The sequence below is a fragment of the Kitasatospora sp. NPDC057940 genome, from assembly GCF_042887425.1.
In the GTDB taxonomy this organism is placed as follows: domain Bacteria; phylum Actinomycetota; class Actinomycetes; order Streptomycetales; family Streptomycetaceae; genus Kitasatospora.
The window spans coordinates 467,171-523,367 of record NZ_JBHVPH010000003.1; the positions used below are offsets into that span (position 1 = coordinate 467,171).

The window sequence follows — 56,197 nt, forward strand, 5'->3', positions numbered from 1 at the left end:
TACTTCGCCTCCGACTCCGCCGTCCTCGTCCCCGGCGACACCAACGGCGTCGCGGACGTCTTCCGCCGCGACCTGTGGACCGGCCGGATCGAACGCGTCAGCACGGCGGCCGACGGCAGTCAACGGCCCGGCGCCTCCACCGCCCCCAGCGTGGACGCCCTCGGCACGACGGTCCTGTTCAGCACCCTGAACGGCACCGGCGCGGAGCTCCTGGCCCGCCGCCTGCCGCCGCTCTGACTTCGGCCGAACTCCCCTCTCCGGCAGTCCCGGTGACGGCGGCGGTGCAACGCGCCGGAGAGGGTCTAATTCGGTTGAGCGGCCGACACGGCCCTGGTAACAATGTGACATGATACAAGGACTCAAGATCGCCCTCCGCGCACGCCACGAGAGTGACGTAGCCGTTCTGCAGACCGAGCTGTACGACGACGTCGCCACCCGCTCCCGGGCCGACACCCGCCCCTGGCGGCCCATCTCCCCGGGCGCGGCAGAATCCCCCTACGCGCCGACCCCGCCCTCGGACGAAGCGGCCTGCTTCTCCGTACTGGAGCTGGCCACAGGGGAGTTGGCCGGGGAGGCCGTGCTCTGGGGCATCGATACCCACAACCGCACCGCCCACCTCGGGATCGCCCTGCGCCCCGGCGTGCGCGGCCGGGGCCTGGGCACGGACGTGGTCAGGGTGCTCTGCCAGTACGGCTTCGCGGTACGCGGCCTGCACCGGCTGCAACTGGAGACCCTCGCCGACAACACCCCGATGATCGCGGCCGCCCGCCGGGCCGGCTTCACCCTGGAGGGCACACTCCGCCGCTCCGCCTGGGTGTGCGGCGAGTTCGCGGACGAGGCCGTCCTCGGGCTCCTCGCGGAAGACTGGAGGCCGTGAGGCTCGCCGGCGCGATCGCGTCGGCCTGAGCCGCAGCGCTCCAGGCTCGGGAGCCGGCCCGGGCCCGGAGCGGCCGGGCAGCGCCCTACCAGTCGCGGACGGATTCGCAGCCCTCGATCAACCCCTCGCCGGCCCAGGCCAGATCGGCTCCCGACCCTGCCTCGGCCCCAGCCTCGGTGATGATGGCGTCGAGCGCGTCGTAGAGCTCCTCGCGCTCAATGGTCTCGATGAATCCGGCACGCGCGTCGAGTTCGTTGAAGGCTTCGCCGAACTGCTCCCCGAGCTCGACGAGCCTGGGCGTCAGGACGTCCGCCGACTCCCCCGAGGCCAGCACGGCCAGCACCGCGCGTCGCGTCGCCCGGTACTGCGCCAGCGCCTTCTTGTAGACCGCGGCGCTGATCTGCTCGCGGCCGTCCCAGTTCCGGAGCGGATTGTCGAGGTTCTCGGCGAGCCACTGGGGCTTCCGGGGCTTGGCGACCCTGACGTAGACGCCCTGGGGCTCCTCGGGCCGCCAGAGCCTCCTCATCGCCGTCGCGTACTCCGCGGGGACACTGACCAGTTCCAACGACTCCAGTGCCGGAACCCGCCCCGGCAGGAGGCAGTCCGCCTCGACCATCCCGAAGACGTCGGAGAGCCTGAGCCACTTCAGCGAAGTCAACTCGTTGAGGCTCGATGCCGATGACAAGGTCACCGGCCCGCTGAGCGTCAGGCCGGTCAGCGCCGGATACCGCTCGACGAGCCGCGCACAGTCCAGCGATCCCGCAGCCAGAACCGTCAGCCGACGCGTCTCCTCGTCAGGATCTGCCGTCCCGGGGAGAGGGTCGTTCACTTCGGTCCCGGTGATGTGCTTCGCCCACGGGTCGGACCACTGCGACTCGTCGCCCTGCTGCCGGCGCCGCGCCAGGGCCAGATCGAGCCCCATGCCCCACCCGAACGCGTAGCTGTTCGGCGTCCGGTCGTGCAGCAGCGGCAGCCTCCCGATGACCTTGTAGCTCCGAGGGAGCACCCACTCGTAGTGGCAATGCGACAGACCGAGAGGACCCCAGAGCGGCACGACGTCGCCGAGCTCCGCCACGGACACCGGCTCCGGACCGGACCAGTCGAGGTGCAGGACGCCCGCGAGCTGGTGGTCCGGGTCCAGACTGGTGATCTGTGCCGCTGTCCACTCGCCGAGGTACTCGGAGAACGCCGCGACGACATCGCCCGGGACGATGGGTCTGGGAGGTGCTGATTCCTTGACAGTAGCCATGCCCCGCACACTATTCGGCACCACCCACAACGACGTCCGCATCGTTTCGCGGGGGCCTTGCCAGACACTACGGTCACCGTACTATGGTGGGGAGCGTGAAGAACAAACGCTCCATGCAGGAGCCGACCTTCCTGATCCTCACCGCGCTCGCCGACCGGCCCCGGCACGGCTACGCGCTCGGGGACGAAGTCGCCGCGATCTCCGAAGGCCGGGTACGGCTCGGCGCCGGCAGCCTCTACGGCACCCTCGACCGGCTCCTGGCCGAGGGGCTGATCCGCGTCGAACGCGAGGAGACGGTGGACGGGCGCCCCCGGCGCGTGTTCTCCCTCACCCCGGACGGTGAACAGTCGCTCAGGGACGAGGCCGAACGCCTCCGCTCCGCACTGCGCGAGGCCGACCGGCGCCTGACACAGATCTGGACCCGTCCCGCAGGAGGCACGGCATGACCTCGAAGCACCCCTTGACCACGCGCCTGCTCCAACAGGCCCTCCGGCTGTACCCGGCCTCCTACGGCGCCGACGCACTCGCGGAGGTCGCCGACCTCGCCCGACACCGGATCTCCCGCTCCGGCTCCGCGGCGGGGCTGCGCGAGGTGGCCGACGTCGCCGGGCACGGGGCCCGGCTCCGGCTGGGCATGGTCTCCCACCGGCCGCCGGGCCGGGCGTTCGCCACCGCGGCGCCGCTCGCCGCGATGCTGGCCGGAACGTACGCGGCGACCCACCTGTGGCGGAACCTGCAGCTCGCCATCAGCCCCGAGTCCTCCGACTTCCCCGCCGGAGTCCCGGCGGGAGGCGCGCTCCTGGCGGCGATGTCGCTGCTCGTCCCCGCCGTGCTGACGGCCTGCGCGGTCGCGGCCGGCCGCTGGTCGGCCGCACGGGCCCTGGCCCTGGTGTCGCTGGTGCTGGCACCGCTGTTCTACGCCATGTGCCGCCTCGGGCTGCTCGACCTGGACTTCCGCACCGCGGCCGAACTCGGCCTCGGCCCCCGGGGGTTCGGGCTGATCGTGCTCAACACCCTCGTCCTGCTGGTCGCCCCGCAGGACCGGACCCGCAGGACCGGAAGCGGGCTCTGGCTGGTCGTCGCCGCGGTCACGGCCCTGGGCGTCGGCGCCACGATCACCGGCGAGTCCGCCGCGCGGATCCTCACCTCCGGCTTCGGCATCTGGGCCCCGCTCGCCACCGGTGCCGCCCTGGCCTTCACCACCCGGACGGCCGGGAACGCGGCCCTGGCCGCGACCGTCCTGGCGGCACCGCCCGTACTCACCCCCGTACTCCTCGGCGGCCACGCGTCGGTCGCGGCGATGCTGCTTCAGCTCCTCATCCCGTCCGCTTTCGGCTACCTGACGGCCCGAAGCGCGGCTCTCCTCATCGCCCGCCTCCCCCGACGGAACCGTCTCTCCCGCCCCTGACCGTCCTCCACACCACACTCACGTCGCCCTCCTCGACGGAGGCAGCGTCCCAGGGGGTTTGCGGGCGGGCCCGGTCACTGGACGCTGGGGCCTCCCGGCGTCGGCTGCACCCCGCATCGCCACAAGCTTCGGTCCCGGCTCCCGCTCGCGGGGCGCCGGGACCGAAGCTTGTGGCGGGGTGCGCCACCGACCCGTACCCGCTGGGCCGTCCCGACCTGCGCGACACCGACGCGTCTGCTGCTGACCGTCGACAGCACGGAGCGGGACGGCGGCGTCAGGGGTGGTAGTCGGTGAGGGTGTGGGTGGGGGTCCAGCCCTGGGTGCGGGCGCGGGTGAGGTCGAGGACGACGCTGCGGGTGAGGAGGTCGACGGTGTAGGGGGTGAGTCCTGGGATGCGGGTGGTGCGGGCGGCGAGGCGGGCGAGGGGTGCGGGGAGGTGGGCGATGCGGGCGGGGAGGCGGTGGGCGGTGAGGACGTGGCGCAGCGCTTCGTCGCGGCGGTAGGGGGTGGCGTCGGCGATGTTGTAGGCGCCGGGCGGCCAGGGCGGGGTACCGGTGAGGCCGAGGGCGGACAGGCAGGCGTCGGTGAGGTTGGCAACGGCGGTGAGGCTGAGCGGGATGTCGCGGCCGGGCAGCGGGAGCAGGCCGTGCCGGGCGCGGGCGAGCAGTTGGGGGACGAGGTGGGGGTCGCCGGGGCCGTAGACGGCGCGGGGGCGCAGGACGACGGCGCCGGCCGTGAGGGCGAGGCGTTCGGCGGCGGCCTTGGTGCGGCCGTAGGCGTTGAGGTGGCCGGCGGCGGTGGGGTGGTCCTCGGTGACGGCGGTGGCAGCGGGGGCGGTGCGGGCGGCGGTACGCGGGTCGTAGACGCTGGCGCTGCTCACGTGGACGAGGGGACGCCCGGCGGCCGCGCGCAGGACGCGTTCGGTGCCGGTGACGTTGACGGCGTGCTGGTGGGCTTCGGCGGAATCGCCCGGGGGCAGGTCGGCGACGGTGGCGGCGCAGTGGACGACGAGGTCGGCGCCGGTGAAGTCGGGCTCGCCCTCGATGGCGTCCCAGGGGTGGTGGCGGCCGACCGGGCCGGGGCGGCGGCCGTGGCAGGAGACTTCGAGGCCCAGGGCGGCGGCGGTGCGGGCGAGGTGGGCGCCGCAGAAGCCGGTGGTGCCGGTGATGGCGAGGTGCATCAGGATCTTCCCCGTCGGACGGTGAGTTCGGCGTAGCCGGGCAGGGCGCTGCGGCGGTCGACCCGGGCGCGGGTGACGACCGGGTGGTGGGGGGCGAGCGCCAGGAGGAGGTCGGCGAGCAGGGTGCGGGCCAGGCCGGCCCCGGGGCAGGCGTGCGGGCCGGCGCCGAAGACGGCCTGGGTGGCGGCGGGATCGTCGGCGTGGCTGCGGCGGTGGGCCCGGGCGGCGTGCCGGGCGACCAGGACCAGCCGGTCGCCGGCCCGTACGGGGTGCCCGGCGAGGGTGGTGTCGGCGGCGGCGACCCGGGGCAGCAGCGGGGACGGGGCGGTCAGGCGCAGGAGTTCGGCGGCGAGGCGGGGTGCGGTCGTCTCGCTCACGGTCGGCCAGAGCCCGGCGTCGGCGCACCAGGCGACGGCCCGGGGCAGTGCGGCGACGGTGGTGTTCACGGCGGCGACGGCCACCATGGCGTCACGCGCGTCGGGCGCGTCGGGCAGCAGGGCGGCGAGCCGGGCCGCGGCGGCGACCGTGGCGGCGGCCGCGTCCGGTCCGCGGCGGCGGGGGCCGGGGAGGTGGTCGCGGGCGGCGTGGGCGGCGACTTCGGCCGCGGCGTGGGCGAGGCGGTGCGGGCAGGACTGCGCGCCGGTCAGGGCTGCGGCCGTGACGCCGGCCAACTCGCTTGCCAGTGACACGAGTTCGAGCTCGCCTGCGACCAAGTCCGGGACCCGCGTCGCGAGCACGGCCTGCCAGTGCGGGCGGATCCGTTGCTGTGCGGCGGTGTCGAGGCCGTCGGCCAGGGCGCGGCGGGCGGTGCGGTGTTCGGCGCCGTCCTGGTCGAACAGCAGTCCGCCGACGGCGAGTTCGGCCGCTGCGCCGCCGGTGGTGCCGGGTGCGGTGCGGTCCAGCGGGACCTTGGTGAGCGCTTCGCGGTAGGCCTCGGTGTCGTGCACCAGCACGGTGCGGCCGAGCCGGACCACCGGGCGGCGGCGGGTGGCGGCGAGCAGGGCGAAGAGCAGGGGGTGGCTGCGCAGGTAGACCCGGCGGTCCCGGCGACGGGCCCGGCGGGCGGCGGCGGGTGCGGTCATCGGTGCGGGCGTCGGTGCGTTCACGGGGTCGGCCACGGGGTCGGTCACCGGGCCAGCTCCCGTGCGCAGTGCGCGGCGGCCGCCGCCCGGTCCGGCTTGCGGGAGCGGCCCGCGAGCGGGACCTCGCCGAACAGGACGGCGTCCGGCCGGGCCGCCGCCATCCGGTCGAGAGGTCGGCGCAGGGCCTCGCGCAGGCGCCGCGGGTCGGTGCCCGGCGCCGGCTGGACGAGGGCGACCAGCCGCTCGTCGCCGTCCCCGGCCGGAACGCCGACCAGGACGGCCAGTTCGACGCCCGGCAGGTGCAGCGCCGGTTCGTACAGGCCGGGGTAGATGTTCTCGGCGCGGCGCAGCACCATGTCCTTGAGGCGGCCGGCGAGGACGATCCGTCCGTCGGGGGTGAGGGCGGCGCGGTCGCCGGTGCGCACCCAGGGGTCGGGGTCCTCGCCGAGGTAGCGGTGGCGGGCGCCCGGGCCGGTGAGCAGCAGTTCACCGCCGGTGGCGATCCGGGCGCGGACGTCGGGCAGGGGGGCTCCGACCAGGTCGCCGTCCCCGTCGTGGGCGCTCTTGTCCGCCTCCTCGACGGCGGCGGCCGGGAACAGTTCGGTGAGCGCGTACACGCTCCAGGCCTGGTGGGCGCCGGACTGCTTGACCCGGCGCAACAGGGCGGCGTCGGCGGGGGCGGAGCCCGTCCAGACCCGGCCGGTGAAGCGGGCCCCGGCGGCGAGGGCGGCGCGCAGTTGCGGTGGGGTGAGGTAGGTGTGGGCGGGGTCGAGGCGGGCGAGCTGGCGGCCGAGCGCGGCGGGGCGGCGGGCGGGCAGCACGACGGCGGCGCCGGCGGCGAGGGCCGGGACGAGGACGAAGAACGTCCCGCCGAGGACGACCGTCCCCGGGCGCGGGTCGACCAGGTCGGCGACGGCGCGCAGCCCGGCGGCCAGCCCGTCGCGGGTGTGGACGACGGCGCGCGGGCGCGCGGTGGTGCCGGAGGTGAAGACGATCACCGCGTCCGTTTCCGGGCCGCTGTCAGGCCGGGCGGGCGGCGGGGTCGCGCCGGCAGGGCGCAGGTGCGGCGCGCAGCCGGGCAGCCGGCGGCCCAGGGTGGCGACCGGCCCGAGTACGGTGAGGCGGGGCAGGGCGAGGTCCGCGCGGCGGGCGAGCGGCCCGGCCCAGCCGGCCACCGCCTGGGCGGCGGCGTCGGCGAGGACGAGATCGGGGCGGGCCAGGGTGAGCCGGGCGGCGAGCACGTCGGGCCCGGCGGTCGGGTCGAGGACGGCGATGCGCAGGCCCAGCCGGTGCGCGGCGAGCATGACGGCCAGTGCGCGCGGCCCGGGCCGGACGGCGACGCCGACGGTGTCGCCGGGGCCGAGGCCGTGGGCGTGCAGCGCGGCGGCGTAGCCGTCGGCCAGGTCGGCGAGTTCGCCGCGGCGGATCACCGGGCGGACGGTGCCCAGGCGGGTGTGGCGCAGGACGGCGGGCCGGTCGGGGTGGTCGGTGCGCAGGGCATGGGTGAGCCGGTCGAGCATGGCGGGTCCTTCGGCGGGCTGCGGAGCGGAACGGAGCGGGTCCGGTCGAGGAAGGGTCGGTGAGGAGCGGGGCGCGCGCGGGCTGTCAGCGCACGTCGACGGCGCGCGGCCCCGCGCCGCGCTCCAGGTACCAGCGCGCGGTACCCAGCACGCCGTACGCGCGGATGCGCCGGGTGGAGTTCTGCACCACCATGTCGCGGCGGCGCACCACCGCCGTGGTGTGCCGGCGGACCCTGTTGAGGAACGCCCGGTCGGTGGGCGAGGGCCGCCGGGGCATGCCGCCGACGGCGAGGTAGAGCTCGGCGGTGATCGCCATGTTGTTGCCCGCGTGCATCCGGTACGGGGTCAGGTAGCCGTGCCGGCGGCGGTGCGCGGGCCGGATCCGGCCGAAGAAGGCGCCGAGCGCGACCAGTGCCAGGAACACCGCGCGCCCGGCCGGGCCGTGCTCGTCGTGGCGGGCGGTGACCCGGCCGCAGACCAGCCCGCCGGAGGCGACCAGCCCTGCGCGGGCCGCGGCCGTCCAGCCCGGTTCGGGCAGGCAGTCGGCGTCGGTGCGGGCGAGCAGGGTGGCGCCGTGGGCGATGGCGTACCGGAAGGCGGTGTTCACCGCGGAGCCGACACCCTTCTCCGGCTCGACCACCACCTCGACCGGGAACGGCGCGCGGGCCGCGAAGGCACGGGCCAGGGCGACGGTGCCGTCGGTGGAGCCGTTATCGGCGACGAGCAGGGTGAAGTCACGGTCGCGCTGGGCGGCGAGGGCGCGCAGCACGCCCTCGATCCGGGCCTCCTCTTGGTAGGCGGGGACCACCACCCACAGGTCGGTGCTCACGAAGCCTCCCAGACCATGGTCATCAGGCTGACGCCGCCGCCGAGCCCGATCAGCAGCACCTTCTCGCCGGGCGCCAACGTGCCGCGTATTCGGTCGAGTTGCACGCCCAGCGTGGCACTGGCGACGTTGCCGAGTTCCGGCACGGTCAGGACCAGCTTCCCGGCCGGCACCCCGGTCAGCTCGACGAAGCGCTCCAGGTAGGGGATCGTCACCTGGTGCACCAGCACCCGGGCGTAGTCGTCCCAGCCGAGGCCGGTGCGGGCGGCGAGCCGGGCCAGGGCGGCGGGGCCGATCTCCTCGAAGATGCCGCGCAGTTCCTTGCCGCCGCCCCGGAAGTAGCTGTACTCGTCGCCGCGCGGGTGGCGGGAGCCGCCGCCGGGGATGCCGCCGGCCGGCCAGTGCTCGGAGGCCGTCTCCGTCCCGACGTCGAGGATCCCGCCCCGCTCCACGGCCTCGACGACGACGGCCGCCCCGGCGTCGCCGAAGGTGTAGCCGGCGAAGCCGTCCCGGAACTCCGCCGGGGAGGACGGCGTGCGGAGCATGGCCCGGCTGGGCGTCTCGCCGGTGACGACCAGGGCACGCCGGGCCCGGCCGGCCAGGATCATCGCGCGGGCCAGGTCGATCCCGTTGAGGAAGCTGTTGCAGGCGTTGCTGACGTCCAACGCGTGTGCCCGGGTGCCGAGTTCGGCCTGCACGATGTGGGCGGTGGCGGGCTCGCACACGTCCCGGGTGGCGGAGGCGAACAGCAGCAGGTCCACGTCCTGCGGGCGCAGCGCGCGGGCGGCGAGGGCCCGTCGGGCGGCGCCGACCGCGAGGGTGGAGGCGTACTCGCCGTCGGCGGCGAAGTGGCGGGTGCGGATGCCGGTCGCCTTCTCGAACATCCGCTCCGGAAGGGCGAGTCGGCCGCCGGCGGTGACCTCGTCCTGGAGCTGCTGGGAGGTGAGCCGGCGGGCCGGCAGGTGGGATCCGACGGCGGTGATGCCGATCCTCGGTGTTGCTGCTGGGTGCATGCCCCCATGCTCCGGCGGCACGGCCGGGCCGGCCTGAGTACGGGTACTCAGGCCGGCCCGCCGGGCTACCCGATCACGTCTGCGCAGCTGGACGGTGGACGACTGCCGGGCTGCCGGGTTGCCGGGCTGGCTAGTTGCCTAGTTGCCGCGACTCCGGCGCGGGCGGCACCTGTGGTGCCGTCACCGGTCCGGGTGGCTACTCACCGCAGCGGCCGACCAACTTCGCGTTACGGCCCCGCCGAGACCCCGAGCCCTGTCATGATCGGCGTGTTGCGTCTCGTAGATCCTCGATCTTCGGAAAACAGGAGTGGCTGTGGCAGAGCGGCAGAACGGCACGGTGAAGTGGTTCAACGACGAGAAGGGCTACGGCTTCATCACCCCGGAGTCCGGAGCGGACCTGTTCGTTCACTTCCGGGCGATCCAGGGAGAAGGCTTCAAGTCCCTGGTTGAGGGCCAGAAGGTGACCTTCGTGGCGGTCCAGGGCCAGAAGGGGCTCCAGGCCGACGAGGTCCAGGTCGTGGGGTAGTAGCAGCTCCTCTCCTTCCTTCCCTCTCCTCCCCCCCGGCCCCGGGTGCCGGTCCGGGCAGGAGACGCGGGAGATGCGGGAGATCACGTCCTGGGCGGCCTCCGTTCGATCGGGGCCGCCCAGGCCGTTCTCAGCCGCGCCGGGTGCTGCTCGGCCGGTTGCGGTGGCGGCCGACGGTGCCGACGCGTTTGAGGGTCCGGACGATCGGGGCGGTCTCGACCGTGTCGATGCCCGGGAGGGCGCCGAGACGGGCGGTCAGGTAGTCGTACAGGTACTCGTCGTCGGGGCAGAGGACGGCGGCGAGGAGGTTGGTCCGCCCCGTGGTGGCGGCGGCGTAGGCGACTTCGGGGTGTTCGGCCAGGGCTGCGCCGACGGCGGCGAGGTGCGAGGGCCGCACCGACATCCAGATCGCGGTGGTGGTCGGGCTGCCCAGTAGCCGCTCGTCGACGTCCACGACGAAGAAGAGCGCCCCGGCCGCGCGCAGGTGGGCGATCCGGCGACGCACCGTCGACTCGTGGCAGCGGGCCTCGACGGCCAGCGCCGCGTACGTCGTGCGGCCGTCGCGGGCCAGCGCGGCGAGCAGCGTGTGGTCGAGGTCGGTGAGCTCGGTGAGCCCGGCGGGCTCAGTGGGCTCCAGCGACGGCGCCGAGGACGACGACGGCCGGGCGTCGGCAGGCGGGAGCCTCGGGGGTGGGAAGGCAGGCGGCGGGAACGCGGGGGCGAGCGCGTCCCGCTGGTCCTGGTCCAGCGCGCAGGTCAGGGCGCCCCAGGTGGTCGGGCCGCCCTTGAACAGCCGCAGCACGCGCTGCGCGGTGATCGAGGTGACCCCCGGGAGCCGGTCGAGCAGTTGCACCGGCGCGTCCTGGGCACGGTCCCGGTGCGCCACGAGGTGGCAGATGATCTCGGTGGCGCCCGAGGCGAGCTGGACCCACCGCGTGTCCTCCCGCGCGGCCAGGGCCCGGGCCAGGCCGAGCGAGGCGCCGGGGGCGGACTGCAGCCGCAGCGTCCACACGGTCTGCCCGACGGGCCGGGGGTTGAGCCGGCCGATGACGCGCAGCCCGGCGCTCTCGCACAGCGCGGCGTAGCGGCGGGCGACGACCTGCTCGGAGACGCCCAGCACCGAGGCGATCCGGCGCAGGGGGGCGCGCCCGTCGATCTGCAGGGCGTGGATCAGTCGGAGATTGAGGGATTCCACGGATCCAGACCCTACCGGGGGCGGTATCCGGCACCTGCGTCCGGACTCGTTGCGCCCGCTCGCGGCCGATCCGGATCATCGGTGCGCAGGCCGACGCGGCACCTGTCCGCGCGGAACTGCGACCCCCGTGGCGGCCGCGCCGAGGCTCGGCCGCCACCCGCGAGGAAGAGGAGGAGGGGAGATCCGGGCACACCACCCGGCTCCCCGACGGCAGATGAGCGCATTTCGTGATCTTCGGCATTACATCGACCACCTGACCGAGGCCCTCGGGCAGGACGAAGTCCTCCAGATCGACGGCGCCGACCGGGACCTGGACATCGGAGGCATCACCGAACTGCTGGCGGAGCGGGAAGGCCCCGCCCTGATGTTCGACAACATTCCGGGATTCCCCACGGGGTACCGGGTGTTCACCAACTTCATGGGGACGCCCGCCCGCACCGCGGTGGCGCTCGGGCTGCCGCACGACACCCCCAAGCTCGACATCGTGCGGGCCTGGAAGGACCTCAGCAAGCGGATCGAGCCCGTTCCCCCCGTGGAGGTCGCCACCGGCCCGGTCCTGGAGAACGTCCTGGTCGGCGAGGACGTGGACCTCGGGATCTTCCCCACCCCGCGCTGGCACGACGGGGACGGCGGCCGCTACATCGGCACCGCCTGCATGGTGATCACCCGTGACCCCGACAGCGGCTGGGTCAACGTCGGCACCTACCGGGCCTGCGTCCAGGGCCGCGACCGGTTGTCGCTGTGGATGCTCGGCAACCGGCACGCCAAGGCGATCGCCGAGAAGTACTGGGCACGCGGCCGGACCTGCCCGATCGCCGTGGTGGTCGGGCAGGACCCGATCCTGTCGACCGCCGCCGCGATCGCCGCACCGTCCGGGATGTCGGAGTACGACCTCGCGGGCGGGCTGCGCGGGGAGGGCGTCGAGGTCCTGTACGCGCCGGGCAGCGAGCTCCCGATCCCGGCGCACGCCGAGATCGTGATCGAGGGCGAACTGCCGCCGGTCGAGGAGGAGTCCGTCCTGGAGGGCCCCTTCGGGGAGTGGACCGGGTACTACACGCACTCGGGCCAGGAGACCGTCGTCCGGGTCACCCGGATCCTGCACCGCGACGACCCGATCATCCTGGGCGCCCCGCCGATGCTGCCGACCATCCCGGCTGGCGACCAGGCCGTTCCGCTCTACTCGGCGTCGCTGACCTGGGACCACCTGGAAGCGTCCGGCGTGCAGAACGTCAAGGGCGTGTGGGCCTACGCCCGGCAGCTCCTGATGGTCGTCTCCATCGAGCAGACCGGCGCGGGGGACGCCATGCACGCACTGCTGGCGGCGGCCGGGCGCAAGCGCACCGGCGGCATGGAACGGTACTTCGTCGTGGTCGACGAGGACATCGATATCACCGACATCAACCACGTCCTGTGGGCGATGTTCACCCGCGTCCACCCGACCGAGTCCATCCAGGTCCTGCGCGCGCCCACCACCGCCATCGACCCCCGGCTCGCGCCCGACAAGCTCGCCGCCGGCGACCTGTCGATGGGGATCGTGCTCATCGACGCGTGCAAGCCGTTCGCGTGGAAGGACCGGTACCCGCCGGCCAACCGCGTCGACCAGGCCACCCGCGAGCAACTGCGCGAACGGTGGGCGGGCGTCCTGGCGCTGTAACCCGCCGGGGCGGCGGGCAAGTCCCCCACCCCCTCGGGCCCTTCCCCCTTCGGCCCTTCCCCCTTCGGCCCTTCCCCCTTCGGCTTACGCCAGGAGCACATCGTGTCCGCCACCCCCTCCGCCGCACCCCCCACCACCCGCCTCGTCATCGGAGTCACCGGCGCCACCGGAGCCCCGATCGCCGTCCGCCTGCTACAGGTCCTGCGCGAGGTACCGCAGGTGGAGACCCACCTCGTCCTGAGCACCTGGGCCCGCTCCACCATCGAGGTGGAGACGCCCTACAACGCCCGCAGCTTCGCCGAACTAGCCGACGTGACACACAAGTTCGGCGACCTCGGCGCCACCATCTCCTCCGGCTCCTACCCGGTCGCGGGCATGGCCATCGTCCCGTGCAGCATGAAGACGCTCGCGGCCGTCCGGCACGGCATGGCCGACAACCTCATCACCCGCGCCGCCGACGTCACCCTCAAGGAACGGCGCCCACTGGTCCTCGTGCCCCGGGAGACACCCCTCAACGAGATCCACCTGGAGAACATGCTCGCGCTCTCCCGGATGGGCGTACGCATCGTCCCGCCGATGCCGGCCTTCTACGACACCCCGAACGGCATCAGCGACCTCGTCGACCACATCGTCATGCGCATCCTCGACCAGTTCGACCTGCCCGCAGGCACCGCCGACATCGCGGAACGCTGGCAGGGCCTGGCCGACACCCGCCACCACCGCCCCGCCTCCTGACACCACGCGGCACACCCACCGCCACGAAAGCCACAGCGCTGGTCGCCGCCACCCACGTGTGGCCGCGACCAGCGCTTTCCGGAATCAGTCGAGGACCGCGTCGATCTCCACTTCCACGAGCCATTCGGGATCGATGAAACGTGAGACCTCAACGACAGTGCAGGCCGGACGCACCGACGCGAACCGCTCCCCGTGCGCTCGCGCGGCCTCCTTCCAGCGCGTCACATCAGTGAGCATGAGACGGGTCCGCACAACATCCCCCAACGACGCCCCCGCCTCCTTCAGCGCGGCCTCCGCAATGTCCAGACACCTGACCGTCTGGGCGTACACATCGCCCTTCCCCACGGTCGTCCCACCGTCCCCGATGGGAGCAGTCCCCGCGACTACAACGTGTGACCCCTTGCGGACTGCCCGGGAAAAGCCGATCTGAGGTTCGAGGGGCGAGCCGGAACTGACTATCTGCCGATGATCCATCGCACCATGCTCCCAGAGCACCGCACATCTGAAAACAGGCCCTCCACCGAACACTTCGCCCCTGAACCAACCCATCCCCCGCGCCTGCGGGGCCGATGCGTCGCCGAAACCTTCCCAGAAGCGCCACGGGGAGCAATCCCCGCACGTGCGGGGCCGATGCTTCGTGACCTGCGAGTCTATCGGCGGGAGCGGGCCGAGAGGATCAGTCCGTCGAAGTCGACGGGCTTCCAGCGGTCCTTGCCGGCGGTGCGGACGGTCCAGCCCTGTTCGTTGGTGGCGGGTTCGACGAGGACGGCTTGGCCGTCGCCGATGCGGGTGGCGAGGAGGTCCCAGAGGCGGTCGCGGATGCGGCGGCTGGGGGTGCCGACGAAGACGCCGGCGTTGACTTCGACCATCCAGCGGGTGAGGTGGCCGCGCAGGCCTTCGGGGGCGGCGATGAGGATGATGACGGTCATGGGCTGTCCGTGTCCTGGGTGAACTCCGGGCCGATGATGGCCAGGTGTTCGTCTCCCATGCCCGGGTCGGAGGCAGGGGGCGTCGGTGTGCCTTCCGTCCCGGACCAGTTGACGCCGCCCTGGACCGTGCCGACGCGTTCGTCCCAGAGCTCGTTGACCTCGACGTCCGGCATGTCGGTCCCGTCCGGGCTGAGGAGCGCCTTGACGTCTCGGACGATGCGGCCGAGCAGCTTGTCCTCCGCGATGCGGTCGCGCAGGCCGAGCCGGGCGTCGCGTTCCTCGGTGTGGCCCTGCTTGGCGAGGTCGAAGGCGAGGGGGATGGTGTATTCGGCCTTGTAGAGGTCGGCGATGTCGAGGACGAACGAGGTGGCCAGGCCGGTGTGGACGAAGCCGAGACCGGGGCTGGCTCCCAGGCCGGTGATGACCGCGTGGCAGATCCCGTAGAGCGCGGCGTTGGCCGCCGACAGAAGGCGGTTGAGGTCGTCGCCTGCGGCGTAGGCGTCGCCGGCCTTGTAGACCCGGCCGTTCCAGGGAACACCCGTTCGGTGGGACTCGGCCCGGTAGAGCTTGCGGATACGGGCGCCCTCGCCGCCGCGCAGCTGCTGCATGGTGGCGGTGCTGACGTCCTCGCCGGGGAAGCGCATGCGGTACATGGTCCGGGCGACGGCGAGGCGTTCCTTGGTGCGGCTGACCAGCCAGGCCTGCCGGTTGAGGAGGGCCGCGCCACGGCTGGGGCCGAGTCCGGCCGCGTACATCCGCACGCCCTGCTCCCCGACCCAGCACACGGTGGTGCCGGAGTCGGCGAGCAGGTTGACGGCGCCGTGGGTGATGCGGGTGCCCGGGCCGAGCAGCATCACGGCGACCATCGCCGCCGGGACCCGGACGGTCTCGCGCTTGTTGATGACGACGACGGCGTTCTCGTCGCGGTCGATGTGGCTGCGCTCGACGTACACGCTGGAGACGCGGTCGGCGAGGCGGTGCAGGTCGTGGGGGTGGGCCTTCCACCAGATGTCGGCCATCGGTCAGTGGTGTCCGGTCGGCAGCGGGGCGAGGGTGAGCAGGCCGCAGCCGTAGGCCTTGGAGGGGCCGATGCCGCCGAGGAGGGCGGCTTGGAGGAGCCCTGGGTCGGTGATGCGCAGCCGGCCTTCGAAAGTGGCGGTGGTGAGGGTGACCGGGCTGCGGGTGCCGGGCTTGGTGAAGGTGCTGCGGGTGCGGTCGGTGATCCGGGCCTCCCGTGCGGGCTGCTGCGCCTCTGCGGGGGTGTCCGGGGCTGCTGGTTCGAGGCCCGGGGCTGCCCTGTCGGTGCGCGCCTCGGGAATGGTGAAGCCCCAGCGCTGGGTGCGTTCGAGGAACCAGGTGAGCTGCTGGGCGGCGGTGCGGTGGGCCATCCGGTAGGAGCGGTGGTGGAGTTCGGCGGCGGTCTTGGTGCGGTGCGGGCTCGCTTTGACGGGCTTGGAGGTGTTCTGGACGGGGCTGGCCTTGAGGCGGAACGCGAATTCGCGGCCGACGGCGAGCTGGGCGAGCAGCGGGCCGTAGTCGCGGACCGCGTAGTGCTCTCCTTCGGCGTCCGGCCAGCCCGCCTGTTCGACGATGTGGGTCCAGTCGGGCTTGGAGGGGGTGAGGACCAGCAGCGTGGGGCGGCGCGGGTGGTCGGCGTCGAGGCGCCAGAGGACCCGGTCGCCGGCGGCGGGGTCGGGGATGCCTGCCGTGACGGCGCCGTGCAGGGCGCGGGGGTTGGCGAGCAGGGTGCGGCTGGCGGCGCGCAGGGGGTTGATGCGGACGCGGGAGAGGTAGGTCATCTGGTCACCAGCCCAGCAGGGCGAACGGGTCGTGGCCGCCGGCCGCAGTGGCCGGTTGGACGGTCTCGGTGGGCGCGGCGGACGGGGCGAACGGGCCGGACGGGGCGAGGCCGGTGGGGACGTTGAGCCAGTCGTGGCGGATCCGCCGGGTGGTGAAGCCGCGGTCGCGGGGCGCGAAGGAGCGCGGGACGTCCTGCAAGGTGTCGTCACCGGCCGGGTCGTCGAAGGTTGCGGCCAGGTCGATCCGGTGCGGCGAGAACGGGTCCGGACCGCGTTCGGCCCGTCGGCGGTAGGCGGCCTGGACGGCGGTGCCCGCCTGCCAGGGCTCGTCCGCCAGCACGTCCTCCAGGGCTCCGGCGCGCACGGCACCGAGGGCGAGCGGCTGGGTGGGGACGCAGGAGCGCCGGCCGAGCGCGAGTGGGAAGGCGGGGCGGCGGATCGCCTCGGCGAGCGTCGCGACGAGGCCGGCCGGGCCCTGGACGGCGGCGACGAACACCGCGTCCTGGAGGTAGTAGCGGTGGGTGACGTGGGTGTCCTTGGCCGGGGAGGTCGGCTTCTGCAGGCCCTTGGCGTTGACGCCGCTCTGGGGCAGCGGGCGGCCCCGGTAGTCGCTGACGGTGTGGTAGTCGCGCAGCAGCGTGCCGGGCTGGTCGATGCGCACGCCCAGGCGCAGGCCGACCAGGCCGGTGATGTCCGCCTCGCGGGGAAGTCCGGCGGCGGCGGCGAGCAGGCCGACGACTCCGGACTTGGTCGGCTGGGGCGGGGTGTCTCGGCGGTTGAAGGCACTGCGGTCGCCCCAGGACTGGAGCGGCCCGGCCAGGCGCAGGACGAGGACCGCCTGGTCCTCCTCCTGCTCCGCGGCCGGTGCGGGGGTGGTGGTGAGGCTCGGGTCGGCGGGCATCAGTTGTCGTTCACCCGCTCGGTGAGGGCGGTGCGCAGGCCGTCGCGCAGCTCGGCGAAGGTGCGGTTCGCGCCGAAGGCCTCCGCCAGCTGCTGCGCGGGCTCGTCGGCGCCGGTGTCCGCGCCGAGGGTGTGGCAGATGCCGACGTACAGCGGGCTGTCTCCCCACTGCTCGGTGGCGGTGGCGAACTCCTTGGCGAGGCGGCGCGCGGACTCGGCGACGATGCCCCGGCTCGCCGGGACGGGGTTCTCGTACGCGGACACGAGGTTCACGGGCTGGTCGGCGCGGACCACGACGGCCACCAGGCTGGGGCGGGTGCGGTGCGCGAAGGAGTTGCCGTAGCCGGTGGGCATGGAACGGGCGAAGGAGTCGACGAACAGGTCGACAGCGTCTACGGCGGCCTTGTCGTCGCCGAGGTTGCCGCGCAGCTGGTGCAGACCCACGGTCGCGTAGCGGTAGAGGGTGGCGGAGTTGAAGCCGATGGTGCCGATCATGCCGGCACCGGTCTCGTCGGCGGTGTTCTCGTCGTCGACGGCCGTGTAGTAGTCGAATTCCAGTTCGGCGGCGTGGGTGGAGATCGCGTGCGCCACCTGGGTGGCGGCGTCGACGTTCAGGCCGGGGATGTCGGCGACCATCCGGCCGAAGAGCGCGACGTCGGCCGGGTGGCCGCTCTGCAGCTGCTCCTTGACCGGCAGGGCCTTGACGGCCTCGTCGAGGGCCTTGGCGTCGAGGGCGGCGAGGTCGGCGGCGGTGTCGGCGACCAGGTCGACGATGCCGTCCAGCTGGCGGCGCCCGTAGAAGAGCAGATAAGCGGTGTCGCCCTCTTTCTTGCCGGCGGAGATCCCGGTCGACTTGATCAGGGCGTCGGCGATCCGCTGCGCATCCTCGGCCTCGACGCCGGTGCGCTCGGCGATGCCCTTGGCGAGCTGGGCGGCGATCCGCTTGGTGCGGGTGGCGAGGTCCTGCCGGTCGCGGCTCTCGGCGAAGTGGATGCGGGTGGCACGCTTCCAGGCCTGGGAGGAGACGCGCGAGCGGCGCTTGCCGCCGAAGTACGCCTCCTTGGGGTTGCCGTTGTCGTCCCGGTTGAGGTTGGCCGGCGGGACGGTCTGCAGGATGTGGACGTCGATGTAGAGGCGGGCGGTCATGCGCTTCTCCTCGGGGGTGGTGGTCCGGATGTGTCGGGCACTCAGTCGGCGGGCGTCTTGTCCTTCCACGCCTGGTAGCCGATCGCCCACTTGAGGCGGACCTGCGGGCGCCGGTCGGTGCTGTGCCAGGCCTGGATGTCGGCCATCAGGTGGCCGTAGTCCAACGGCTGCGTGATGGAACGCAGTTGGGTGATCAGCCCCCGCAGGTGGACCAGCAGCGCGGACACGCTGGTGGCGCCCGCGAGTTGCGCGACCCGGGTGTCGAGCGCCTCCTCGCTGACCTTGCCGCTCCGGCGCAGCACTCGCAGCGCCTCCCCAAGCTTGACGCCACGGCGGTGCATCGGCTTGGACTGGCTCTGCTGGTGGAGGCCGTAGAGGGCCAGCGCGGCGTGCTCGGCCTTCTGCTCGTCGGAGACCTCGTCGCGCAACGCGAGGACGTCGTTGACCTCGCAGCTGTAGAGCGGCCACATCTTGGGGCTGTCCATGACGGGGCGCCCGAGGCCGGAGCGCAGGGCCGCCAGGTCCTCGCCGGGCGGCCGGCGTGGTTGCTTGGTGCGGGGGTCGTACCGCCAGTTGTGGTCGGGGCCGGTGAACTCGTCCCAGTACCGGTGCCGTCGGGCGGCGGTGGTGGTGCGCTCGGCAGCGTCGGCGCGCTCAGCGGGGGTGGCGTGCTCAGCGGCGGCGCCGGTGTGCTCAGTCGTCAAAGTCCGCTCCGGGGTCGTGGTCGAGGGCGGGGCCGGTCTCGGCCGCCCGGGCGGCGGCCGCTTCCCGTACGGCGTCGGCGTACCGGGGAAGGATCTCGTCGAGTCGGCTCCGGAAGTTGGCGCCCGCGGTGCCGAGCCTGTAGGTCTGCGTCTTGCCCGCCTTGCCGCCCTGGCTGATCGTGCGGCCGCCGAAGGTGGTGGCGGGTGCGGCCAGCAGGAGCGTGTTCGCCGCGTCCCACGCCTGGCGGTGGGCGAGTTGTTCCCACGCGAGCCGGCCCCGCTCCAGGGCCTCGTCGTCTGCGCCGGCGGTGCGAACGCCGGCGAGCAGGCGACGCACCAGGGGGTCGAGGGTGTGCAGGAGGAGTTCGCCCGGTCGCTGGCCCTTGTCCCAGGGAATGGGGTCCGTTCCGGCAGCCCGGCGCAGGTCGGCGGAGAGGTTGCTGACGGCCTGGGCGAGCCGTTCCGCCTGCTCGGCGACGTCCAGGAGCAGCAGTTGGGCTTCGCTGTCCTGCTGGAGGGCGAGCAGCGGCAGGGGGATGGCGTCGTGGATGACGTCCTCGACGATCGCGGACTGGGTGCCGTAGACCATGCCGAAGGTCTCGACCTGCAGCGGATAGTCGACGGGGAGTAGGCCGTCTTCTTGCAGGGCGCTGATCTGGTCGAGCAGGACGCTGGTCTCGAAGCCGCCGTCGGGGCCCTGGCGGGTAGGCGTGAGAAGGGCCTCCAGGCCGCGCCAGGCGGCCTTGCCCTGGGTGTGGCGGCGCGGCCTGCGCTCCGGCAGGGCGGAGGCGGACTTCTTCGCGGGGGCGGTGAAGGTCCAGGCGGTGTGCGGCTCCTGCTCGGGCATGGGCGTCAGCCGGTCCCCCGCGCTGATGACGACCCGGGCCACCTTCAGCTGCCCGGACTCGTCCTGGTGCGGGATGAGGCGGATCCGCCGGGCCTGCCAGGTCCACAGGTCGAGGAGGCCTTCGGCCGCGCGGGGCTGCCAGGCGGGGCCGTGCGGGGCCCGTTTCCACTGCGGGAGGCCGAGGGTGTCGGGCGGGGTGAGCGGAAGGTTCAACAGGAGGGTCTCGTACAGGGTGCGCCCGGTGGGGACGATGACGCCGAGCTGGCCGAGCGGACCGGTGGGGTTCCCGGTCGTCTTGCCCGCCTTGACCTGGTCGTCGTCGACGACGCCGGTCTTGATCGCCGCGGTGTCCCAGCAGTGGGCGTGCACGAGCCAGTGGGCGGCCTGGGCTGGCGTCAGGTCGAGCGGATCCGCGTCGGTACGGGTGCCGAACAGCGGGACGTTGTTGCCGCTCGCCGCGGTCGCCACCAGGGCGGCGGAGCCCTTCGTCTCGTCCTTGGCGGTGCGCAGCCCGGCGACCTGCCCGAACGGGGCGGCGGGGTCGAAGAGCTCGAACTTCGCCCGGTGATCGGCGAGGTAGGTCTCCAGACTGCCCAGCTCGTCCTCCGTGAACCCGCCGCCCTCCCGGGTGAGCCGCTCGCCTTTCTCCCCGGGGTTCTGGGGCGCGCCGGTGGCGTCGGCGACGACGGGCAGCAGGACCTGACGCAGGACGGCCGGGAGCTGCGTGGAGAACTCGACGACAAGGCCCTCGAACTCGTGGGCCCGGGCCAGGGCCTCGGCGATCCCCACCTGCACGGGAGGCCCGCCACCGACGGGTCGTACCGTCAGCCACGGTTCGTCGACAAGGTTGTACCCAGGCACGCGCTGATCTCCCAACTAGCCATGTTTAGCTTGTTGCTGGTTCATCGTGGCACCGGCGGATGCCTGTTGTGGGGTGAATGCTTGAATTGCCCCCGGCCCCGCCTGCTTGGGTGCGCGGGGATGGCCCGTGGCCGTGTTTTCCGGCCCAGGCAGGCCGCAAGTCGGCCCCGCGGTCGCGGGGTTGAGGGGGTGGGTCGACTTCTGTCCGACTCACCCCCTCACCTTTATCGCTACTGGGGCGCGCTGGGGCCCTCCGCTCACCACGAGGCCGAGCAGGTCGTCGTAGCGCAGCCGGAAGTCACCGAGGTCTGCGGCACCGTGCTCGTCGAGTTCGAGGGCCAGGCTGTATCGCAGCCATGGATGGTCGCGCCAGCCCGACAGCGGACCGAGCGCCTGCTCGGCCACGTTTGTCAGTTTGGTGGGCAGGCGCACCGTCCCGGAGAGCACGTCGTCCACCATCTCGGCCGCGACCGTCCCGTTGGGGCCGAGCTTGCGTCCTGTCATCGCGTGGAAGTCCTCCCCGGTGCGGCGCACCAACACGACCTCCACGCTCCGGTCCCCGTCCCGGACGAGTGCCTCGAACTGCCCCTCTCCCAGCGTGCCGTGGGCGCCGTAGTGCAGACCGGCCAGAGTCTGCGATCCGTGCTCCCCGGAGCGGGTCAGGACGTACTGGGCGGCCTCATCGCGGCGTTTGGCCTGTCGCTTCTCCCAGTCCTGCCGGGCCTGCGCCTCGGCCTCGCCCCACTCCACCGGCACGACGGGATCGGTGCCGTAGACCCGGGCGACCAGCTCCGGCACCTGGCCGGGGATGCTCCACGCGCCTGCGTCGGCCTTCGCCGTCCGCTCGACCTCGGCGGCCGTGCGCAGCAGGAGGTAGCGGCCGTAGATCCCTTCGGAGTCGCGCAGGATCTGCGGCGCGCCGTCAGCGTCGAGGTGCACGCCGGTGATGGCCACGGTGGGCCGGGACAGCCGGCGGGGGCGCTGCACGCCGCCGTGGCGGTGGAGGCGTCCGATGCGCTGGAGGAGCAGGTCCATCGGAGCGAGGTCGGTGATCAGCAGATCGGCGTCGACGTCGAAGGACTGCTCGGCGAGCTGGGTCGCGACGACGATCAGTCTGCCGGGACGTCCGGACCCCTCGGTCGGCGGTCCGAGGAGCTTCAGCACCTCCTGCGTACGGTCCGCCCGGTGGCCGGCGTGCAGGCGCCCGTGCAGGAGCCGGACATCGGCGCCGAACTCCTTCTGGAGGGCCTCGAACGTCGACTGGGCGCGGGCCACGGTGTTCCGGATGACCAGGACGCACCCGCCGTCGACCAGCCGCTCCCTCAGATAGTCGACCACGGCGTCATCCTGCGCGACTTGGGCGTCGGCCCGCGTCGGAGGCTCGTCGAGCACCTCGACCCGCACCTGAAGGTCCTCACGCCAGGATGCGGTGCTCTCCACCAGCGACTCCGGCCGCCCGTCCGGCCCCGCCCAGGCCGCCGTGACGCTCGGATAGCCCTCCGGCTCGGGAAGCTCCAGGGCCGCCGAGGCCTTCGCCGACCGCGTACCGGCCAGGTAAGCGGCGACCAGGCGGCGCCGCTGCTCCGGCGGCAGCGTCGCCGAGAGCAGCACCACCGGCACACCGGCCTGCCCGAGCCACCACAGACCCTCCAGCAGGAACTGCGACATGTAGACATCGGCGGCGTGGACCTCGTCGAGGATCACGACCTTGCCCACCAGCCCGGCCATCCGCAGCATCACGTGCTTGGTACGGGTCGCGGCGTACAGGAGCTGATCGATGGTGCCGACCGCGAACGGGCTCAGCAACCCTCGGCGACGGCCGAGAAACCACTCGGCGGGGGCTCTGCGCTCCCCGTCCGCGCAACCGTCGAAGCAGTCGGTCTGCATGCCGAACTCGTCTTCCCCCACCGACGAGAAGCGGTCGTCGGCGTCCTGCCCCCACTCCCCCGCGCCCTCCAGCAGGCCTCGCCACTCCTTGTTGAACATCCGCTTGCCGTGCAGCAGCGCGACCTGGCCCTCCAGCCCATCGCCGACCTCGCGCAGCCATGACCGGACCTGGGTGAACATCGGGTCCGCCGTCGCCTGGGTCGGCATGCCCAGGAACGCCCCGTCCGCACCGTGACGCGCTGCCATCAGCTCGGCCGCCGCCAGCGCCGCCTTCGTCTTCCCCTCCCCCATCGGCGCCTCGACGATCACCAGACCGGGCCCGCCCATCCGGCGCACCACGTCGAGGACCAACTCCTGCGAAGGCCTGGTCCCGTGGCCGAACCGGTCCCGGAACGTCTCCGGACCGGGCGCCGCCAACGCTCCCCATCCACTGCGCAGTTCGAGCCTCGACCACGCCGTCGCAGCCCGCTGCCGCGCCTGAGGCATCGACACCTTCGCCAGGTCGGACACACCCGTGAAGTGCCGCTCGTCGCTGGCGATCCAGTCCGCCATCACCACGAAGCCGGACAGCTGAAGCTGCGCCGCACGGCTCGGCACCAGCACCGGCTCCACCGCGGCCAGCGGCGACTCCCCCTCATAGCCGAGCTCCCGCGAGAACACCTCCACCAGCGCCGACTGCGCGAGCTTCCAGGGCCGGCTACCGCCCTGCAGCTTTTCGTTCTTCTTCGGCGGACTCAGCTGCCCCAGCGTCGGGATCAGCCCGTGGTGGCCGGCGACCAGCGGCCAGACCCAACCGACCTGTTCCTGCGACCACTTCGCGTCAGTGAGCAGCGCCCTCAGCACCCGGCCACCGGCTTTGTCATGCCGCCAAGACGAGCCCTTCACGGCGTACTTGTCCCAGGTGAGCCCCGCTTGACGGACCGCGGCCTCGCCGGCGGCGTCGAGATGCTGAAACGCCGGGGTGGCCTTGCCGCAGTCATGAATCCCGCACAACCAGGCGAACAGACGCCGCCCCTTACCCGCGCCCCCCGCCAGAGCATCCAGACGCCACCGCGTCACCGGCGGCAGGTAGCGGTCCCAGACGATCTCTGCCACCGCCGCAGTGTCCAGCATGTGCGACAGCAGAAGGTTGGCCGTCCCCCCGGCCCGCCCAGCGGACTTGCCCCAGAGCGCACCCAGCCACCCCCTGACCTCGGGCGGGTACCACTGCCAACGGTCCTCAACCATCATCTCAACCTCCACGTGCAGGTACGCTTCGAGAGCGTAGGACACGGCACTGACAACGGCCTCGGAGCAAAGAAATATGACGGTCATACATAAGCTCTCTGTCGGGCTGTCATCCGATCGAACTGAATCAATCAGGCCCCTCGGCCGCTAATCACCGCAGGTCAGAAAGCCTCGGCCCCGCGCTCGCGGGGGTTGCTCCGGGACGGCTCGCCCCCCGGGGTCGCGTAGAACCTCGGCCCCGCGCTCGCGGGGGTTGCTCCTGTCGATCCTCGACCGGGTCATCGCCGGCTATCTCGGCCCCGCGCTCGCGGGGGTTGCTCCGCCCCGCCGCCTTGGAACAGTCACTGGACCAGCTCGGCCCCGCGCTCGCGGGGGTTGCTCCGATGAGCACAGGTGCCCGCCGCTTGTCAGAAACTCGGCCCCGCGCTCGCGGGGGTTGCTCCACCGTCGCCATGGTCGAGTCCGAGGAGACCCTCTCGGCCCCGCGCTCGCGGGGGTTGCTCGGTGTCGGGGTCGAGCTTGGGCCGGTGGTCCTCCTCGGCCCCGCGCTCGCGGGGGTTGCTCCCGCAGAAGGTCCTCTCGCATGCCCTCGTTCAGCTCGGCCCCGCGCTCGCGGGGGTTGCTCCTCGGCGCCCCCACAGGCGTCGAGCGCGTCAGCCTCGGCCCCGCGCTCGCGGGGGTTGCTCCGTGACCGGCCTGCTCGTGCGCCAGCGGATCCGCTCGGCCCCGCGCTCGCGGGGGTTGCTCCCCGTTCCAGAAGAAGCGGCGGGCGCGGGCGGTATCGGCCCCGCGCTCGCGGGGGTTGCTCCGTGGGCGGACGTGTGCCCGCTGGTGGTGGGCCATCGGCCCCACGCTCGCGGGGATTACTGACTTCGGCTTTTCAGGGTGGTAGGTCAAGGGAGAGCCCTGTTCCGTCGAAGAAGCCGTCGAGCACATCGGAACGATATTGGGGGCAGTTGAGTCGGTTACGGATGATTGCGGCAAGCCCGTCGAGGGCGACGCTGGCGAGGTTCGCAAGGCTGCGCTTGGAGTGGGCCCGCAGGCGCTCGACCGCGTTCAGCTCGGTTGTGTAGGCGGGCAAAATGAAATCCGAAGTCAGTAGCGCTTCGCCACAACCAGTGCGCCAAGCGGCGTCAGATCAACCTCAGACTCGCGGAGATTGCCTCCTTGCCATCATCGATCGACCTGTCGCCCCCAGTGGCGCTGGGTCAACTCGGCCTGTGGCTGCAAGTGTGGGCCGGACTGGGAGTTGTCCCTTCCCGGCCCAGGTCGGGCCCCCAAGCCAGTGGTAATCGTAAGTGTGCCTCCGTCAGGGCTCATATCACAGATAGAGGCTGTTCCTGGCTGGGAACGCAAGACCTCTCGAATCATTCGCCGACGCTCCCGCATGACCCAGACGCGCATCCGATCTCGGCGCGCGTCAGCGCTAATTCGCAGGATTCCGGTCGTGTGCAAGGTGGCACACACTGTCCCAAACGCAGCAGCACTTGCCGTAAGGAACGCGGCAAAGCTAGTCAGATTGATCACTGGCGACCTACGGGGAAGAGATCGGACGTTGACAACAAGCGCTCACCACTCTCACTTTGGAGAGGCGGACTCGCTTGACCCTCCAGTACAAGACCTTCTTCGCGGACTCCGCAACGTTCCGATTGTGCCGTTCACCACGCAGAACGGCTTCTGGTCGAGAGCGGCCGAAGTCCCGGCAGCAACCATAGGGGAATAGTTAGGCGTTAGGTGTCATTTCCCACTGGCGCTTGTCAAGCGCGGCGCAGTAGACCACCCGATCGTGGATGGGATGACCTGGTGATCGTGGCGAACCACACAACCACGGCTACAACCACGTATGATTCCGGCGGTTGCGACGCGTAGGCCCCACGCTCGTGGGGATGGCTCCAGTTAGGCGTTGAGGCATCATCTTGGCCCCGCGCTCGCGGGGATGGTCCCATCCTCTACACCCAGGAGTACAGGAGCACGCAGTCGACCCCGCGCCTGCGGGGGTTGCTCCGCTCAGGCCCTGATCGCATGGACCAACCGCACGTCAACCCCATGCTCTCGGGGATGCTCCTGCCTCATCGCCAGCGAAGGGCACGTCACGGCGTGGGTCTCGCGCTCGTGGGGATTGCTCCGAGGTGTTGTCGACGGCGTGTACCGGCATGACGTCGGCCCACTCTCGCGGGAATTGCTCTACACAGGGGCAGTTGGTCGACCCGTCGACGGGGCCGGCCCCGCACTCGCGACGGGGATCGTTCCCCGGCAGGGCTCGGCCACCAAGCACGCTGGCGAGGACGACCGGAAATCAGGGCCACGGTGCTCGGAGACGTCGCGGCCGGCTACCTCACGGCGGACGCCGTCGACCAGGCCGTCGAGATCGGCCGCGCCCTCGCCGCCACGCTCGAAGCCGAGACGACCATGGGTCGAGTACGGCTGTCCGCACTGGCCGACCAGCTCCCGGCATCGTCAGCGGCCCAGGCCTTTCGAGACGAGATCCGGGCCTCCTTGGAGTAACTACCGATCAGCTTCGTGTCTCTGCGGCCACCCAGTCCAGGTAGGCCGCCGATCCAGTGATCACCGGCACCCCGACGACCTCCGGTGTGTCGTAAGAGTGCAGCTCAACGATGCGCGCGGACAGCCGATCAGCCAGGCTCGCCCGGGACTTGAAGTCGATCCGCCACTCGGCGGAGTCCTGCACTGCGCGTCCCACCAGTAGACGGACTGGACGCGGTAGACCTGCGCACACGCGGCCAAGCGGTCACGGATCACCGCCGAGGCGAGCTCACGGGCCTTCGTCTCGTCGTCATGGGTCGTCGTCACCACAACGAAGTCACTGGTCGTCATACCGTGACGGTACCCGGCATCGACCGCCGCCCACACTCTGCCTGGCGGGCCTACCCCACAACGCGCCCAGCCAGCTCCTGACCTCGGGCGGGTACCACTGCCAACGGGTCATCAACCATGCTCTCAACCTCCACGTGCGAGTACGCTTCGAGAGGTAGGCCACAGCATTGACAACCAGCACTGGGGCAACGAGAGATGGCAACAACGCATCGACTGTTCGATTAGGCCTCTACCAATCGAACTGAATCAACCAGGCCCCTCGACCGCTAATCACCGCAGGTCAGGAAGTATCGGCCCCGCGCTCGCGGGGGTTGCCCCACGGTCGATCGGGCCTGCTGGGTGAACCGCGGATCGGCCCCGCGCTCGCGGGGGTTGCCCCCCCCGTACAGAAGAGGCGGCGGAGGCCCGGGCCATCGGCCCCGCGCTCGCGGGGGTTGCCCGACGAGATGCAGCAGGTGCTCATGCCGTCGACCATCGGCCCCGCGCTCGCGGGGGTTGCCCCTAGGACTTGTCCGCCCGATCATGTGACTATCGATCGGCCCCGCGCTCGCGGGGGTTGCCCCGCGCGCCACCACCGAGACCGTCGACCCGGTGGATCGGCCCCGCGCTCGCGGGGTTGCCCTCCGCTCCAGCGAGATCAGGAGACACAGATGTCATCGGCCCCGCGCTCGCGGGGGTTGCCCCCGCCGCAGTCCCCGCGCAGGCCCCGGTGGCCAATCGGCCCCGCGCTCGCGGGGGTTGCCCCGGCTCCGGAGCGGCGGACGCGAAGAAGCAGTAATCGGCCCCGCGCTCGCGGGGGTTGCCCCCGCTACCTCGAAGGTGCCTCCCTCACCGCCCTATCGGCCCCGCGCTCGCGGGGGTTGCCCCGCGATGGGCTGGGTCGGCGGCACGGTCGGGAAATCGGCCCCGCGCTCGCGGGGGTTGCCCCCGGCTGTAGCAGCCGCGCCCGGCTCCGGCCGGATCGGCCCCGCGCTCGCGGGGGTTGCCCCCGGCATGCTCACCATCGCCGCCGCTACCGGATATCGGCCCCGCGCTCGCGGGGGTTGCCCCCTGGGCGCGGTCGCGAGCGAGGCGGCGGTTGAATCGGCCCCGCGCTCGCGGGGGTTGCCCCGAGGACCGGCCGTTCGGCCTGGACCTGGTCGAATCGGCCCCGCGCTCGCGGGGGTTGCCCCCGCAAGCAGCTCGCCGCCGCGTAGGTGTCCGGATCGGCCCCGCGCTCGCGGGGGTTGCCCCCGCCAGCTGCTCAAGCGCCGCAAGGCGGTCGCATCGGCCCCGCGCTCGCGGGGGTTGCCCCGCTCTCGACTTTGGCCCTGCTGGCCAGGCCAAATCGGCCCCGCGCTCGCGGGGGTTGCCCAGATCGTGGACAGCGCCGACATCGTGTTGACGTATCGGCCCCGCGCTCGCGGGGGTTGCCCCCGAGGCGCCGGGTGACCACAAGGTGACCGACGATCGGCCCCGCGCTCGCGGGGGTTGCCCCGTGATGTCGCCACGGTAGAGGAAGAAGTTGACATCGGCCCCGCGCTCGCGGGGGTTGCCCCGGGGCCGGGTACGACGGCGCCACCGTCACAGCATCGGCCCCGCGCTCGCGGGGGTTGCCCCCGAGGGCCACCACCAGGGCCAAGGCGACGAAGATCGGCCCCGCGCTCGCGGGGGTTACCCTCGCCAGCGGCAGGCCAGCATCCAGGACCTCGAATCGGCCCCGCGCTCGCGGGGGTTGCCCGGCCACGGCACGGACGTGCGCTTCATCGGCGCGATCGGCCCCGCGCTCGCGGGGGTTGCCCCGCCTCGCAGTAGGAGCGGACGTCGGCGGTGGAATCGGCCCCGCGCTCGCGGGGGTTGCCCTCACCCGTGCCCACACGTCCGCGGCGTGCGCTCATCGGCCCCGCGCTCGCGGGGGTTGCCCCAGAGCGGGGCCGGTACGCGGGCTGATGAGGTAATCGGCCCCGCGCTCGCGGGGGTTGCCCCGCGACGAGGATGATCACGCCGATCAGGGTCGCATCGGCCCCGCGCTCGCGGGGGTTGCCCCTCGGGCATGCTGGAGTCCTCTGGTCTCTGAGAATCGGCCCCGCGCTCGCGGGGGTTGCCCCTTCGCAGCCTCGGCGGCGAGCTTGTCGTGTTCATCGGCCCCGCGCTCGCGGGGGTTGCCCTGTGGAGGGGGTTGAGAAGCCAGAGAAGGCGGAATCGGCCCCGCGCTCGCAGGGGTTTGCCCCTGGGAAGGATCAGCCCCGAATGCTGCTCCGCGATCGGCCCCGCGCTCGCGGGGGTTGCCCCGACGCCATGGCCGAGGGGGGCGCCGCGGCCGGATCGGCCCCGCGCTCGCGGGGGTTGCCCGATCTGGCTGGCGGCGATCGCTGGCATCGGCATATCGGCCCCGCGCTCGTGGGGGTTGCTCCACATCGGGACCCTTTTCGAACCAATCGACTCAGTCGGCCCCGCGCTCGCGGGGTTGTTCCGCGTCGACGTCGATGCGCTCGCCGTCGGGGGGTCGGCCCCGCGCTCGCGGGGGTTGCTCCGCGGCCTCCCACTCAGACGACCACAGCAGTTCGCGGTGCTCACTCCTTCGCCGGATGATGCTGGCCCAACGAGACGACAAAATAGGCGTGGGCGCGTCAAACTGTTCGCGAATTGAGTCGCTGAATTCAAAAAGTTCCCTGCGGAACTGGGCCTACGAGTCGCCAAAGGAGACCACCGGCCGCGGTCCAGGGCCGTCCCACCTAGCACGCCGAGCCAGCGCTGAGGTTCTCTTTAGGAGAGAACAGCTGGTTCTCCCTCAGTGCCGCCCAGACTGCTGCGGGCACGGGATTTTCCCGAGGGCGGTTGATTTCTTTCAGGACCATCTTCGCGGCTTAGTCTCCCTGGTCGGCCGCAGATCGCAATAACAGCACGGGAGTTAGACGCCTATGGGCGCTAACCACGTCGAGCGCGACCGAGTTCAAGGTCTTCCAGGCTTGGGAAGCCTTCGCTGAGAACGGTTCCGGACCCTCGATCCGCACCAGAGCCAGAGCATTCAGCAGCTCCCGCCAAATTTGCGCGACCTCGTCCAAATCAAATGTCTTCTCAGCGATCTTAAGAACCCTGATCGTCTCCAGCTGCTGTTCCCCCGCAAGGACGAACGTGATCGCGGCTTCTCGTCGCGTGTTGCCGCGCCATTCATCGTGGGCCGCCTGCGAGGCGACCTCGGCAGTCCGGCAGCGCGAGTCTGCCGCAGGCCGACGATCAAGGCAGCGGGCACCCCGAGGATCGCGGCCCCTGATGCTGCAAGCGCTGATATCGCTTCAACTTGCATGCAGTCATGATGACCCGGCTGGCGAGCGGTTGGGCTGAGACCTGCGAACCGGGGGATGCGGAGCGGCTGTTCTTGGGGTCGGCCAGCATCTCTCACACGGTGTGCGGCTGGCGTCCTCTCAGCTGCCGGCCGCAGGTGGTGCATCGGCCTTCGGCCGATGCGGCGGTGCCGCGCCCGTTTCGCTGCGTCTGGCCGAACGGTGGCGCGAGTGTCCTTCCATCGGAGGTGTTGGGCTTCCGGCCGCGCGGGAGCCCCGGTGGGGGCTCCTCCGGCGCCCGCCCCCACCGGATCCGGGTCGGTCAGCTGGCGAGAGCTTCGCCGAGTCGGTCGTGGGCGAGGCCGGCGAGGGTGCGGTGAAGGGCCTCGGCGCGGGACCGGACCAGCCCGTCCCGGAACGCTGCTGGCAGCTGCTGCCAGACCCCAACGGCCATGTCAGCGGCGGCGGCCGGGTCGCCGTCCATGCTCAGGCAGGTCGCGGCGTCCATGGTCAGCAGGGCCCGGGTCATGACGGACGGCGATTTGGTGAGGGCGAGGGCTGCCTCCTGTTCGGCGTTCGCCTCGCGGGTGCGGCCCATCAGCGTGAACGCCTGGGACAGGTGGACGTGGTGCTTCTGGAGCGGGTAGCCGAACCAGGTGTCGGCGGCCTGCGCGGAGTTTAGGTGTTCGGCGATGTTACGGGCGTCCGAGACCGCGCGAAGGGCCCCTCGGTGGTCACCGATGGAGGCCAGGGCGCGCGCGGTGACGGCGGCGGCCAGAGCTGCGGCGGCCGTGGGGGTTCGGCCTGCCTCTCGACGAGCGCAGATAGCCAGGTTCGCGGCAGCGTTCGGGGCGCCGTAGTTCAGCGGGACCATCGCGTGCCGGGCCAGGATCCAGGCCAGCATGTGCCGATCACCGGACTCGCGGGCGGCCTTCTCGGCGGTGGCGAACCAGCCGTGGGAGTCGCGCTGGTCACCCCGGTCGTGCTGGATGATCGCAACCAGTCCGGTGATCCCAGCCGCGGTGCGGGCCAGGTCGGTACGGGTGCCGGCGGGGTGCGGGCGGCTGAGGACGTCTTGCAGGAGACCGAGGTCCTGGCGCATCTGTGTCAGCACGGCCCCGGGCGCCCGACCGTGGTAGCCGCCGCGGTGGCGTTCGAACGCCCCGTCGAGGTAGGCGAGGTCGCCAGCGTCGGAGCCGGACAGTCCGGCGTCGATCCCCTCTCGCGCCTCCGCGATGCCGGGCAGCGCGGCGACACCTGTCGCCAGTGCCGCCGCGCCGAGAAACTGTCGTCGATTCACCGCCGTACCCTCCTCTCCTTCGTCTTCGACCGGCTGCTGGTGGAGCCTGCGCCAGCGCCGCGAGGTGGCCACTGCTCGGGTGACCTCCTCCACCGAGAGCCCGTACCCGTCGGCCAGCAGCTGGTGCCACCTCGGGGTGGGCAGACGTCGCTCGGTCTCCCAGCGCTTCAGGTTCTCCGGGTCGAACCACGTGCCGCCTTGAGCGTCCTGTAAGAGCAGGGCCTGCTCGTCGCGGGTGAGTTCGGCGGTCTCCCGGATCCGCCTCAGCACGGCGCCGATGCCGTCTGGTGCCATCATGCCCGTCCCCCAAGCCTTTGACTGACTGGTGCCCAATCCTGGCCCCCCAAAGCGGCCCCCCGTGCGAGAAATGCACCCCCTGCTGGCACCACCGGCACCACTACGGACTGTAGTTGACTGTGTACCAGCCGAGTAGAGATCGGGCGAGATCAGGCCCTTCCCTCCGCACGGCACCCCCAAGCCCCCAGCTCCGGCCTGACGCCCCGAAGGGTTCCTTCGACATGCGCGTGTGCAACAGCAGCTTCTTCCTGGTCTGCGATCCCGTCTCCGTCCCCATGAGCCGCCAGCGGCTCGGCCGGCTGATCAAACAGTGGGGGGTCCGCACGGACAACGACAGCCGCCTGGCCCTGGACACCGTGATCTCGGAACTCGTCACCAACGCGGTGCGGCACACCAGCGGAGCGATGCTCACCATCGGAGTGCACGCCAACCTCGACCTGCGCCGCCTGATCATCGAGGTCTACGACGGCTCGCGGGCCCTGCCCCGCCACCAGGTCTCGGGCCCGGACGCGGAGGCCGGCCGGGGCATCTTCCTGGTCGAGCGCCTGGCCCTCGCCCACGGGGCCGAGCACACCGTACGCGGCAAGAAGGTCTGGGCCGAGGTGGCCCTGCCCGAGCAGCCGCTCACCCGCCGCCAGCTCCTCGTCCGCCCCCGCAGGGCGGCCCGCGCAGTGGCCCGCCGCCTATCGGGCCACCGCCGCCCGCCGATTCACCCGCCCGCCCTGGCCGCCACCGGCACCGGCACCCGCTGACGCCCTTGCCCACAGCCATGATCGAGAGGACGACATGACCACCACCCAGCACAGCACAGCGATCACGGACCCCGCCCGGTTGCACGGCCGGGCGGCCGTCCGCAGCTTCCTGGAGGGCCCCTCGCTCACGGCGGCCGACCTGTCGATGGTCCTACTGGTCCGCGAGGACAGCGAGGACGCCGACCGGCCGATGCCGACCGTCACGGTCACCGAGATCCCGCAGACGGTGCGTGACCTGGCCTCCCTGGGCGTCCGCTCGGTGAAGGTGTTCGCCAACAGCCTGCATCGCGACGCCGAGGCGTCCGGCGCCGTCGCACCCGACAGCCTGATGGTGCGGGCCATCCACGCCGCAAAGGACGCCGAGCCGGGCATCGCGGTGATGACCGAGAACTGTCTGTGCGGCCACACCGACACCGGCGAATGCCACCTGACCAGCGCTGGCCGGATCGACCTGGACCGCACAGCAGCGATGATCGCCGCCCAGGCCGTCATCCAGGCCGAGGCCGGCGCCGACATCGTGGGACCGGCCGCGATGGTCCGGGGCACCACCTCCTGCGTGCGCCAAGCCCTGGACGAGAACGGCCACCGCGACGTGGCGACCATGCCCCATCTGATCTTCGACTCCGCCCTCTACGAGGGCTACCGGGCCACCATGCGGGCCACCCCGGCCTCCGGTGCCCACCGACCGTTCCAGATCAGCCCGCGCCAACCGGAAACCGCGGTAGACACCGGTCTGGCTTTCGTCGGCGAGGGGGCCGACATGCTGCTGCTGGAACCAGGGATGCTCTCGGTGGATGTGCTCACCGCCCTCAAGCAGAAGACCGCGGCGCCGCTGATGCCGTTCTCCGTCTCCGGCGAGTACACCCGGCTCGCCCCGCTCGATCCGGGCACCGGGCGGCGGGACTTCCGCCCGCTGCTGGAGCTGTTCATGATGCTCAAGCGCTCGGGTGCCGAGCGGATCATCACCTATGCCGCTGCTGACCTCGCGCGGCTGCTGGCCGGCTGAGCGGCCGGGCGGATCTCCGACAGGATCGCCTCGGCGCCCTGGTCCAGGAGAAGGCCGGCCACCTGGATGCCCAGCTTCTCCGGCTCCGAGACGGGGCCGGAGAAGCTGGCCTTGACCTGGTTCGTCCCGTCCAGGGAGGTGACCTGCGCGTGCAGCGACAGCGTGTCGCCGGCGGCCTTCGCGTAGGCGCCGACCGGAACCGAGCACCCGCCGTGCAGTTCGCCGAGCATTGCCCGCTCGGCCCGAACCTCCGCGTCCACTACCAGGTCGCCGGTGTCGGCCAGAATTTCGCGGGCCAGCTCGTTGTCCTCGCGGATCTGGATCCCGAGCGCCCCCTGACCGGGGCTCGGGGGGAACTGGTCAAGCGGCAGCAACTCGCCGATCGCGCCGTCCAAGCCGAGTCGCACCAACCCGGCCGCCGCCAGAACGACGCCGTCGAGGTTCATCGTCTTGAGCTTGTTCAGCCGGGGCGGCACGTTTCCGCGGATCGGCACGAAGACCAGGTCCGGGCGGACGTGCAGCAGCTGGGCGATCCGACGGGCCGCCGACGTGCCGACCCGGCCACCCTGCGGCAGGTCGGCCAGCGTCGAGCCGCACAACGCATCCCGCACGTCCTCACGGCCAGGCGGGGGCAGCAGCACCAGGCCGGGCGGGTTGCTGGTCGGCAGGTCTTTCAACGAGTGGACGATCACGTCCACCTCGCCCCGGACCAGCGCGGCTTCCTGCTCGGTGGAGAACGCGGAGCCGCCCGAGTGGGCCGACACCTGCGACAGGGCCGTCTTCCGGTCCCGGTCACCGCCTTCAAGGATCACCTGGTGCCGGAACTCGACGTCGGGGAAGCGGTCCCGCAACGGCGCCAGGAACTCCCTGACCTGCGCTCGCGCGAGGTGACTGGCCCGCGATCCGACAATCAGCGTCCGCATTCCCGAACTCCCGGCACCTGAAGAGATGTTGACCGCATGCTACTCGAACACGGGCCTACCTTTTTCCGACGGTTTGTCGGAGTCGTGATTGGAGAGATCGAATGCCGTCCACCCGCCGCACGATCCGCATCGGCGCCCGCGCCTCGGCCATGTCGCTAGCCCAGGTTGCAAGCGTCCGGGCCGACCTGGCCGCACTCCACCCCGACGTGACCACCAAGCTGGTGCCGTTCGTCGCGGCCGGCGACCGCGAGCCCGGCGAACAGGCCGAACTGCACGACAAGGGCGCCTTCACCGGCGACATCGAGGAAGCCCTGCTGAGCGGGGTGTGCGACCTCGCGGTGCACTGTATGAAGGACGTAGCAGGCGACCCGCTGGTCACCCCGGGCACCGTCTTCGCGGCCCACCCCAAGCGGGCGAACATCCGTGACGCCCTGATCCACCCGGGCGGCCTCACCCTCGACCAGCTGCCGCCCGGCACCCGGGTCGCCACCTCGGCGGTACGGCGTGTCGCCCAGCTCACCCGCAGCCACCCCCACCTGGACCTGGTGCCGATCAGGGGGACGGCGAACCTGCGGCTGGCGGTCCTGGACGCTGGGGAGGTCGATGCCCTGGTGCTGGCCGCCTCCGGGCTGGAGCGCATCGGTGAACAACACCGGGTCAGCGAGGTCCTGACCGTCGAGCAGATGTGCCCGCCACTGGGGGGCGGCCGTGCTCGGCTTGCAGTGCCGCGAGGATGACGCCGACCTGATCGACCTCCTCACCCCACTCGGCGACCGCGCCACGACGCGGGAAATCACCGCCGAGCGGGCCCTGCTCAACGCCCTGCGCGGGCACTGCAACAGCCCGATCGCCGGGTTCGCCCGCGCCTTCGAGGACGGGCACCTGGGCCTTCGCGCGATGGTCTTCTCCCCGGACGGCGCCACCGTGCTGGAAGCCCGCCAATCAGCCGGCCAGCTCAGCCCGGAAGCGCTCGGCGTGGGGGTCGCCGCCACCTTGATCCGCAACGGCGCCCGCGAGCTGATCGACTCGATCGACCACTGACCTCGCCCCTCGGAGGCGCCGGGGCCCTGCCCGGCGGCCTCCGAGAGGCCGTCACAGGGCCATGCCGCTTGGCTCCCCGAGGGGGGCTACCGCGAGCCGGTCGGCTGTCGCGGTTCTGTTTTCGCATCATCTTCCTTGCCAACAATCCTCAACCATCGTCTTGACCTCCACGCGCGAGTACGCTTCGAGAGCGTAGGCAACGACACTGACAACCAGCCCTGGGGCAAGGAGAGATGGCAGCGACGCATCGGCTGTTCGACGGCGCCTCTACCGATCGAACTGAATCAATCAGGCCCCTCGCCCGCTAATCACCGCAGGTCAGGAAGTATCGGCCCCGCGCTCGCGGGGATTGCTCCCCGTCCGAGAGGAGGGCCCGCCGTGCCCGCCGATCGGCCCCGCGCTCGCGGGGGTTGCTCCGGCAGCTCATGGACGCGGCAGCGACCGTCGGCATCGGCCCCGCGCTCGCAGGGGTTGCTCCGGGCGCCTGTTCGCTCAGGTGGTCGTGCAGAAATCGGCCCCGCGCTCGCGGGGGGTTTCTCCAGTGTCGGTTGCCGCGTTCACCGCCTCGATCAATCGGCCCCGCGCTCGCGGGGATTGCTCCGCTCTGTCTACGATCGGCGCTCATGTGAGGTCGTCGGCTTCCTGATGGTATCTCTTGCTGCAGATGAGGGCGGTGGCTGGTGAGTTCCTGCCACGGGTCGTGGGAGGGCTTCAGGTCGTTGCGCGCCTTCGAGGTCCGCTTGGTGCCCTTGGCATCGTTCGGGCGCTGCGGGCCCGCGTCTGCCTGGCCGCGTCGGTACCGGCGGCTTGGGGATCGCTGGTGGTTCGGGGAACTGCGAGCCCCGCCGCGCGCCGCGCAGCGGAGGCTGGGGCGGCGCCGTAACAGCGGGCACGGGGCCGCGGCGCTTGCCCGGCCTACGCCTGGGGAGCGCCAGCGCCCCAGGCGTGCCGCGCCCGGCTGGCGGCTGCCTGGCGGAGGAGGGTGAGGGCTTGCGCGGAGGGGGAGTTGGCGGGGGTGGTGCACACGATGAGCGACTGGTCCGGTGAGCGGGCGATGGACAGGGTCTGCTGGGTCACCGTGACCGTGCCGATGACGGGGTGGTGCAGTTCGTAGGACGAGGCGTCGCACGGCACCACGCGGTGGTCTGCCCACCGGGCGACGAACTCCGGGCTCTTCATGGTCAGTTCGCCGATCAGACCCGCGAGCAGCACGTCCTCCGGATGTCTGCCGACGGCGATGCGCAGGTTGCCGACCACCGCGCGCGCCTTGCGTCCCCAGTCCGCGTACAGCTCCCGGCAGTGCAGGTCGAGGAAGAGCATCCGGCTCATGTTCGGTCGTCGGGCCGGGTCGTCCGGGCTGAGGACGTCGAGGTGGCCGGCCAGCAGGGCGTGTCCGAGGGTGTTCCAGGCGAGGACGTCGGTGCGGCGGCCGAGCACGATCGCGGGGACGCCGTCGACGGCGCGGAGGAGGTCCCGGGTTTCGTCGGCGAGTTTCTCGGGCCGTGGGCGGCGTGGCCGGGGCGTGTGGCGGGCGGTGTCGGCGAGCCGGTCGAGGTGGGCGCGCTCGTGGGTGTCGAGCAGGAGGGCACCGGCGATGGCGTCGAGGACCTCGGCGGAGGCCCCGCGGGACAGGCCCTGTTCCAGCCGGGTGTAGTAGGAGACGCTGACGCCGGCGAGTTGGGCCAGTTCTTCGCGCCGGAGCCCGGCCACCCGTCTGCGGGGCCCGAGGTCGCGCAGGCCGACGTCCTCGGGCCGCAGCTGCGCCCGACGGGCTTGGAGGAAGGCACCGAGTGGGCCTGGTCCGTTCATCGCCCCAGTATTCGGTGGGCGGCCCGCTCCCTGCCACACCCTGCGAGGGGTAGGACAAGCCGGGAGTGGTTGGTGCCCGTCCGGGTGTCCAGGATCGGTCTCAGTCGGCCGCCCGTTCGGCCGAGCACCCCGGACCCGAGGACGGACCGCATGGATCAGAACGTGAACCAGAGCATGGATCAGCACATGGATCAGAGCATGGACCAGAAAACGGGCCAGGACCCCGAACAGATCACCCTGGGCGACGTCACCGTCACCCGCGTCAAGGAGTTCTACGGCTCGGCCGGGCTCGCGCCGGTCCAGTTCTTCCCGGACAGCCCCGACGGCTCGTGGGACGAGCACCGCGACTGGCTGGTGCCCGACTTCTGGGACCCGGAGACGGGCGAGTGCCGTACGGCGATCCAGACCTGGCTGCTGCGCAGCGAGGGGCGCACGATCCTCGTGGACACCGGCGTGGGCAACCACAAGGACCGCCCCTACGCACCGGTGTGGAGTCGCCTGGACACCGGCTACCTCGACAACCTCGCCGCCGCCGGGGTGCGGCCCGAGGACGTCGACGTCGTGGTCAACACCCATCTGCACATCGATCACGTGGGCTGGAACACCCGCCTGGACGGCCGGGACTGGGTGCCGACGTTCCCGAACGCCACGTATCTGATGCCCCGGCGGGACTTCGAGTTCTGGGACCCGGCCAACGGGCACAAGAGTGTGTTCGGCCGCGGGAACCAGAACGTGTTCGAGGACAGCGTCGCGCCGGTCCACGCGGCGGGGCTGGCACACCTGTGGGAGGGGACGTACCGGATCGACGGGAATCTGCGGCTCGATCTCGCTCCCGGGCACACTCCTGGCTCGTCCGTGCTCACCCTGGAGTCCGGCGGCGACCAGGCCCTGTTCGTCGGGGACCTGGTGCACACCGCGTTGCAGATCGCGGAGCCGGAGACCAATTCCTGTTTCTGCGAGGACCCGGCGGAGTCCCGCGCGACCCGGCGCAAGCTGCTCGGCCGCGCCGCCGAGAGCAACGCGCTCGTTCTCCCTGCGCACTTCGGCGGCCGGGGGGCGCTGGAGGTCGCGCGCAGCGGGTCGAAGTTCGCGGTCAAGGAGTGGGCGGGTTTCTCCCGGATCTCCTGACGTCCTGATCTCCTGGTCCTGTCTCGCGGCGTCCTGATCTCCTGGCGTCCTGTCCGGAGATCCCCCGATCGATGTCCCCCTTCGTTCCCTTCCAGAGAGGAAGTCACCCCGTGCCCCGACAGGCAGATCCGGTCGTCGAAACCCCGGCGGGCGCCGTGCGCGGCGTCCGTGACGAGTCCGGCGAGCGCTTCCGCTCCCTCCCGTACGCGGCGGCGCCGGTCGGTGCCGGCCGGTTCGCCGCGCCCGTGCCGCACCCGGGCTGGTCGGGTGTCCGTGACGGCAGCAGGCCCTCGCCGACCGCTCCCCAGCCGGCCCGGGACTTCGGCCGGCTCGACATGAGCCCCTACTTCGGGCCGGGCTGGGTGCCCGGCGAGGAGTACCTGACCGTCGACGTCCACACGCCGGCCGCCGACGGGCGCAGGCGCCCCGTGATGGTCTTCGTGCACGGCGGCGGGTTCGTCACCGGCTCGAACCGGGCGGCGCTCTACGACGGCGGCGCGTTCGCCCGCGACGGCGTCGTCCTCGTGACGGTGAACTACCGCCTCGGCGTGCCGGGGTTCCTGGAGCTGGCGGGTGCTCCGGCCAACCGCGGGCTGCTCGACGTGCTCGCCGCGCTCAGGTGGGTGCGGGGCTCGGTGGCGGCCTTCGGTGGCGACCCGGGGAACGTCACGGTCTTCGGCCAGTCCGCGGGCGCCACGCTCGTCGGTGCGCTGCTCGCGACTCCGGCGGCCGCCGGTCTGTTCCGGCGGGCGATCGTCCAGAGCGGCAACGGCTGCGGCGCGTTCACGCCGGAGCAGGCGCAGCGGGTCACCGCCGCGGTGGCGGGCGCGCTGGGCGTCGAGCCGACCGTGGAGGCGTTCGCCCTGGTCCCGGACGAGCGTTTCGTGGCGGTCCTGCCCGCGCTGGCCGGCCTGGACCTGCGGACCGACGCCGCTTCGGACCCGCTGGCCGGGCTCAGCCCGTTCAGCCTGGTCCTGCCGACGCAGCCCGCCGACGCCCTCGCCGACGGCCCGGCCGCCGACGTCGACCTGCTCATCGGCACCAACACCGAGGAGGGGCACCTCTACGTCGTCCCGCAGGGCGGTCCGGAGTCCACCACGGACGCCGACGTGCTCGCCGTCGCCGCCCGGGTGCACGCGGACCCGGAGGCCGCCCTCGCCGCGCACCGCTCGGCCCGGCCGGGCGCGACACCGGGCGAGTTGCGCTCCGCCGTACTCGGGCAGGCCCTGTTCGAGGCCGGTACGGCGCGTCTGGCGCAGGCCCACGCCCGGATCTCGGGCGGCCGTACGCACCGCTACTCGTTCGGGTACCGCTCGACGGCCCTGGGCGGGCGGCTCGGCGCCGCCCACACCGTCGAACTGCCCTTCGTGTTCGACGTCGCCGACGAACCGTGGCTGCACGGGGACACCGGGCTGCTCGGCCCCGAACCCGCCCCGGCGGGGCTCGCGGCCCGGGTCCACGGTGCCTGGGTCGCGTTCGCCGGCACCGGGGACCCGGGCTGGGCCGCCTACGACCTGCGCCGGCCCGTGGTGGAGGTCTTCGGCAGCTGAGCGCCGCCAGGAACCACCAGGAATCGCCAGAGGCATCGCTCCCCCGGTGCTGGACGGGAGAAAATCCGGTCGGCCCGACTGCTGCCGACGCATAGTCTGGCCGCATGGCCCACGCGAAGACCTCGTACGTCTGTCTGCCCTGCCGGGCCTCGTACAAGCAGCGCTACCTCGGTACGCACGAACGGCGCTGCCCGCGCTGTACCGAGGCGCTGATCCACGTCGGCTCGGCCTTCGCGGCTCCGCGTCGGAGAGACGCCGCCGGCTGGCGGACCCTCTCCGTGCTGCTGCACGCGGGGGTCCGGTTCCACAAGAGCTGCTGCGGTGGCCCCGGCTACCGGCCGCGCACGCTCGGCGAGGTGCGCGAGCGGATGGCACACGCCCGGCTTACCGGGGAACCGTTCGCCCGCGTGCTGGTGCGCCAGGAGCTTCCCTGAGCTCATTGGCTCTCCCCGAACCACCCGCCCACCCGATCACCAGGGCGCGAGCGGGCGCGGGCCCGGTCAGGCGACCAGGCGTAGCCAGGCTGCCGCGAGGGCGGCGTGGCCGGCGGGCGTCGGGTGGACGCCGTCCTCGGACCAGTGCTCGGGGCCGGCCGTGGTGGCGAGTTCGGCGAACATGCCGTCGGCGGCGAGCAGGTGCGCGCCGTAGGTGCGGGCGAGCTTGCGCACGGCCTGGATCTTGGGGTCCAGGTCGGTGCGCCACTGCTGCCGTTGGTGCTCTCCGATGAGGGCGGCGCCGGCCTCGATGACGCCGTGGATCGGCAGGAGGAACGGCTCGATGAGGATCAGCTGCGTGCCCGCCTCGGCGAGGGGCGCGAGCAGGCGGTCGTAGCCCGCTTCGAACTCGTCCGCGGGGATCACGCGCCCCGCCGGGTCCAGCGTGTGCCAACCCATGTCGTTGACTCCGACGAGGATCGACAGCACGTCCGGGCGGGCGTCGAGTACGTCGGTGTGCCAGCGGGCTTCAAGGTTCATCACCTTGTCGCCCGCGTTCCCGGTGTTCAGCCAGGTCACGGGCCGGTCCGGGTGCCGTAGTCCCCACTCGCCCGCGACGCGCAGCGGGTAGCCGTGCCCGAGGCCGTCTTCGCTCTGCTGCCGTTGGCAGTCGGTGATCGAGTCGCCGGTGAACATCACGGTGCTTCCCGGTCGGATGGCGATCGTCATGTGCGCTCCTTGGACGTGGACTTGAGTTCGGGCGACAGAACGTGAGGCGAGGAGAGGAGAGGCAAGGCCTGACCTCTCGAAGGTGCCGGACCTCGCCGTCATCGGGCTGGCAGTCACCGGCACGCCACCGCCGTGCCACCGCCACGCCACCGTCATCGCGCTGACGGCGCCCGAGGCCGGTGGGCCGCCGCCACCACCCGGGCCGGTGGCTTTTCTGCTTCAGTCGAAGATTCAGAGGATTCAGCAGTCCCGCGGATCCGACAGCAGAAATCGCGAGACCGAGGTGCGGATGACATCCAGCCCAGTTCCCAGTCCATCCGCCAGCCCCTCCCCCAACCCTCCGGAGGGTGCGTCGGGCCGCTCGGCCGGCCGTCCGCCCGTGCCCGGTGCGGTCGCGTTGTCCGGGGTCAGCAAGGCGTTCGGCGTGGTCAGCGCTGTGGACGGGATCGATCTGGAGGTCAGGCCGGGCGAGTTCTTCTCGATGCTCGGGCCGTCCGGGTCGGGCAAGACGACGGTGCTGCGCATGATCGCGGGCTTCGAGGCGCCGAGCGCCGGCCGGGTGTTGCTGGGCGGGGTCGACGTCACCGGCTTGCCCGCGTTCGACCGCGACGTCAACACGGTGTTCCAGGATTACGCCCTCTTTCCGCATCTGTCGGTGTGGCAGAACGTCGAGTACGGGCTGAAGGTCAAGCGGGTGCCGCGGGCGGAGCGGGCCGCACGGGTGGCCGAGGCGCTGGCGAGCGTGCGGTTGCCCTCCTTCGGTGACCGGCGCCCGGCCGAACTCTCCGGCGGGCAGCGCCAGCGGGTCGCGCTGGCCCGGGCGCTGGTCAACCGCCCGTCCGTGCTGCTGCTCGACGAGCCGCTCGGCGCCCTCGACCTGAAGCTCCGGCTGGAGATGCAGCTCGAACTCCAGCAGATCCAGCGCGAGGCCGGGATCACCTTCGTCCTCGTCACCCACGACCAGGACGAGGCGCTCACGATGAGCGACCGGATCGCGGTCCTCAACGCCGGCCGGATCGAGCAGGTCGGCACTCCCGCCGAGGTGTACGAGCGGCCGGCCACCGCGTTCGTGGCGGGCTTCGTCGGCACCTCGAACCTGCTCCGGGGCGCCTGCGCCGAGCAGGTCTTCGGCCGGCCCGGGACGTATTCGGTGCGCCCCGAGAAGATCCGCATCGCCCGGCCGGACGACCTGACGGGGCCCGACGAGTACGGCGTCACCGGGACGATCGGCGAGGTCGTCTACGCCGGCGCGCAGACCCGCTTCCTGGTCGACCTGGCGGCGGGCGGCCGGCTGGTGGCCGTCCGGCAGAACCTCGACGGCTCCGGCCTCGACGGCTCCGGTCCCGACGCCTCCGGTACCGACGTCTCCGGCCTCGACGGCTCCAGTACCGGCGCCTCCGGTCTCGACGCCTCCGGTGCCGACGTCTCCCGCCACCGCGGGGCGAGCGTCCTCCTGGCCTGGCGGCGACAGCACACCGTCCGCCTCGACAACTCCTGACCCCCAACCCTTGACGAAAGCGATCGAGTTCATGAGCACCACGCGCCCCCGCCCCCTACACCGCCGAACCCTGTGCCGCCGCCCCCTGAGCGCCCTGGCGGCCGCGGCCGCCCTGCTGCTGCCCGTGGCGTGCGCGTCGAACTCCGGCGGCAGCGGCGGCACGGGCAGCGGCTTCACCGCACCGGACATCCCCGCGCAGAAGTCCCTCGGCCCGGGCGAGGGCACCGTCAACATCGTCGCCTGGGCCGGCTACGTCGAGTACGGGCAGGACAACAAGGCCGTCGACTGGGTCACCCCGTTCACCCGGCAGACCGGCTGCAAGGTGAACCTCAAGGTGGCGGGCACCTCGGACGAGATGGTCGCGCTGATGAAGACCGGCCAGTACGACACCGTCTCGGCCTCCGGTGACGCGACGCTGCGCCTGATCGCGGGCGGCGACGTCGCCCCGGTCAACACCGCGCTCGTCCCCAACTACGCCGACATCTACCCCGGGTTGAAGAACCGCCCGTGGAACTCGGTCAAGGACGTGCCGTACGGGATCCCGCACGGGCGCGGCGCCAACCTGCTGATGTACAACACCGACAAGGTCACCCCCGCGCCGACCTCCTGGGGTGCGGTCTTCACCCCGGACTCGCCCTATGCCGGGCACCTCACCGCGTACGACAGTCCGATCTACATCGCTGATGCCGCGCTCTACCTGATGAGGACCAAGCCCGAGCTCGGCATCAGGAACCCCTACGCCCTGACCTCCTCCCAACTGGACGCCGCGGTGGCGCTGCTCAAGGTCCAGAAGAAGCAGATCGGCTCCTACTGGAACGACTACACCAAGGAGCAGGCGGCGTTCGACTCCGGCGACGCCCTGATCGGCACCACCTGGGAGGTGATCCAGCAGGCGGTCGCCGCCGACGGCAGGGTGAAGACGCAGGCGGTCCTGCCCGTCGAGGGTTCCACCGGCTGGTCCGATACCTGGATGGTCTCGGCGCACGCCCAGCACCCCAACTGCGCCTACGCGTGGATGGACTACATCGTCTCGCCGTCGGCCAACGCGCAGGTCGCCGAGTACTTCGGCGAGGCCCCGGCCAACTCCAAGGCCTGCGCGCAGATCACCGACAAGCCGGGCTTCTGCGCCGACTACCACGCCACCGACGAGAACTGGTGGAAGGACGTCTACTACTGGACCACGCCCACCGCGCAGTGCGCCGACGGCAGCGGCCGCGACGACTGCACCGCGTACGCCCAGTGGGTCACCGCCTGGAACGGGATCAAGAGCTCGTGAGCGCCCCCGCCGCGGCACGCACCCCGGCGCACACCCCCGCGCGCGCTCCGACACGCACCCCGATGCGCCGGCTGGCCGGGCTGCTGGACCGGCGCCCAGGTCTGCGGCTCGCGGCACTGCTGGCGGCGCCGATGACCTGGCTGGTGCTGGCGTACCTCGGCTCGCTGGCGGTCCTCCTGCTGTCCGCGTTCTGGACCACCAACGCGTTCACCTCCGCCGTCGAACAGCACTGGACGCTCGACAACTTCCGGTCGCTGCTGACCGATCCGCAGTACCGGACGGTCGCCGTGCGCACGCTGGGCATCGCGGTGTCGGTGACGGTGATCGACGCGGTGGTCGCCCTCCCGATGGCCTTCTTCATCGCCCGGGTGGCCCGGCCCGGGAGCCGGCGCCTGCTGCTGGTGGCGGTGCTGACGCCGCTGTGGGCCGGCTACCTGGTCAAGGCCTACGCCTGGTGGGTGATGCTCAGCCACGGCGGTGTCCTGGACTGGGTCACCGCCCCCTTCGGCGGGCACTCCCCCGGTTTCGGCGTGCCGGCGGTGGTCATGGTGCTCGCGTACCTGTGGCTGCCCTACATGGTGCTGCCGCTGTGCACCGCGTTCGGACAGTTGCCCGACAGCCTGCTCGCCGCCGCGGCGGACCTCGGCGCCGGCCCCTGGCGGACCCTGCGCACGGTGGTGCTCCCGCTGGCCAGGCCGGCGCTCATCGCCGGGTCGGTCTTCACCTTCTCGCTGAGCCTGGGCGACTACCTGACGGTGCAGATCGTCGGCGGCACCACGTCCATGCTCGGCAACGTCATCGCGTCCAACGTGACGCTGAACCTGCCCCTGGCGGCCGCGGTGTCCTGCGTCCCGGTGCTGCTGATCGTGGGCTACCTGCTCGCCGTGCGCCGCACCGGCGCACTGGACAGTCTGTGAGGCCGAGGCCCTGATGCAACTCTCCCGCGGTGCCCGGATCCTGCTCCGGACGGCGACGGCCCTGGGGTTCGCCGTCGTCTACGCCCCGCTGCTGCTGGTCCTGGTGAACTCCTTCAACGCCTCGCGCTCCTTCGCCTGGCCGCCGTCCGGCTTCAGCACCCGCTGGTGGACGGCCGCCTGGCAGGAGACCGGGCTGCGCGAGGCGCTGGCCACGTCGCTGAAGGCCGGGCTCGGAGCCACCGGGGTGGCGCTGGTCCTGGGCACCATGGCGGCCTTCGCCGCGACCCGGTACCGGTTCTTCGGCCGGCAGTCGGTCTCCTTCCTGCTGATCCTGCCGATCGCCCTGCCCGGCATCGTCACCGGTATCGCGCTCAACGCCGCGTTCCGCACCGTGCCGACCCCGCTCGGGGTGGGCTTCGGCCTGTTCACCGTGGTCGTCGGGCACGCCACCTTCTGCATCGTGGTGGTGTTCAACAACGTGTCGGCGCGGCTGCGGCGCATCGCGCCGTCGGTCGAGGAGGCGTCGGCGGACCTCGGGGCGGACACCTTCCAGACCTTCTGGTACGTGACGCTGCCGGCCGTGCGCAGCGCGCTGCTCGCCGGGGCGCTGCTGGCCTTCGCGCTCTCCTTCGACGAGATCGTGGTGACCACCTTCACCGCGGGCCCCGGCACCCGGACGCTGCCGCTGTGGATCTTCGAGAACCTGGCCCGGCCCAACCAGGGCCCGGTGGTGGATGTCGTGGCCTCGGTGCTGATCGTCCTGGCCGTCCTGCCGGTCTACCTGGCGCAGCGTCTGTCCGGCGAGCCGCTGGAGGGGCACGGCCGCTGAGCGGCCCCCGGTCCCCGGCCCCCAACCGCCGGGCTCCGGGCGCCGGGGCCGCACCGAGTTCCGTCGGCGCGGCCCCGGATCCCGGTGCACCACTCGTCCCGCGCAGCTACGGCAGCTGCACCGGGGTGAAGGTGCCGGCCGGAGTGTCGGCGAGGGCGCCGTTCATGGCGTCGCGCCAGATCGGGCCGGCCAGGGTGCCGCCGAAGGCCTGGCCCACGACGGTGCCGCCGATGCGCTGGCCGTCCAGGGGCTTGGGGTTGTCGGTGTCGCTGACGACGGTGGCGCCGGCCATCTCGGGGGTGTAGCCGACGAACCAGACCTGGCGGCTCGCGTCGGTGGTGCCGGTCTTGCCGGCGCTGTCGCGGCTGCTGAGGCCGGCGGTCTGGCCGGTGCCGTCCTCGACGACGCCCTTGAGCATCGCGGTGACGGTGTCGGCGGTCGTGGTCGACATCACGGCGGAGCAGTTCGCCTGCGGCACCGCGAGCTGCTTGCCGTCGGGGCCGGTCACCGAGGCGATGGCGGTCGGCGCGCAGTAGGTGCCGTGGGCGGCGAAGGCCGCGTAGACGCCGGCCATCTCCAGCGGGGTCAGGTCGTTGCTGCCGAGCGTCATCGACGGGACGACCTGGAGCTTCTCGCCGCCCGCCTGCTGGGTGATGCCGAGCTCGTTGGTCATCCGGGCGACGTTGCACAGCCCGGCGTCGCCCTCCAGCTTGGCGAAGTAGGTGTTGACCGACTGTGCCATGGCCGTCTTCATGTCGAACTGGCCGGTGAGGCTCTGGCTGTCGTTGTGCACCTGCCCGGCGGAGGGGAACCGGCCGCCGGAGCAGTCCGTCATCGCCGGCCACGGGATGCTGTAGTCGGTGGTGTAGCTCTGGCTCGGCGAGATGCCGTTCTCCAGGGCCGCCGCGGCGACGATCGGTTTGAACGTCGAGCCGGTCGGGAAGCCGAGCCCGCCTCCCATGGCCTTGCCGACGTTGTAGTTGATCTGGGTCTGGTGCTGCTTGCCGTCGACACCGTACGGGCGGCTCTGGCCCATCGCGAGGATCTTGCCGGTGCCCGGCTCGACGATGCTCATCGCGGTCGCCGCCTGGTCGCCGGCGTTCACGTGGGCGGTGACGGAGGCGTAGAGCGAGGCCTGGGCCTTGGGGTCGAGCGTGGTGTGGATCTGGAGGCCGCCGCGCTTCCACACCGCCTGCCGTTCGGCCGCCGACTTGCCGAAGGCCGGATCGGTGAGCACCGTCTGACGCACGTAGTCGCAGAAGAAGCCCTCGCCCTGCTTGGCCAGGATGCAACCCTGCTGCGGCGCCTGGACGTTGAGCCCGAGCGGGGTGGCGATGGCCTGCTGGGCCTGCTCCTTGGTGATGTGCCCGTACTCGGCCATCTTGCGCAGCACGGTGTCGCGTCGGTCCTTCGCCGCGGTCGGGTTGACCGTCGGGTCGTAGCCGGTGGGCGACTGCACCAGTCCGGCGAGCAGCGCGGCCTGCGGCAGGGTGAGGTCCTTGGCGTGCACGCCGAAGTAGCGCCGCGCCGCCGACTCGATGCCGTAGGCCTTCTCGCCGAAGAAGGTGATGTTCAGGTAGTTGGTGAGGATCTGGTCCTTGCTCAGGGTCTCCTCGACCTTGATCGCGTACTTCAGTTCCTGGATCTTGCGGCCGATCGTCTGGCGCTGCGCCTCGGCCACCTTCTGCGGGTCGTCGCCCGCCTCGTCGACGAAGACGTTCTTCACGTACTGCTGGGTCAGGGTGGACGCGCCCTGCGCGGTGCCGCCGGAGGTGGCGTTCTTGTCGAGGGCGCGCAGCACGCCCTTGAGGTCGATCGCGCCGTGCTCGTAGAACCGGTTGTCCTCGATGTCGACGAGTGCGGTCTTCACCAGCGGGGACATCTGGTCCGCCGGGACGACGGTGCGGTCGCGGTCGTACACGGTGGCGATCGTGCCGCCCTGCGCGTCGAGGATCGTCGAGGCCTGTGAGAGCGGCGGGGTCTTGAAGTCGTCGGGCAGGTTCTGGAAGTCGTCGGCCGCCGACTGGGCGCCGAGCCCGGCGGCCGCCACCGCGGGCAGGGCTATGCCCGCCGCCACGATCCCGGCTATCACGCTCACCCCGATCAGCCGCGTTCCGTGCCCCAGTTTCCGCATCTCCATCGCCTCCCGCTTCTCCGCCATGTCGTGCGCGACGTTACGTGCGCGTCATGAGGAACTCCTTGGGAGTCGGGCCCCGCCGTGTCACAACCCTGCGACAGCCCTGCGACAGCCCTGCGACGGCCTTGTGGCAGGCCCGCCGGGCGCGGGTCCCGGACGCCCCGTCCGCGAAGTCCGTCACCCGAGGTCGTCCGAGGTCGTCCGCGGCGGCAGAATTGACACTTCCTGCCGTTGGCGCCGGAGAGCACAAGGGCGGTCTTTTCTGAAATCCGGCAGCCCCGGGGGAGGCTCCCGTGAAACCCGGGGTGCCATATTCGCCCATGGCGGGCCCGAGCCTGCTAGAGTCGTACGAGTTGCAGTAGTGGTTCCCATGGACTTTGTGTGCGCCTGCTGATGTTTTGCAGGCGCATTTTTGTTTCCCGGCTCTTCCCCGGGTGGGTGCTCATCGCGGCGACTCGAGGCCTGCATGGTGCGGGCTTCGGACAGCCTTTGAAGGAGATTATTTTTATGGCTAATGGCACCGTGAAGTGGTTCAACGCGGAAAAGGGCTTCGGCTTCATCGAGCAGGAGGGTGGCGGCCCGGACGTCTTCGCCCACTACTCGAACATCAACGCCAACGGCTTCCGTGAGCTGCTCGAGGGCCAGAAGGTCGAGTTCGACGTCACGCAGGGCCAGAAGGGCCCGCAGGCCGAGAACATTCGCCCGCTGTAGTTTTTCTGCCACGGCACCCGCCTAGCAGCGAGGGGCCCGCACCGCGTACACAATGCCCGGTGCGGGCCCCTCGGCATTGCGTCTCGGATGCATTCCACCGACGCATTCCCGGCCGCTTCGGCCCCTGGCTCCGCCACCGGCGGCCATCCCCCCCCCCACGCGAGACTCACAGCGCCGCGTCCGGATCGGTGCCCTGCCGTGACACCTCACGGTTCGAGGCCGTTCGCTCCCGCCCCTCCGGGGTGAGCGCCGACCGTAGGCGACGTGCCGCACGGTTCTACCGTCCACGCTCCGCCCGTCACACTTCCGGCCCGTTCCCTTGCGGTCTCCGTCGGCGCCCCGCGCCACGGGACCTTCCTCGTGACGCGCCGCCCTGAGGAAGGTTTCCACGTGAACCGCTCCAGTCGCTCCTCGTACCAGAACGCCAACTCCCGCTCCGGCGCCGGCTCCCGCGCCGCCTCGGGCTCCCGCTCCGGCGGCGGTTCCTTCTACGGCTCCCGTCCGGCCGGCGGCCAGCGCCCCTCCGGCCGGGGCCCCCGCCAGGACTCCTCCCCGCAGGGCGAGTTCGCGATGCCGGTGAGCACCACCCCCGCCCTGCCGGCCGTCGAGTCCTTCGACGAACTGGACATGCCCGCGGCCCTGTTGAAGACGCTGACCCGCCAGGGCGTCACCTCGCCGTTCCCGATCCAGGCCGCGACGCTGCCGAACTCGCTGGCCGGCCGCGACGTGCTCGGCCGGGGCCGTACCGGCTCCGGCAAGACCATCGCCTTCGGTCTCGCCGTCCTGGCCCGCACCGCGGGGCAGCGGGCCGAACCCCGCCGCCCGCTGGCCCTGGTACTGGTCCCCACCCGCGAGCTCGCGCAGCAGGTCACCGAGGCGCTCACCCCCTTCGCGCACTCCGTGCGGCTGCGGATGGCGACCGTGGTCGGCGGAATGTCGATCGGCCGCCAGGCGCAGGTGCTGAACCGCGGGGCGGAGGTCGTGGTGGCCACCCCCGGCCGGCTCAAGGACCTGATCCAGCGCGGCGACTGCCAGCTGGACGGGGTCGGCGTCACCGTCCTCGACGAGGCCGACCAGATGGCCGACATGGGCTTCCTGCCCCAGGTCACCGAGCTCCTCGAACAGGTCGCCGAAGGCGGCCAGACCATGCTGTTCTCCGCCACCCTGGACCGCAACGTCGACCGCCTGGTGCGGCACTTCCTCAAGGACCCGGTCACCCACTCGGTCGACCCGTCCGCGGCAGCGGTCAGCACCATGGAGCACCACGTGCTGCATGTGCAGAACCACGACAAGAACGCCACGATCGCCCACATCGCCTCCCGCGACGGCGGGGTGATCATGTTCACCGACACCCGGGACCGCGCCGACGCGCTGGTCGAGGACCTGCTCGCCAACGGAGTCAAGGCCGCGGCCCTGCACGGCGGCAAGTCCCAGCCCCAGCGCAACCGCACCCTGGAGCAGTTCCGCACCGGCCACGTCACCGCGCTGATCGCCACCAACGTCGCCGCCCGCGGCATCCACGTCGACGGCCTCGACCTGGTCGTCAACCTGGACCCGCCGGTCGACCACAAGGACTACCTCCACCGGGGCGGCCGCACCGCCCGGGCCGGCGAGTCCGGCACCGTCGTCACCCTCGTCCTGCCCAGCCAGCGCCGCCAGATGGCCCGGCTGATGACCACCGCCGGCATCACCCCCGTCACCACCAGGGTCCTCGCCGGCGACGAGGACCTGACCCGCATCACCGGCGCCCGCGTCCCCACCGGCGTGCCCGTCGTCATCGCCGACGCCGTCGTCGAGCGTCCGCGCCGCAGCGCGGCCACGAACCGCGGCCGCCGCGGACGCCCCGCCCCCACCGGCGGCGACACCCGCGCGGCCGCCGGCCGCGACAGCCAGGGCTCCTCGGGCCGTCGCCGGGCGCCCAGGCGCGTCACCCTCGCCGCGTAGCACCCCGGCGGGCCCGGCTCACGGTGCGGGCCGGGCCCGCGCAACCCCCCGGGCCCCCGGGCTCCCGGGCCTCCGCGGCACCCCGGTCCGCTCCGACGTACGCCGTCAGCCGCCCCTCCCCCAGTGCCCCGATCACCGCCGACTCCGGCGGAAGCGACACGAAGGAGCCCGCCCATGACCATCGCCCCCGGACACCCCGCAAGCACCGCCACGGTCGGCGACCTCATGAAACGCCCGGAGCTGCAGATCAGCGACGACGTCATGGTCGACACCGCGATGGACATCCTGAAGAGCTCCGGCAGCGACCACCTGCTCGTCCGCGACGACGACGGCCGCTGCGCCGGGCTGCTGACCCGCCTGCACCTCGCGCCGTTCCAGGCCCGGTCCTGGTACACCGAGCGCACCCCGGTGCGCGACATCGTCCTCGACCGCGCCCCGTTCGCCACCGCCGACATGCCCGCCACCACGGCGGCCGCCGCCATGCGCTCCCGCAGCCTGGACGCGTGGCCGGTGGTGGACCACGACGGCCGCGTCATCGGCCTGCTCAGCTTCTAGACACGATCCCCTCGACGATCCTCATCAGGCGCTCCCCCGCCCGGTCGACGCTCCCGTTCTGCGCGCAGACCTGCGCCCCTTCGAGCACGAAGGTGATCTCGGCCGCGGTCTGCGCCGGGTCGGGCAGCCGGGCCTCGGCGCACATGGCGACCAGCCTGCGCAGCTGGCCGGCCTTGTGCTCCTCGATGACCTGCCGTGCCGGGTCGGAGCGGTCGGGCAGTTCGGCGATGGAGTTGATGAACGGGCAGCCCCGGTGCGAGATCGCCGGCAGCCCCTCGGCGATGAAGCGGGCCAGGCCCAGGATCTGCTCCCCGGGCCGGCCGGGGTGCTCGGCCTCGACCCGGTCGAAGGCCTCCTGGTAGTCGGCGGCGACGATCCGCAGCCACTCCGCGACCAGTGCGTCCTTGGTCCCGAAGTGCCGGTAGATCGCCATCTTGGTGGTCTCGGCCTTCTCGGCGATCGCCTGGACGCCCACCCGCCGGATCCCCTCGCTCTGGAAGAGCTCCTCCGCCGCGTCGAGGATGCGCTCACGGGGCGGAAGCTTCGCCACCCTGCCCGGTCTTCTGGTGCTCGATGTCATGACTGCTCCGTGCCGTCCGGTCGGCGGTTTCCGAGGGGCCTTCCCACTCGCCTTCCCGCTTCCGTCACGATACCAAGCAGCTCCATACGATACCGTTCGGTATCGTCAGATGCTGGCCGGTATCATTCTTTCCGCTGGGAGTGACAGTGAGGATTGCCGAATACACGAGCTTCGACGCGGTCGGGCTCGCCGGGCTGGTGGCCGACGGCGAGGTGACCCCCGCCGAACTGGAAGCCGTCGCCCGGGAGGCCGCGCAGGCGGTCGATCCGCAGCTCAACGCCATCGTGGAGACCTGGCCCACCGACGACGCGCCCAGCCCGGGCAGCACACCGCTGGCCGGAGTGCCCTTCCTGATCAAGGACATCGGGGTCGCCATGGCCGGGCGGCGCATGGAGCTGGGCAGCCGTCTCGCGGCCGGCCTCGTCGCCGGCGCCGACTCCTCCCTGATGCGGCGTCTGCGCCGCGCCGGCCTCGTGACGTTCGGGCGGACCACGACCCCGGAGATGGCCTACAGCATCACGACGGAACCGGTGCTGTACGGCCCGACCCGCAACCCGTGGGACCTCCGGCGGAGCGCCGGCGGGTCCAGCGGGGGCGCGGGCGCGGCCGTCGCCGCCGGGGTGGTCCCGATCGCCCACGCCACCGACGCCGCCGGTTCGATCCGCGTCCCCGCCTCCTGCACCGGCCTCTTCGGACTGAAGCCCACCCGCGGCCGGATCTCCATGGGCCCCGACGTCGACGAGGTCTTCAGCGGCCTGGCGGTGCACGGCAGCGTCAGCCGCACCGTCCGCGACAGTGCGGCACTGCTCGACCGGATCAGCGGCCCGGAGCCGGGCGACCCCTACTCCGCCCAGCAGCCGTCCCGGCCCTACGCGCAGGAAGTCGCCCGCCACCCCGGCTCGCTGCGGATCGGCGTCCTCACCCAGGCGTGGGGAGGACGCCGGACCACCACATCGGTGGCCGACGCCCTCGCCCGAACCGTGCGCCTGCTCGAATCCCTCGGACACCAGGTGGAGGAGGCCGAGGTCGACCTCGGGGTCGGCTGGGAGGAGTTCGTCCTGGCCAACGCCCGTCTGATGGCGGCGAACCTCACCGCCATGGTCGACGAGCTGGCCGCCGCCCTCGGGCGGCCCGCCGACCCCTCGACCCTCGAACCGGGAACCCTCACCAGCTACCACTACGGGCGGCAGGTCAGCGGCGCCCAGTTCGTCGCCGCGTTCGCGGTCCGCAACCGGGTCGCCCGCAGCCTGGCACGGTACTTCGACGCGTACGACACCCTGCTCACCCCGACCCTGCCGGAGCTCCCCCCGCTCCTGAACACCTACACCGAGGGCGGGGAGACCCTGGACGGCCTCGGCTGGATCGACCGCCTCCTCGACCGCTCGCCGTTCACCGCGGCGTTCAACATCGCGGGCACACCCGCCATGTCCGTACCGCTGACGACCGACACCGCGACGGGACTGCCGATCGGCATGCAGTTCGCCGCCAGGTACGGCCGCGAGGACCGCCTCTTCCGCCTCGCCGGACAACTCGAACAAGCGAACCCGTGGTCGCACCGCACCCCCGCCGTGTGGGCGGGGAACACCCCGGGCCACTGACGAACGCCCTGGGGCGCCGGGTCGCGTAACCGCACAGAAAGCGGCTGAGCTGCGCTTCCGTCAGACCGAACTGTGCCGCGACGATCTCACGCCCAACGAGCGCCTGAGCCTCCGGAACGCCTACGAGGAGGGGCTGCCGGCCGGACTGCGCCACCAGACCGACCAGCCGTAGTGCCACGCTGAGCAGAACCGAACCACGGAGGGTCAAGTGCTTGATCACCTCATCACTCACGACGGCAACCTGCGGATGGTCCCCACCGACCGGAGCGAGCTGACCACCGCGGTCGGCCAACTCCACGAGGAGCTGCGGGCCTTGCCCGAGGGGACCGACCCCGCGCGCACTCGGGTCCTGACCAGATGGATCGGCATCGGCCAGATGTGCCTGGGCCACCACGCGGACGCCCGTACGTTCCTCCGGCAGTCGCTCGACCTCGCCGCAGCGATCGGCAACACCCGGGCCGTCCTCGCCACCAGGCTCAACCTCGGCGACGCGCACCGCTACGCCGGTGACGTGCAGGGCGCGGACGCGCTCTACCGCAGCGCGCTGAACACCGCGCGGAGCCAGCACCCGGAGCTCCTTGACTTCGCGCTCCAGCACACCGGAAAGCACCTGATGGAACGCGGCGACCTCGCAGGCGCACAGGCCCATCTGCAAGAAGCGCTGCGCCTGCGGATCGTCAAGGGGGACACCGGGCTGGTCGATTCCACACAGGCCGCACTCGACCGGGTCGAACTGCTGATCGGCCAGGCCGACGCGTCGGCGGCAGACAACGCGGCACCGCGCCAGTGAAATAGCCGGTGGACCGCATGGCTCCGGTCCCGCACCCTCGCCGCCCTCAACCCCACCGGCGGGCCCGCCTCCGCCCTGCGGCTGCCCCCGCTGCCGCAGGGCGGACGACGATGCCCTGGGAACACGCGCCGCTGGGAGGTGGAAGGGCCCACGGCAGGGTCGTGGCACCCACCACCTCGGTCTGTTTCCGCAGGTCGGGAACAAGGTGCGAGGGTGGTACGTCGCTCCAGAAAGCGGCTCAGACGAGCACGACCCGGCGGCCGCGGGTGTGGCCGGCGTGGCTGTCGATGTGTGCCGCCGCGGCCTCGGCGAGCGTGTACGACTTCTCGACCGGGATGTGGAGCCTGCCCCGCGCGATGAGGTCGACGGCCTCGGCGAGCGCCTCCGGCATGCTCCCGGCCACGCCGGAGAAGCGGACGCCGAACTGCGGCGCCCCGAGATCGGCGATGGAGATCACCTTCTGCGGATCCCCCGTCAGCTCGACGAGTTCGCGGATCACACCTGAACCGGCCAGGTCGAGCGCCGCGTCGACCCGGCCGAGCTGCCGCACCCGCTCGACCCAGCCCTCGCCGTACGTCGTGGCGACGGCGCCCAGGCTGCGCAGGTAGTCCTGGTTCGCGGCCCCGGCCGTGCCGATCACCGTGATGCCGCGGTCGCGGGCGATCTGCAGCACCGCCGATCCGACTCCCCCGGACGCACCGCTGGCCAGCAGCGTCTGCCCGGGCCGCACGCCGACCTGGCGGATGATCCGCAGCGCGGTCTCCACCACGGAGGGGTAGCCGGCCGCCTCTTCGAACGTCAGCCCTTCGGGCATCCGGGCCCAGGCCGACAGCACGGCGAACTCGGCGTAGGTGCTCGAGCCCTCGCCGAACACGTGGTCGCCGGCCTCGACCCCTTCGACGCCCTCGCCGACCTCGTCCACCACCCCCGAGGCGTCCTGCCCGACGCCGGAGGGCAGCTCGATCGGATGGGCCTGGAGGAACTGGCCTTCGCGGATCCTCCAGTCGACGGGGTTGACGCCCGCCGCCCGTACGGCGATGCGGATCTGACCGGGGCCCGGGTGGGGCCGCTCGGCGTCGACGAGCTGCAGAACGTCCGGTCCGCCGAACTCGGCGAAGCTCACCTTCTTCATGTTCTTCATGCGGCCGACGCTAACACTAACGGTTAGTGTTTTGGAACAGTTCCGGCTATGTATCTGCTAGCGTGATCGCATGACCGTGCCGCCCGGACGCCGCGAACGCAAGAAGGCCGCGACCCGCCAGAAGATCGCCGACACCGCCCTGCGGCTCTTCCTGGAGCGCGGGTACGACGCGGTGGGAATCCGGGACGTGGCCGCCGAGGCCGACGTGGCCGTCACCACGCTCTTCTCCCACTTCGCCTCGAAAGAGGCCCTGGTGTTCGAACGGGACGACGACTTCGAGCAGCGCCTCACCCGGGCGGCCACCGCCCGGGCGCCGCACGAGCCGCTCATCCCCGCGCTGCGCCGCGAGGTCCACGCCCTGGTGCTCCATTGCACGGCGGACGACGCCGCCCCGATCTGGCGCATGATCGAGGAATCACCCGCGCTGCGGGAGTACGAGGAGTCGATGAGGCTGCGCCACGCGGACTCGCTGGCAACGGCCATCGCCACCGACCTCGGCCTGCCGCAGACCACGACGGCCTGCCGGGCGATCGCGAGGTTCGCGATCGACGCCTACACGCTGGCCCGCGAGGCGGCCGATCCGGAGGCCGCGGTGGACGAGATCTTCCGGATGATCGAGGCGGCCTGGGAGGTCACCGGCTCCGCTCGACGCGCGTGAAGCGTCGCGGGGCAGCCCTACAACCGCACTGAAGGTCCCTTCGACAATTCGAAGGGACCTTCGTGTCTGCAACACATCTACTGCGGTTATTTGTGTTCAGGATCCGGGGCTGCAAGGGTGTTGCACCATGAGGATCACGATCACCGTGGAGAATCCGACCCCCGAGGCGCTGGAGAAGCTGCTCGCCTTCGCCACCATGCCGGACGCCGTCGTGACCGCGCTGCCCGACGACCGCTGGACACCGGAGCGGGCCCGTTCGTACTACGACCGCCTGCCGCCCCGGGCGCAGCAGATCCTGCTTCAGGTCGTCGAAGGCGACGGCGAGTGCGCCGCAGAGGAGCTGAAGGCGAACGGCCGCAGCCTGCGGGGATCCACCGGCGCGTTCCGCCGCGTCCTCTCCGAGGGCAAGCGGACCGGCCTCTGGCCGGACGCCCTGTCCGTGCCGCTGGTGTCCCACGTCGTCGGCGGGCAGCTCAAGAAGCTCGAAATGCCCGGATTCGGCACCGACCAGTACCCGTACTCGGCCTTCGAGGAAGGACTGCGCAACGCGCCGGCCCGCGATCGCTGACCGCCCGGGAAACCGCTCAGGCACACACTCCCATCGGTCAGTTGTCGCTGTTGACGTTGGTGAGGGCGGCGCTGTAGCCCGTGGAGCAGTACAGGATGTCGGAGCCGTCGCCGGTGTGCCAGCGACCGTTGATCGTCTGCCGGATGCCCTTGACGCTGTCGCTTTCACAGATCAGGACGAGTTGCCAGTGGTTCTTCGGGGCGCTGGTCTGGCAGTTGACGGAGCCCCAGTTCTGGCCCTGGTCGGTGACGCAGTAGGAGATCGCCGAGGCTGACGGCGCGGCGATCAGCCCCGCCCCCATGAGCAGTGCCGCCCCGGTGCCGATGGCTGCGATTCGACGCATGACCTTCTCCTTGCCGTAGA

The 56,197-nt window shown here is 72.0% G+C and carries 49 protein-coding genes, 2 pseudogenes and 2 CRISPR repeat arrays (1 of these 53 only partly in view); of the genes and pseudogenes, 25 read left to right on the plus strand and 26 right to left on the minus strand.

All coding sequences use genetic code 11. The features are described from left to right. Together ACFVTF_RS07875 and ACFVTF_RS07880 are read left to right on the plus strand one after the other, a co-directional pair. A protein-coding gene (locus ACFVTF_RS07875) for a hypothetical protein (RefSeq protein WP_387810591.1) crosses the window boundary here: on the plus strand, positions 1-237 show its 3' end. 1,098 nt of this gene lie to the left of the window's left edge; 237 of the gene's 1,335 nt are visible here — the last part of the coding sequence; its start codon lies off the left edge, out of view; it ends in the stop codon at positions 235-237. A 109-nt stretch (positions 238-346) separates the two neighbouring features. Then, on the plus strand, positions 347-877 hold the full coding sequence (locus tag ACFVTF_RS07880; protein WP_387810594.1) for a GNAT family N-acetyltransferase: 531 nt from the start codon (positions 347-349) through the stop codon (positions 875-877). A gap of 85 nt (positions 878-962) precedes the next feature. Here the strand turns inward: ACFVTF_RS07880 and ACFVTF_RS07885 are convergent, their stop codons facing one another. After that, the gene (locus ACFVTF_RS07885; RefSeq protein WP_387810596.1) at positions 963-2,126 is read right to left on the minus strand and encodes a hypothetical protein; all 1,164 of its coding nucleotides are present in this window, start codon (positions 2,124-2,126) and stop codon (positions 963-965) included. Positions 2,127-2,239: 113 nt separating this feature from the next. Here ACFVTF_RS07885 and ACFVTF_RS07890 point away from each other — a divergent pair, with 113 nt between their 5' ends. Both ACFVTF_RS07890 and ACFVTF_RS07895 read left to right on the plus strand, forming a co-directional pair. After that, complete coding sequence (locus tag ACFVTF_RS07890) at positions 2,240-2,572, plus strand: PadR family transcriptional regulator (protein WP_387810778.1); 333 nt, start codon at positions 2,240-2,242, stop codon at positions 2,570-2,572. After that, positions 2,569-3,534: a hypothetical protein gene (locus ACFVTF_RS07895; protein WP_387810599.1), complete on the plus strand. Its 966-nt coding sequence runs from the start codon at positions 2,569-2,571 to the stop codon at positions 3,532-3,534. The genes ACFVTF_RS07890 and ACFVTF_RS07895 overlap by 4 nt, the downstream gene beginning before the upstream one ends. Positions 3,535-3,808: 274 nt before the next feature. On the opposite strand, the gene ACFVTF_RS07900 is transcribed toward ACFVTF_RS07895, so the two are convergent. From ACFVTF_RS07900 to ACFVTF_RS07920, 5 genes are all read right to left on the minus strand, one after another. Then, entirely contained in the window at positions 3,809-4,714 is a 906-nt protein-coding gene (locus tag ACFVTF_RS07900) for an NAD-dependent epimerase/dehydratase family protein (protein WP_387810601.1), read from the minus strand. Then, positions 4,714-5,844, minus strand: coding sequence for a cytochrome P450 (locus tag ACFVTF_RS07905; protein WP_387810603.1), 1,131 nt, complete (start codon positions 5,842-5,844; stop codon positions 4,714-4,716). The genes ACFVTF_RS07900 and ACFVTF_RS07905 overlap by 1 nt, the downstream gene beginning before the upstream one ends. Continuing rightward, a complete protein-coding gene (locus ACFVTF_RS07910; RefSeq protein WP_387810606.1) occupies positions 5,841-7,316 on the minus strand; it encodes a class I adenylate-forming enzyme family protein in 1,476 nt (491 codons plus the stop codon). The genes ACFVTF_RS07905 and ACFVTF_RS07910 overlap by 4 nt, the downstream gene beginning before the upstream one ends. Before the next feature lie 85 nt (positions 7,317-7,401). Then, positions 7,402-8,145 (minus strand): glycosyltransferase, encoded by a 744-nt coding sequence (locus ACFVTF_RS07915; RefSeq protein ID WP_387810609.1) that lies wholly within the window; start codon positions 8,143-8,145, stop codon positions 7,402-7,404. Further along, positions 8,142-9,155: a 3-oxoacyl-[acyl-carrier-protein] synthase III C-terminal domain-containing protein gene (locus ACFVTF_RS07920; protein WP_331744392.1), complete on the minus strand. Its 1,014-nt coding sequence runs from the start codon at positions 9,153-9,155 to the stop codon at positions 8,142-8,144. Before ACFVTF_RS07920 ends, ACFVTF_RS07915 begins: the two co-directional genes overlap by 4 nt. A gap of 313 nt (positions 9,156-9,468) precedes the next feature. Between ACFVTF_RS07920 and ACFVTF_RS07925 the strand changes: the two genes are divergently transcribed. Further along, entirely contained in the window at positions 9,469-9,681 is a 213-nt protein-coding gene (locus tag ACFVTF_RS07925; protein ID WP_331744396.1) for a cold-shock protein, read from the plus strand. 130 nt (positions 9,682-9,811) lie between these two features. On the opposite strand, the gene ACFVTF_RS07930 is transcribed toward ACFVTF_RS07925, so the two are convergent. Continuing rightward, on the minus strand, positions 9,812-10,876 hold the full coding sequence (locus ACFVTF_RS07930) for an Lrp/AsnC family transcriptional regulator (protein WP_387810612.1): 1,065 nt from the start codon (positions 10,874-10,876) through the stop codon (positions 9,812-9,814). A 214-nt stretch (positions 10,877-11,090) separates the two neighbouring features. On the opposite strand from ACFVTF_RS07930, the gene ACFVTF_RS07935 reads away from it, so the two are divergent. Both ACFVTF_RS07935 and ACFVTF_RS07940 read left to right on the plus strand, forming a co-directional pair. Continuing rightward, entirely contained in the window at positions 11,091-12,530 is a 1,440-nt protein-coding gene (locus ACFVTF_RS07935; protein ID WP_387810615.1) for a UbiD family decarboxylase, read from the plus strand. Between the two features lie 102 nt (positions 12,531-12,632). Further along, a complete protein-coding gene (locus ACFVTF_RS07940; RefSeq protein ID WP_387810618.1) occupies positions 12,633-13,265 on the plus strand; it encodes a UbiX family flavin prenyltransferase in 633 nt (210 codons plus the stop codon). Between the two features lie 84 nt (positions 13,266-13,349). On the opposite strand, the gene ACFVTF_RS07945 is transcribed toward ACFVTF_RS07940, so the two are convergent. From ACFVTF_RS07945 to ACFVTF_RS07990, 10 genes are all read right to left on the minus strand, one after another. After that, positions 13,350-13,739 (minus strand): RidA family protein, encoded by a 390-nt coding sequence (locus tag ACFVTF_RS07945; RefSeq protein ID WP_387810621.1) that lies wholly within the window; start codon positions 13,737-13,739, stop codon positions 13,350-13,352. A 176-nt stretch (positions 13,740-13,915) separates the two neighbouring features. Continuing rightward, complete coding sequence (cas2e, locus tag ACFVTF_RS07950; protein WP_331744407.1) at positions 13,916-14,194, minus strand: type I-E CRISPR-associated endoribonuclease Cas2e; 279 nt, start codon at positions 14,192-14,194, stop codon at positions 13,916-13,918. Next, the gene (cas1e, locus tag ACFVTF_RS07955) at positions 14,191-15,213 is read right to left on the minus strand and encodes a type I-E CRISPR-associated endonuclease Cas1e (protein ID WP_387810623.1); all 1,023 of its coding nucleotides are present in this window, start codon (positions 15,211-15,213) and stop codon (positions 14,191-14,193) included. The genes cas2e and cas1e overlap by 4 nt, the downstream gene beginning before the upstream one ends. Before the next feature lie 3 nt (positions 15,214-15,216). Continuing rightward, the gene (gene cas6e, locus ACFVTF_RS07960; RefSeq protein WP_387810626.1) at positions 15,217-15,993 is read right to left on the minus strand and encodes a type I-E CRISPR-associated protein Cas6/Cse3/CasE; all 777 of its coding nucleotides are present in this window, start codon (positions 15,991-15,993) and stop codon (positions 15,217-15,219) included. 4 nt (positions 15,994-15,997) lie between these two features. Continuing rightward, entirely contained in the window at positions 15,998-16,894 is an 897-nt protein-coding gene (gene cas5e, locus ACFVTF_RS07965) for a type I-E CRISPR-associated protein Cas5/CasD (protein WP_387810629.1), read from the minus strand. Further along, positions 16,894-18,039 carry a type I-E CRISPR-associated protein Cas7/Cse4/CasC gene (gene cas7e / locus ACFVTF_RS07970; protein ID WP_387810632.1) on the minus strand — a complete coding sequence of 382 codons (1,146 nt, stop codon included), beginning with the start codon at positions 18,037-18,039 and terminating at the stop codon, positions 16,894-16,896. The genes cas5e and cas7e overlap by 1 nt, the downstream gene beginning before the upstream one ends. 41 nt (positions 18,040-18,080) lie before the next feature. Further along, positions 18,081-18,743, minus strand: a complete 663-nt coding sequence (gene casB / locus ACFVTF_RS07975) for a type I-E CRISPR-associated protein Cse2/CasB (protein ID WP_387810635.1) — start codon at positions 18,741-18,743, stop codon at positions 18,081-18,083. Continuing rightward, positions 18,733-20,451, minus strand: coding sequence for a type I-E CRISPR-associated protein Cse1/CasA (casA, locus tag ACFVTF_RS07980; protein WP_387810637.1), 1,719 nt, complete (start codon positions 20,449-20,451; stop codon positions 18,733-18,735). Before casA ends, casB begins: the two co-directional genes overlap by 11 nt. Before the next feature lie 210 nt (positions 20,452-20,661). Continuing rightward, positions 20,662-23,652 carry a CRISPR-associated helicase Cas3' gene (cas3, locus tag ACFVTF_RS07985; RefSeq protein ID WP_387810640.1) on the minus strand — a complete coding sequence of 997 codons (2,991 nt, stop codon included), beginning with the start codon at positions 23,650-23,652 and terminating at the stop codon, positions 20,662-20,664. A gap of 83 nt (positions 23,653-23,735) precedes the next feature. Next, positions 23,736-24,435: direct repeats of the CRISPR family, unit length 28 nt; unit sequence CTCGGCCCCGCGCTCGCGGGGGTTGCTC. A gap of 10 nt (positions 24,436-24,445) precedes the next feature. Further along, positions 24,446-24,646 carry a transposase gene (locus ACFVTF_RS07990; protein ID WP_387810642.1) on the minus strand — a complete coding sequence of 67 codons (201 nt, stop codon included), beginning with the start codon at positions 24,644-24,646 and terminating at the stop codon, positions 24,446-24,448. A gap of 1,226 nt (positions 24,647-25,872) precedes the next feature. Here ACFVTF_RS07990 and ACFVTF_RS07995 point away from each other — a divergent pair. Next, positions 25,873-26,070 (plus strand): hypothetical protein, encoded by a 198-nt coding sequence (locus tag ACFVTF_RS07995; protein WP_387810645.1) that lies wholly within the window; start codon positions 25,873-25,875, stop codon positions 26,068-26,070. A gap of 7 nt (positions 26,071-26,077) precedes the next feature. Here the strand turns inward: ACFVTF_RS07995 and cutA are convergent. Next, positions 26,078-26,400 (minus strand): annotated as a pseudogene (cutA, locus tag ACFVTF_RS08000) (divalent-cation tolerance protein CutA). A gap of 289 nt (positions 26,401-26,689) precedes the next feature. Next, positions 26,690-28,913: direct repeats of the CRISPR family, unit length 28 nt; unit sequence ATCGGCCCCGCGCTCGCGGGGGTTGCCC. Positions 28,914-29,985: 1,072 nt separating this feature from the next. Then, positions 29,986-31,260 (minus strand): helix-turn-helix domain-containing protein, encoded by a 1,275-nt coding sequence (locus ACFVTF_RS08005; RefSeq protein ID WP_387810648.1) that lies wholly within the window; start codon positions 31,258-31,260, stop codon positions 29,986-29,988. Between the two features lie 221 nt (positions 31,261-31,481). Here ACFVTF_RS08005 and ACFVTF_RS08010 point away from each other — a divergent pair, with 221 nt between their 5' ends. Together ACFVTF_RS08010 and ACFVTF_RS08015 are read left to right on the plus strand one after the other, a co-directional pair. Then, positions 31,482-32,012, plus strand: coding sequence for an ATP-binding protein (locus tag ACFVTF_RS08010; protein ID WP_387810651.1), 531 nt, complete (start codon positions 31,482-31,484; stop codon positions 32,010-32,012). A gap of 34 nt (positions 32,013-32,046) precedes the next feature. Further along, on the plus strand, positions 32,047-33,018 hold the full coding sequence (locus tag ACFVTF_RS08015) for a hypothetical protein (RefSeq protein WP_387810654.1): 972 nt from the start codon (positions 32,047-32,049) through the stop codon (positions 33,016-33,018). Here the strand turns inward: ACFVTF_RS08015 and hemC (ACFVTF_RS08020) are convergent. Continuing rightward, a complete protein-coding gene (gene hemC / locus ACFVTF_RS08020) occupies positions 32,979-33,941 on the minus strand; it encodes a hydroxymethylbilane synthase (RefSeq protein WP_387810656.1) in 963 nt (320 codons plus the stop codon). The two genes, ACFVTF_RS08015 and hemC (ACFVTF_RS08020), sit on opposite strands and share 40 nt — an antisense overlap. Before the next feature lie 101 nt (positions 33,942-34,042). Here hemC (ACFVTF_RS08020) and hemC (ACFVTF_RS08025) point away from each other — a divergent pair. Further along, positions 34,043-34,982 (plus strand): annotated as a pseudogene (gene hemC, locus ACFVTF_RS08025) (hydroxymethylbilane synthase). Between the two features lie 915 nt (positions 34,983-35,897). Here the strand turns inward: hemC (ACFVTF_RS08025) and ACFVTF_RS08030 are convergent. Further along, on the minus strand, positions 35,898-36,791 hold the full coding sequence (locus ACFVTF_RS08030; RefSeq protein WP_387810659.1) for a helix-turn-helix domain-containing protein: 894 nt from the start codon (positions 36,789-36,791) through the stop codon (positions 35,898-35,900). A 198-nt stretch (positions 36,792-36,989) separates the two neighbouring features. On the opposite strand from ACFVTF_RS08030, the gene ACFVTF_RS08035 reads away from it, so the two are divergent. From ACFVTF_RS08035 to ACFVTF_RS08045, 3 genes are all read left to right on the plus strand, one after another. Continuing rightward, entirely contained in the window at positions 36,990-37,919 is a 930-nt protein-coding gene (locus ACFVTF_RS08035; protein ID WP_387810661.1) for an MBL fold metallo-hydrolase, read from the plus strand. 110 nt (positions 37,920-38,029) lie between these two features. Then, a complete protein-coding gene (locus ACFVTF_RS08040) occupies positions 38,030-39,469 on the plus strand; it encodes a carboxylesterase/lipase family protein (protein ID WP_387810664.1) in 1,440 nt (479 codons plus the stop codon). Between the two features lie 104 nt (positions 39,470-39,573). Next, positions 39,574-39,903, plus strand: a complete 330-nt coding sequence (locus ACFVTF_RS08045) for a deoxyxylulose-5-phosphate synthase (RefSeq protein WP_387810667.1) — start codon at positions 39,574-39,576, stop codon at positions 39,901-39,903. Positions 39,904-39,969: 66 nt separating this feature from the next. On the opposite strand, the gene ACFVTF_RS08050 is transcribed toward ACFVTF_RS08045, so the two are convergent. Beyond that, complete coding sequence (locus ACFVTF_RS08050; protein ID WP_387810670.1) at positions 39,970-40,632, minus strand: GDSL-type esterase/lipase family protein; 663 nt, start codon at positions 40,630-40,632, stop codon at positions 39,970-39,972. Positions 40,633-41,056: 424 nt separating this feature from the next. On the opposite strand from ACFVTF_RS08050, the gene ACFVTF_RS08055 reads away from it, so the two are divergent. The 4 genes from ACFVTF_RS08055 to ACFVTF_RS08070 all read left to right on the plus strand — a co-directional run bounded on the left by ACFVTF_RS08055 (position 41,057) and on the right by ACFVTF_RS08070 (position 45,152). After that, the gene (locus ACFVTF_RS08055) at positions 41,057-42,130 is read left to right on the plus strand and encodes an ABC transporter ATP-binding protein (protein WP_387810672.1); all 1,074 of its coding nucleotides are present in this window, start codon (positions 41,057-41,059) and stop codon (positions 42,128-42,130) included. A gap of 31 nt (positions 42,131-42,161) precedes the next feature. Next, positions 42,162-43,406 carry an ABC transporter substrate-binding protein gene (locus tag ACFVTF_RS08060; RefSeq protein WP_387810675.1) on the plus strand — a complete coding sequence of 415 codons (1,245 nt, stop codon included), beginning with the start codon at positions 42,162-42,164 and terminating at the stop codon, positions 43,404-43,406. Between the two features lie 62 nt (positions 43,407-43,468). Next, entirely contained in the window at positions 43,469-44,323 is an 855-nt protein-coding gene (locus ACFVTF_RS08065; protein WP_331745434.1) for an ABC transporter permease, read from the plus strand. 13 nt (positions 44,324-44,336) lie between these two features. Next, a complete protein-coding gene (locus ACFVTF_RS08070) occupies positions 44,337-45,152 on the plus strand; it encodes an ABC transporter permease (RefSeq protein ID WP_387810677.1) in 816 nt (271 codons plus the stop codon). 106 nt (positions 45,153-45,258) lie between these two features. Here ACFVTF_RS08070 and ACFVTF_RS08075 read toward each other — a convergent pair whose 3' ends face one another. After that, a complete protein-coding gene (locus ACFVTF_RS08075) occupies positions 45,259-47,313 on the minus strand; it encodes a transglycosylase domain-containing protein (RefSeq protein ID WP_387810680.1) in 2,055 nt (684 codons plus the stop codon). Positions 47,314-47,796: 483 nt separating this feature from the next. Here ACFVTF_RS08075 and ACFVTF_RS08080 point away from each other — a divergent pair, with 483 nt between their 5' ends. The 3 genes from ACFVTF_RS08080 (at position 47,797) to ACFVTF_RS08090 (ending at position 50,499) form a co-directional block, all read left to right on the plus strand. Continuing rightward, positions 47,797-48,000: a cold-shock protein gene (locus ACFVTF_RS08080; protein WP_030918248.1), complete on the plus strand. Its 204-nt coding sequence runs from the start codon at positions 47,797-47,799 to the stop codon at positions 47,998-48,000. 390 nt (positions 48,001-48,390) lie between these two features. Further along, complete coding sequence (locus ACFVTF_RS08085) at positions 48,391-49,944, plus strand: DEAD/DEAH box helicase (RefSeq protein WP_387810683.1); 1,554 nt, start codon at positions 48,391-48,393, stop codon at positions 49,942-49,944. A gap of 174 nt (positions 49,945-50,118) precedes the next feature. Continuing rightward, positions 50,119-50,499: a CBS domain-containing protein gene (locus ACFVTF_RS08090; RefSeq protein ID WP_387810686.1), complete on the plus strand. Its 381-nt coding sequence runs from the start codon at positions 50,119-50,121 to the stop codon at positions 50,497-50,499. Here the strand turns inward: ACFVTF_RS08090 and ACFVTF_RS08095 are convergent. Further along, on the minus strand, positions 50,489-51,079 hold the full coding sequence (locus tag ACFVTF_RS08095) for a TetR/AcrR family transcriptional regulator (protein ID WP_387810688.1): 591 nt from the start codon (positions 51,077-51,079) through the stop codon (positions 50,489-50,491). The genes ACFVTF_RS08090 and ACFVTF_RS08095 overlap by 11 nt on opposite strands. A 146-nt stretch (positions 51,080-51,225) precedes the next feature. On the opposite strand from ACFVTF_RS08095, the gene ACFVTF_RS08100 reads away from it, so the two are divergent. Both ACFVTF_RS08100 and ACFVTF_RS08105 read left to right on the plus strand, forming a co-directional pair. Beyond that, positions 51,226-52,677, plus strand: a complete 1,452-nt coding sequence (locus tag ACFVTF_RS08100; protein WP_387810691.1) for an amidase — start codon at positions 51,226-51,228, stop codon at positions 52,675-52,677. 208 nt (positions 52,678-52,885) lie between these two features. After that, complete coding sequence (locus ACFVTF_RS08105; protein WP_387810694.1) at positions 52,886-53,467, plus strand: tetratricopeptide repeat protein; 582 nt, start codon at positions 52,886-52,888, stop codon at positions 53,465-53,467. A gap of 238 nt (positions 53,468-53,705) precedes the next feature. Here the strand turns inward: ACFVTF_RS08105 and ACFVTF_RS08110 are convergent, their stop codons facing one another. Beyond that, on the minus strand, positions 53,706-54,599 hold the full coding sequence (locus ACFVTF_RS08110) for an NADP-dependent oxidoreductase (protein WP_387810781.1): 894 nt from the start codon (positions 54,597-54,599) through the stop codon (positions 53,706-53,708). Positions 54,600-54,678: 79 nt separating this feature from the next. Here ACFVTF_RS08110 and ACFVTF_RS08115 point away from each other — a divergent pair, with 79 nt between their 5' ends. Beyond that, positions 54,679-55,266 (plus strand): TetR/AcrR family transcriptional regulator, encoded by a 588-nt coding sequence (locus ACFVTF_RS08115; protein ID WP_387810697.1) that lies wholly within the window; start codon positions 54,679-54,681, stop codon positions 55,264-55,266. Positions 55,267-55,393: 127 nt separating this feature from the next. Continuing rightward, positions 55,394-55,834 carry a hypothetical protein gene (locus ACFVTF_RS08120; protein WP_387810700.1) on the plus strand — a complete coding sequence of 147 codons (441 nt, stop codon included), beginning with the start codon at positions 55,394-55,396 and terminating at the stop codon, positions 55,832-55,834. A gap of 37 nt (positions 55,835-55,871) precedes the next feature. On the opposite strand, the gene ACFVTF_RS08125 is transcribed toward ACFVTF_RS08120, so the two are convergent. Then, on the minus strand, positions 55,872-56,177 hold the full coding sequence (locus ACFVTF_RS08125) for a hypothetical protein (RefSeq protein ID WP_387810703.1): 306 nt from the start codon (positions 56,175-56,177) through the stop codon (positions 55,872-55,874). Between the last annotated feature and the right edge of the window lie 20 nt (positions 56,178-56,197).

Bases quoted from the DNA above. Each gene is read 5' to 3' on its own strand.
- ACFVTF_RS07880 (WP_387810594.1), top strand. From the start codon at position 347: ATGATACAAGGACTCAAGATCGCCCTCCGCGCACGCCACGAGAGTGAC.
- ACFVTF_RS07885 (WP_387810596.1), bottom strand. From the start codon at position 2,126: ATGGCTACTGTCAAGGAATCAGCACCTCCCAGACCCATCGTCCCGGGC.
- ACFVTF_RS07890 (WP_387810778.1), top strand. From the start codon at position 2,240: ATGCAGGAGCCGACCTTCCTGATCCTCACCGCGCTCGCCGACCGGCCC.
- ACFVTF_RS07895 (WP_387810599.1), top strand. From the start codon at position 2,569: ATGACCTCGAAGCACCCCTTGACCACGCGCCTGCTCCAACAGGCCCTC.
- ACFVTF_RS07900 (WP_387810601.1), bottom strand. From the start codon at position 4,714: ATGCACCTCGCCATCACCGGCACCACCGGCTTCTGCGGCGCCCACCTC.
- ACFVTF_RS07910 (WP_387810606.1), bottom strand. From the start codon at position 7,316: ATGCTCGACCGGCTCACCCATGCCCTGCGCACCGACCACCCCGACCGG.
- ACFVTF_RS07920 (WP_331744392.1), bottom strand. From the start codon at position 9,155: ATGCACCCAGCAGCAACACCGAGGATCGGCATCACCGCCGTCGGATCC.
- ACFVTF_RS07935 (WP_387810615.1), top strand. From the start codon at position 11,091: ATGAGCGCATTTCGTGATCTTCGGCATTACATCGACCACCTGACCGAG.
- ACFVTF_RS07945 (WP_387810621.1), bottom strand. From the start codon at position 13,739: ATGGATCATCGGCAGATAGTCAGTTCCGGCTCGCCCCTCGAACCTCAG.
- cas2e (WP_331744407.1), bottom strand. From the start codon at position 14,194: ATGACCGTCATCATCCTCATCGCCGCCCCCGAAGGCCTGCGCGGCCAC.
- cas1e (WP_387810623.1), bottom strand. From the start codon at position 15,213: ATGGCCGACATCTGGTGGAAGGCCCACCCCCACGACCTGCACCGCCTC.
- cas6e (WP_387810626.1), bottom strand. From the start codon at position 15,993: ATGACCTACCTCTCCCGCGTCCGCATCAACCCCCTGCGCGCCGCCAGC.
- cas5e (WP_387810629.1), bottom strand. From the start codon at position 16,894: ATGCCCGCCGACCCGAGCCTCACCACCACCCCCGCACCGGCCGCGGAG.
- cas7e (WP_387810632.1), bottom strand. From the start codon at position 18,039: ATGACCGCCCGCCTCTACATCGACGTCCACATCCTGCAGACCGTCCCG.
- cas3 (WP_387810640.1), bottom strand. From the start codon at position 23,652: ATGACCGTCATATTTCTTTGCTCCGAGGCCGTTGTCAGTGCCGTGTCC.
- ACFVTF_RS08005 (WP_387810648.1), bottom strand. From the start codon at position 31,260: ATGATGGCACCAGACGGCATCGGCGCCGTGCTGAGGCGGATCCGGGAG.
- ACFVTF_RS08010 (WP_387810651.1), top strand. From the start codon at position 31,482: ATGCGCGTGTGCAACAGCAGCTTCTTCCTGGTCTGCGATCCCGTCTCC.
- ACFVTF_RS08015 (WP_387810654.1), top strand. From the start codon at position 32,047: ATGACCACCACCCAGCACAGCACAGCGATCACGGACCCCGCCCGGTTG.
- hemC (WP_387810656.1), bottom strand. From the start codon at position 33,941: ATGCGGACGCTGATTGTCGGATCGCGGGCCAGTCACCTCGCGCGAGCG.
- ACFVTF_RS08030 (WP_387810659.1), bottom strand. From the start codon at position 36,791: ATGAACGGACCAGGCCCACTCGGTGCCTTCCTCCAAGCCCGTCGGGCG.
- ACFVTF_RS08035 (WP_387810661.1), top strand. From the start codon at position 36,990: ATGGACCAGAAAACGGGCCAGGACCCCGAACAGATCACCCTGGGCGAC.
- ACFVTF_RS08045 (WP_387810667.1), top strand. From the start codon at position 39,574: ATGGCCCACGCGAAGACCTCGTACGTCTGTCTGCCCTGCCGGGCCTCG.
- ACFVTF_RS08050 (WP_387810670.1), bottom strand. From the start codon at position 40,632: ATGACGATCGCCATCCGACCGGGAAGCACCGTGATGTTCACCGGCGAC.
- ACFVTF_RS08060 (WP_387810675.1), top strand. From the start codon at position 42,162: ATGAGCACCACGCGCCCCCGCCCCCTACACCGCCGAACCCTGTGCCGC.
- ACFVTF_RS08065 (WP_331745434.1), top strand. From the start codon at position 43,469: ATGCGCCGGCTGGCCGGGCTGCTGGACCGGCGCCCAGGTCTGCGGCTC.
- ACFVTF_RS08070 (WP_387810677.1), top strand. From the start codon at position 44,337: ATGCAACTCTCCCGCGGTGCCCGGATCCTGCTCCGGACGGCGACGGCC.
- ACFVTF_RS08075 (WP_387810680.1), bottom strand. From the start codon at position 47,313: ATGGCGGAGAAGCGGGAGGCGATGGAGATGCGGAAACTGGGGCACGGA.
- ACFVTF_RS08080 (WP_030918248.1), top strand. From the start codon at position 47,797: ATGGCTAATGGCACCGTGAAGTGGTTCAACGCGGAAAAGGGCTTCGGC.
- ACFVTF_RS08090 (WP_387810686.1), top strand. From the start codon at position 50,119: ATGACCATCGCCCCCGGACACCCCGCAAGCACCGCCACGGTCGGCGAC.
- ACFVTF_RS08095 (WP_387810688.1), bottom strand. From the start codon at position 51,079: ATGACATCGAGCACCAGAAGACCGGGCAGGGTGGCGAAGCTTCCGCCC.
- ACFVTF_RS08110 (WP_387810781.1), bottom strand. From the start codon at position 54,599: ATGAAGAAGGTGAGCTTCGCCGAGTTCGGCGGACCGGACGTTCTGCAG.
- ACFVTF_RS08115 (WP_387810697.1), top strand. From the start codon at position 54,679: ATGACCGTGCCGCCCGGACGCCGCGAACGCAAGAAGGCCGCGACCCGC.
- ACFVTF_RS08120 (WP_387810700.1), top strand. From the start codon at position 55,394: ATGAGGATCACGATCACCGTGGAGAATCCGACCCCCGAGGCGCTGGAG.
- ACFVTF_RS08125 (WP_387810703.1), bottom strand. From the start codon at position 56,177: ATGCGTCGAATCGCAGCCATCGGCACCGGGGCGGCACTGCTCATGGGG.